Source organism: Mesorhizobium sp. CNPSo 4688, from assembly GCF_057784295.1.
The window spans coordinates 56,880-111,486 of the sequence record NZ_JBWLUY010000019.1; the positions used below are offsets into that span (position 1 = coordinate 56,880).

Annotated in this window: 48 protein-coding genes, 1 tRNA gene and 3 pseudogenes (1 of these 52 running past the window's edge); 31 read left to right on the forward strand and 21 right to left on the reverse strand. The window is 63.1% G+C overall.

From position 1 onward, the window contains the following. Together AC04SH_RS28495 and AC04SH_RS28500 are read left to right on the forward strand one after the other, a co-directional pair. On the forward strand, positions 1-85 hold the end of the coding sequence (locus AC04SH_RS28495; protein ID WP_488577482.1) for an NAD(P)-dependent oxidoreductase. The gene continues 893 nt to the left of window position 1, outside the view; the window shows 85 of its 978 coding nt (coding positions 894-978); its start codon lies beyond the left edge, outside the window; its stop codon occupies positions 83-85. Between the two features lie 53 nt (positions 86-138). Next, the gene (locus tag AC04SH_RS28500; RefSeq protein WP_488577483.1) at positions 139-528 is read left to right on the forward strand and encodes a hypothetical protein; all 390 of its coding nucleotides are present in this window, start codon (positions 139-141) and stop codon (positions 526-528) included. A gap of 575 nt (positions 529-1,103) precedes the next feature. Here AC04SH_RS28500 and AC04SH_RS28505 read toward each other — a convergent pair. Next, the gene (locus tag AC04SH_RS28505; RefSeq protein ID WP_488577484.1) at positions 1,104-2,402 is read right to left on the reverse strand and encodes an amidase; all 1,299 of its coding nucleotides are present in this window, start codon (positions 2,400-2,402) and stop codon (positions 1,104-1,106) included. Between the two features lie 131 nt (positions 2,403-2,533). Here AC04SH_RS28505 and AC04SH_RS28510 point away from each other — a divergent pair, with 131 nt between their 5' ends. After that, on the forward strand, positions 2,534-2,881 hold the full coding sequence (locus AC04SH_RS28510) for a GFA family protein (RefSeq protein ID WP_488577485.1): 348 nt from the start codon (positions 2,534-2,536) through the stop codon (positions 2,879-2,881). 66 nt (positions 2,882-2,947) lie between these two features. Then, a pseudogene (locus tag AC04SH_RS28515) lies at positions 2,948-3,255 on the forward strand (DUF4437 domain-containing protein); the annotation flags it as partial. Positions 3,256-3,312: 57 nt separating this feature from the next. Here AC04SH_RS28515 and AC04SH_RS28520 read toward each other — a convergent pair. The 8 genes and pseudogenes from AC04SH_RS28520 to AC04SH_RS28555 form a co-directional block, all read right to left on the reverse strand. Further along, positions 3,313-4,095 (reverse strand): annotated as a pseudogene (locus AC04SH_RS28520) (ABC transporter ATP-binding protein); the annotation flags it as partial. Positions 4,096-4,202: 107 nt separating this feature from the next. Then, positions 4,203-4,643 carry a hypothetical protein gene (locus tag AC04SH_RS28525; protein ID WP_488577486.1) on the reverse strand — a complete coding sequence of 147 codons (441 nt, stop codon included), beginning with the start codon at positions 4,641-4,643 and terminating at the stop codon, positions 4,203-4,205. Beyond that, positions 4,640-5,728, reverse strand: coding sequence for an ABC transporter ATP-binding protein (locus tag AC04SH_RS28530; RefSeq protein WP_488577487.1), 1,089 nt, complete (start codon positions 5,726-5,728; stop codon positions 4,640-4,642). Before AC04SH_RS28530 ends, AC04SH_RS28525 begins: the two co-directional genes overlap by 4 nt. A 1-nt stretch (position 5,729) precedes the next feature. Then, the gene (locus AC04SH_RS28535) at positions 5,730-6,668 is read right to left on the reverse strand and encodes a carbohydrate ABC transporter permease (protein WP_023728572.1); all 939 of its coding nucleotides are present in this window, start codon (positions 6,666-6,668) and stop codon (positions 5,730-5,732) included. 3 nt (positions 6,669-6,671) lie between these two features. Beyond that, positions 6,672-7,733, reverse strand: coding sequence for a carbohydrate ABC transporter permease (locus AC04SH_RS28540; RefSeq protein WP_488577488.1), 1,062 nt, complete (start codon positions 7,731-7,733; stop codon positions 6,672-6,674). A 79-nt stretch (positions 7,734-7,812) separates the two neighbouring features. After that, positions 7,813-9,246, reverse strand: a complete 1,434-nt coding sequence (locus AC04SH_RS28545; protein WP_488577489.1) for an ABC transporter substrate-binding protein — start codon at positions 9,244-9,246, stop codon at positions 7,813-7,815. 46 nt (positions 9,247-9,292) lie between these two features. Then, entirely contained in the window at positions 9,293-10,405 is a 1,113-nt protein-coding gene (locus tag AC04SH_RS28550) for an ABC transporter ATP-binding protein (RefSeq protein WP_488577490.1), read from the reverse strand. 302 nt (positions 10,406-10,707) lie between these two features. Then, the gene (locus AC04SH_RS28555) at positions 10,708-11,391 is read right to left on the reverse strand and encodes a TetR/AcrR family transcriptional regulator (protein WP_488577491.1); all 684 of its coding nucleotides are present in this window, start codon (positions 11,389-11,391) and stop codon (positions 10,708-10,710) included. 114 nt (positions 11,392-11,505) lie between these two features. Between AC04SH_RS28555 and AC04SH_RS28560 the strand changes: the two genes are divergently transcribed. From AC04SH_RS28560 to AC04SH_RS28570, 3 genes are read left to right on the forward strand one after another with little or no spacing between them, the layout of a single operon-like run. Continuing rightward, complete coding sequence (locus AC04SH_RS28560) at positions 11,506-12,702, forward strand: Tm-1-like ATP-binding domain-containing protein (protein ID WP_488577492.1); 1,197 nt, start codon at positions 11,506-11,508, stop codon at positions 12,700-12,702. Positions 12,703-12,712: 10 nt separating this feature from the next. Further along, on the forward strand, positions 12,713-13,567 hold the full coding sequence (locus tag AC04SH_RS28565; protein ID WP_477233365.1) for a phosphoenolpyruvate hydrolase family protein: 855 nt from the start codon (positions 12,713-12,715) through the stop codon (positions 13,565-13,567). Positions 13,568-13,570: 3 nt separating this feature from the next. After that, on the forward strand, positions 13,571-13,987 hold the full coding sequence (locus AC04SH_RS28570; protein ID WP_477233366.1) for a cupin domain-containing protein: 417 nt from the start codon (positions 13,571-13,573) through the stop codon (positions 13,985-13,987). Between the two features lie 166 nt (positions 13,988-14,153). Here the strand turns inward: AC04SH_RS28570 and AC04SH_RS28575 are convergent, their stop codons facing one another. Then, entirely contained in the window at positions 14,154-15,356 is a 1,203-nt protein-coding gene (locus AC04SH_RS28575) for a M24 family metallopeptidase (protein ID WP_488577493.1), read from the reverse strand. A 373-nt stretch (positions 15,357-15,729) separates the two neighbouring features. Here AC04SH_RS28575 and AC04SH_RS28580 point away from each other — a divergent pair, with 373 nt between their 5' ends. The 6 genes from AC04SH_RS28580 to AC04SH_RS28605 all read left to right on the forward strand — a co-directional run bounded on the left by AC04SH_RS28580 (position 15,730) and on the right by AC04SH_RS28605 (position 21,514). Continuing rightward, complete coding sequence (locus AC04SH_RS28580; protein WP_488577494.1) at positions 15,730-17,334, forward strand: ABC transporter substrate-binding protein; 1,605 nt, start codon at positions 15,730-15,732, stop codon at positions 17,332-17,334. A 251-nt stretch (positions 17,335-17,585) separates the two neighbouring features. Next, positions 17,586-18,572, forward strand: coding sequence for an ABC transporter permease (locus tag AC04SH_RS28585; protein ID WP_488577495.1), 987 nt, complete (start codon positions 17,586-17,588; stop codon positions 18,570-18,572). Further along, positions 18,569-19,399 carry an ABC transporter permease gene (locus AC04SH_RS28590; protein ID WP_488577496.1) on the forward strand — a complete coding sequence of 277 codons (831 nt, stop codon included), beginning with the start codon at positions 18,569-18,571 and terminating at the stop codon, positions 19,397-19,399. The genes AC04SH_RS28585 and AC04SH_RS28590 overlap by 4 nt, the downstream gene beginning before the upstream one ends. After that, entirely contained in the window at positions 19,396-20,223 is an 828-nt protein-coding gene (locus tag AC04SH_RS28595; RefSeq protein WP_488577497.1) for an ABC transporter ATP-binding protein, read from the forward strand. The genes AC04SH_RS28590 and AC04SH_RS28595 overlap by 4 nt, the downstream gene beginning before the upstream one ends. Beyond that, positions 20,220-21,008 (forward strand): ATP-binding cassette domain-containing protein, encoded by a 789-nt coding sequence (locus tag AC04SH_RS28600; protein ID WP_488577498.1) that lies wholly within the window; start codon positions 20,220-20,222, stop codon positions 21,006-21,008. The genes AC04SH_RS28595 and AC04SH_RS28600 overlap by 4 nt, the downstream gene beginning before the upstream one ends. After that, positions 21,005-21,514 (forward strand): L-2-amino-thiazoline-4-carboxylic acid hydrolase, encoded by a 510-nt coding sequence (locus tag AC04SH_RS28605; RefSeq protein ID WP_488577499.1) that lies wholly within the window; start codon positions 21,005-21,007, stop codon positions 21,512-21,514. The genes AC04SH_RS28600 and AC04SH_RS28605 overlap by 4 nt, the downstream gene beginning before the upstream one ends. Before the next feature lie 17 nt (positions 21,515-21,531). Here the strand turns inward: AC04SH_RS28605 and AC04SH_RS28610 are convergent, their stop codons facing one another. Genes AC04SH_RS28610 through AC04SH_RS28630 form a run of 5 tightly spaced genes read right to left on the reverse strand, consistent with a single transcriptional unit; the run spans position 21,532 to position 26,570 of the window. Then, the gene (locus AC04SH_RS28610; protein WP_488577500.1) at positions 21,532-22,314 is read right to left on the reverse strand and encodes a DeoR/GlpR family DNA-binding transcription regulator; all 783 of its coding nucleotides are present in this window, start codon (positions 22,312-22,314) and stop codon (positions 21,532-21,534) included. A 2-nt stretch (positions 22,315-22,316) separates the two neighbouring features. Then, on the reverse strand, positions 22,317-23,120 hold the full coding sequence (locus AC04SH_RS28615; protein ID WP_488577522.1) for an HAD-IIB family hydrolase: 804 nt from the start codon (positions 23,118-23,120) through the stop codon (positions 22,317-22,319). A gap of 7 nt (positions 23,121-23,127) precedes the next feature. After that, a complete protein-coding gene (locus AC04SH_RS28620) occupies positions 23,128-24,420 on the reverse strand; it encodes an iron-containing alcohol dehydrogenase (protein ID WP_488577501.1) in 1,293 nt (430 codons plus the stop codon). Between the two features lie 15 nt (positions 24,421-24,435). Next, positions 24,436-25,893, reverse strand: coding sequence for a xylulokinase (locus AC04SH_RS28625; protein ID WP_488577502.1), 1,458 nt, complete (start codon positions 25,891-25,893; stop codon positions 24,436-24,438). After that, entirely contained in the window at positions 25,893-26,570 is a 678-nt protein-coding gene (locus tag AC04SH_RS28630) for a beta/alpha barrel domain-containing protein (protein ID WP_112562876.1), read from the reverse strand. Before AC04SH_RS28630 ends, AC04SH_RS28625 begins: the two co-directional genes overlap by 1 nt. A gap of 162 nt (positions 26,571-26,732) precedes the next feature. Here AC04SH_RS28630 and AC04SH_RS28635 point away from each other — a divergent pair, with 162 nt between their 5' ends. The 5 genes from AC04SH_RS28635 to AC04SH_RS28655 all read left to right on the forward strand — a co-directional run bounded on the left by AC04SH_RS28635 (position 26,733) and on the right by AC04SH_RS28655 (position 31,183). Beyond that, positions 26,733-28,115, forward strand: coding sequence for an ABC transporter substrate-binding protein (locus AC04SH_RS28635; RefSeq protein ID WP_352585566.1), 1,383 nt, complete (start codon positions 26,733-26,735; stop codon positions 28,113-28,115). Positions 28,116-28,181: 66 nt separating this feature from the next. After that, positions 28,182-29,111 carry a carbohydrate ABC transporter permease gene (locus AC04SH_RS28640; RefSeq protein WP_488577503.1) on the forward strand — a complete coding sequence of 310 codons (930 nt, stop codon included), beginning with the start codon at positions 28,182-28,184 and terminating at the stop codon, positions 29,109-29,111. Between the two features lie 10 nt (positions 29,112-29,121). Beyond that, the gene (locus tag AC04SH_RS28645; RefSeq protein ID WP_488577504.1) at positions 29,122-29,955 is read left to right on the forward strand and encodes a carbohydrate ABC transporter permease; all 834 of its coding nucleotides are present in this window, start codon (positions 29,122-29,124) and stop codon (positions 29,953-29,955) included. A gap of 11 nt (positions 29,956-29,966) precedes the next feature. Further along, entirely contained in the window at positions 29,967-31,022 is a 1,056-nt protein-coding gene (locus tag AC04SH_RS28650) for an ABC transporter ATP-binding protein (protein ID WP_488577505.1), read from the forward strand. Further along, entirely contained in the window at positions 31,019-31,183 is a 165-nt protein-coding gene (locus tag AC04SH_RS28655; protein ID WP_192255530.1) for a hypothetical protein, read from the forward strand. Before AC04SH_RS28650 ends, AC04SH_RS28655 begins: the two co-directional genes overlap by 4 nt. Positions 31,184-31,334: 151 nt before the next feature. Here the strand turns inward: AC04SH_RS28655 and AC04SH_RS28660 are convergent. From AC04SH_RS28660 to AC04SH_RS28675, 4 genes and pseudogenes are all read right to left on the reverse strand, one after another. Beyond that, a pseudogene (locus AC04SH_RS28660) lies at positions 31,335-32,637 on the reverse strand (NAD(P)/FAD-dependent oxidoreductase). 2 nt (positions 32,638-32,639) lie between these two features. Further along, positions 32,640-34,022 carry a glutamine synthetase family protein gene (locus AC04SH_RS28665; RefSeq protein WP_488577506.1) on the reverse strand — a complete coding sequence of 461 codons (1,383 nt, stop codon included), beginning with the start codon at positions 34,020-34,022 and terminating at the stop codon, positions 32,640-32,642. 6 nt (positions 34,023-34,028) lie between these two features. Beyond that, positions 34,029-35,312, reverse strand: a complete 1,284-nt coding sequence (locus AC04SH_RS28670; protein WP_488577507.1) for a nucleotide disphospho-sugar-binding domain-containing protein — start codon at positions 35,310-35,312, stop codon at positions 34,029-34,031. A gap of 10 nt (positions 35,313-35,322) precedes the next feature. Next, positions 35,323-36,261 (reverse strand): GntR family transcriptional regulator, encoded by a 939-nt coding sequence (locus AC04SH_RS28675; protein WP_488577508.1) that lies wholly within the window; start codon positions 36,259-36,261, stop codon positions 35,323-35,325. A 233-nt stretch (positions 36,262-36,494) separates the two neighbouring features. On the opposite strand from AC04SH_RS28675, the gene AC04SH_RS28680 reads away from it, so the two are divergent. From AC04SH_RS28680 to AC04SH_RS28720, 9 genes are all read left to right on the forward strand, one after another. Beyond that, entirely contained in the window at positions 36,495-37,559 is a 1,065-nt protein-coding gene (locus tag AC04SH_RS28680; protein WP_203280456.1) for a polyamine ABC transporter substrate-binding protein, read from the forward strand. A 93-nt stretch (positions 37,560-37,652) separates the two neighbouring features. Continuing rightward, on the forward strand, positions 37,653-38,489 hold the full coding sequence (locus tag AC04SH_RS28685; RefSeq protein WP_488577523.1) for an ABC transporter permease: 837 nt from the start codon (positions 37,653-37,655) through the stop codon (positions 38,487-38,489). Between the two features lie 186 nt (positions 38,490-38,675). Further along, positions 38,676-39,467: an ABC transporter permease gene (locus tag AC04SH_RS28690; protein ID WP_488577509.1), complete on the forward strand. Its 792-nt coding sequence runs from the start codon at positions 38,676-38,678 to the stop codon at positions 39,465-39,467. Further along, positions 39,464-40,537 (forward strand): ABC transporter ATP-binding protein, encoded by a 1,074-nt coding sequence (locus AC04SH_RS28695; protein ID WP_488577510.1) that lies wholly within the window; start codon positions 39,464-39,466, stop codon positions 40,535-40,537. The genes AC04SH_RS28690 and AC04SH_RS28695 overlap by 4 nt, the downstream gene beginning before the upstream one ends. Before the next feature lie 13 nt (positions 40,538-40,550). Further along, on the forward strand, positions 40,551-41,825 hold the full coding sequence (locus AC04SH_RS28700; RefSeq protein ID WP_488577511.1) for a glycosyltransferase: 1,275 nt from the start codon (positions 40,551-40,553) through the stop codon (positions 41,823-41,825). Continuing rightward, on the forward strand, positions 41,822-42,172 hold the full coding sequence (locus tag AC04SH_RS28705; protein ID WP_488577512.1) for a cupin domain-containing protein: 351 nt from the start codon (positions 41,822-41,824) through the stop codon (positions 42,170-42,172). The genes AC04SH_RS28700 and AC04SH_RS28705 overlap by 4 nt, the downstream gene beginning before the upstream one ends. 80 nt (positions 42,173-42,252) lie before the next feature. Beyond that, a complete protein-coding gene (locus AC04SH_RS28710) occupies positions 42,253-42,594 on the forward strand; it encodes a cupin domain-containing protein (protein WP_488577513.1) in 342 nt (113 codons plus the stop codon). Positions 42,595-42,616: 22 nt separating this feature from the next. Then, positions 42,617-42,961 (forward strand): cupin domain-containing protein, encoded by a 345-nt coding sequence (locus AC04SH_RS28715; protein ID WP_192255551.1) that lies wholly within the window; start codon positions 42,617-42,619, stop codon positions 42,959-42,961. A 20-nt stretch (positions 42,962-42,981) separates the two neighbouring features. Beyond that, entirely contained in the window at positions 42,982-44,490 is a 1,509-nt protein-coding gene (locus tag AC04SH_RS28720) for an aldehyde dehydrogenase family protein (RefSeq protein ID WP_488577514.1), read from the forward strand. A gap of 359 nt (positions 44,491-44,849) precedes the next feature. Here the strand turns inward: AC04SH_RS28720 and AC04SH_RS28725 are convergent, their stop codons facing one another. Continuing rightward, the gene (locus AC04SH_RS28725; RefSeq protein WP_488577515.1) at positions 44,850-45,245 is read right to left on the reverse strand and encodes a RidA family protein; all 396 of its coding nucleotides are present in this window, start codon (positions 45,243-45,245) and stop codon (positions 44,850-44,852) included. 862 nt (positions 45,246-46,107) lie between these two features. Between AC04SH_RS28725 and AC04SH_RS28730 the strand changes: the two genes are divergently transcribed. The 4 genes from AC04SH_RS28730 to AC04SH_RS28745 all read left to right on the forward strand — a co-directional run bounded on the left by AC04SH_RS28730 (position 46,108) and on the right by AC04SH_RS28745 (position 54,095). After that, complete coding sequence (locus tag AC04SH_RS28730) at positions 46,108-46,437, forward strand: hypothetical protein (RefSeq protein WP_488577516.1); 330 nt, start codon at positions 46,108-46,110, stop codon at positions 46,435-46,437. Beyond that, entirely contained in the window at positions 46,434-49,175 is a 2,742-nt protein-coding gene (locus AC04SH_RS28735) for a caspase family protein (RefSeq protein WP_488577517.1), read from the forward strand. Before AC04SH_RS28730 ends, AC04SH_RS28735 begins: the two co-directional genes overlap by 4 nt. A gap of 238 nt (positions 49,176-49,413) precedes the next feature. Next, the gene (locus tag AC04SH_RS28740; protein WP_488577518.1) at positions 49,414-49,722 is read left to right on the forward strand and encodes a CU044_2847 family protein; all 309 of its coding nucleotides are present in this window, start codon (positions 49,414-49,416) and stop codon (positions 49,720-49,722) included. Between the two features lie 14 nt (positions 49,723-49,736). Continuing rightward, entirely contained in the window at positions 49,737-54,095 is a 4,359-nt protein-coding gene (locus AC04SH_RS28745) for an NB-ARC domain-containing protein (RefSeq protein WP_488577519.1), read from the forward strand. 364 nt (positions 54,096-54,459) lie between these two features. On the opposite strand, the gene AC04SH_RS28750 is transcribed toward AC04SH_RS28745, so the two are convergent. Next, positions 54,460-54,536, reverse strand: a tRNA-Met gene (locus tag AC04SH_RS28750). Between the last annotated feature and the right edge of the window lie 71 nt (positions 54,537-54,607).

Below are 54,607 nucleotides of genomic sequence, written 5' to 3' on the forward strand. Positions count from 1 at the left end.
GCTGGTGCTGGCCAACCGGCTGCCGGTCAATCTACGCAATCCCGACGTGGTCGAGCACTACCGCAGGCGGTTTCCGGCCGACTGACGATTCTGCGACCCGCCTCAATTTTCCCGGATTTGGCGACGAGCTTCGCCGACATGGCCAAGAGCCCTGCCAGAATTCTTGTTCTGATTGCCGGCATCTGCATGGCAGCTACCGAGGCTCAGGCCGATGGGCAAGGCAGCTACGTGCCCTGCGACAACGGCCTGCGATGCGTGATGGCGCCCTGCCCTTCCACCAGCGCGCTCGACCTCACCGCTGGCAAGATCGTCAAGGGCGTGTGGGTGGATATTGACGGCCTGCCGCAGCAGGACAAGGCGCTCGACCTTCCCGACAAGCTCTATGCCGGCAAGCTTGTTGTCACCGGTACGATCGAGAACCGGCCGCACAGCTTCAACGGCAAGCAGCACAGCCTGCCGACATTGGTCGCGACCGGCATCCTGCGCGCCGCAAAGCAGAGCGAACGCAAACACTGCTCAGCGCATTAGTTTCCTTCCGGTCGCCCGAATATCTTCGCCGACGTTATGAGCGTTGCGGTAAAAAGCAAAAAATTCGCAATACCCATAAGTGCAACGATCTGAGATACTGTATATGCGTACAAAGAAGATACCACCTCTAGCCTGGGTCGATAACCAATAAGAATTACGTCTCCAAATATGTATTCATATATTTCAAGGCCGGCGATCAGAGCGACGAAGAGAATAAACGCAAATGTCTGCCACCTTAAGCGCAGATCGGTCCAATCATGCCGTGACACCGCCGCGACAACCCAACAGGGTACTGCGATGCAATAAACAAAAGAGTAGGGGACTGAGAGTGCAAAAAGATTGACCCACAGTATATTCGATGACGCATAAAAAATAGAATCGACAGGCCCTTTAAAGTTATTCAGCTTCGGAAAAGAGCCGAGATAGCCAAAATGAAAATCGAAATGGCTGAAAAACAATATCGAAGTTAATCCAAAAAATATAACGAATACGAACGTCCACACGACGAGACGTCCAATAAATATCCTAACCCGAAGAAATGGTACATATTCCATAGGGGCACCGCGCGAAAATTGTTAATGTTGAATAACATATCCAACTGCATTAGAGACGGCGAGTAAGCGCCGATCGTCCCCGTGCCTGCCCACCAGCATCAGCCCGGCCGGCAACGTCATATCAGGCATCGGCAGCGAGATGGCGCAGAGGTCGAACTGGTTGGCGACCTGGGTGTTGCGCAACAGCAGGCCTTCGGCCTTGTTGCGCAACGCTTCGTCGCCGGCCATGGTGGCGATCAAGGGCGCGACAATCGGCACGGTCGGCAGGGCAAGGACATCGATCGACGCCAGCCGCTCGGCCATGGCAGCAGCGAGTTCGCCACGGCGGCGGATGGTCCTGATATAGACTGAGGCAGGAATGGCGAGTGCCCGCGAAAGCGGCCCGCTGACATGCGGGTCCACCGGCACTGATGCTCCGACGGACAGCCAGTCGGCATGAACCTCGGCACCTTCCATCGACGCGATCGAGGCGCGTTTGGTCGCCGTGCGCATCTCGGCAATCAAGTCGTCGATCAACAGGTCGACGACGCGCACGCCGCTTTGCTCCAGCGCGCGCAAGCATCGCTCGAAGCCTGCGACGACCTCCGGCTCCGTCTCGTCGAACAGCACACCGCGCGGGACGCCAACGCGGAGGCCGGCAAGTGACAGCGGCAGATGCAGCGGCGGGAGTTCGTCCCCTGACATGACGGCGTCGGCGACCGCGCAGGCGGCGACGCTCAGCGCGAGCGGCCCGATCGAATCCAGCGTTGCTGACAATGGATAGGCGCCGGTCAGCGGCACGCGCCGCGCCGTCGGCTTGAAGCCGACGACGCCGTTCAGCGACGCCGGGATGCGCACCGAGCCGCCAGTATCCGAGCCGATGGCGATGTCGCACGTGCCCTCGGCCACGGAGACGCCGGCGCCGGAGGACGAACCGCCGGGAATGCGGCTGGCGTCGGCCGCATTGCCGGGTGTGCCGTAGTGCAGGTTGTCGCCGATCGCGGTGAAGGCGAATTCGGTCATATTGGTCTTGCCGATGATGATAGCGCCGGCCTGCCGCAGCCGGCTGACGATTGCCGCGTCCCACAGGGGAGGTGCTGCATTCTTCAGCATCAGCGAACCGGCCGTGGTCGGCTCGCCCGCGACATCGAACAGATCTTTGATCGAGACAATGGTGCCATCGAGCGGCCCGAGGCTCACACCGACCCGTTTGCGCGCATCGCTGGCATCGGCCGCGGCCCGCGCCGCCTCGGCATAGACCTTGGTGTAGACCCTCTCGTCTGCCGCACGATTGGCAAGACGTGACAGGATGATTTCGAGATGATCGCGGATTGATTGCATGTCGATGTCGGACTCCGCCAGGATGCAACGTCTTTAAAGCAAGCACAGAGAGTTCAAGCGGCCGGTTGGGCCTGCGGAAGGGATAACCCGGCCAGCGTGCCTTTGCACCTGCCAGCGATAGGAAGAGACTGATGCTGTACAAAGGCAGCTGCCACTGCGGCAAGGTGGCGTTCGAATTCAAGGCGGAGCTGACCGGCGCGGTGCGGTGCAATTGCTCGATCTGCTCGCGCAAGGGTGCGCTGTTGGCCGCCATCCCGCATGACAGCCTGACGGTGCTGGCGTGGGGCGACGATCTCGGCACCTACACATTCGGCAATCATGCGATGGCGCATCGCTTCTGCCGCACCTGCGGCATCCATCCTTTTGCCGAGGATGTCCGCGAAGGCAGTGAACGTAGCGCCTATGTCAACATCAACTGCGTTGCCGACATCGACCTGTCCTCCCTGCCGGTCTTCGACTTCGACGGCCGCGCGATCTGAACAGTCGGTAACCTCTCATCACAACAACGGCCCGACAACCGTGATGACTGTCGGGCCGCTGCCAGCCAGCCGCATCGCCTTGGCCCATTATGGGGCGAGCGGGCCAAGGCCCCGCCGGCACCTTGCTGAAAGTTCCCGGCAACTGGCGCGCGCCGGTCCATGCGCACACCGCCGACTACCGCGCGGTGGTCATCAAGGGGCTGTGGGCGCATTGGCAGATGGAGGGCGGCGAGGCGACCAAAGTCGAACTGCGGCCAGGGTCCTACTGGACCCAAAAGGCCAATGAGATGCACGACGACGCCTGCCTGTCGGAGACGGAGTGCGTGATCCTGCTGATCAACGACACACCCTACGAGACCTATTTCCAGAAATAGAAGGCGCCTGCAGATTTCCGCCAGCGGATTGGCGCCGGCTTAAGTCTGCAGGAGAGCCTAGCTGGCGTGCCGCAGGCTTACGCCGCTGCCCTTGTCGAACAGCTCGACCTTGTCCGCGTTCTAGGCGAAGCGCACCGATTGCTCGATCGCCACATCGGTCCGCGCCGGCACGGTGGCGCGCAGCGTCGTGTCGCCGACCCTGAGCGTCAGGATCTTTTCCACGCCATGGTTCTCGACGTCGTGGACGCGCGCCTCGACCGGCGTGCCGCTTTCGAGATAGACGTCCTCCGGACGGATGCCGAAGACGAGCGGGCGCCCTTCGGTCGCCGCGCCCGTCTTGGCTCCCCCTGAAGTCGTGCCGCCAATTGAAAGCGGCAGCTCGAAATTCATCGGCGCCATCACCGCGCGATTGTTGACCAGCCTGCCGTCGATGAGGTTCATCGGCGGCGAGCCGACGAAGCTCGCCACATAGGTGTCGCGCGGATTGTTGTAGATCTCATGCGGCGTGCCGGTCTGGACGATGCGCCCATGGTTCAACACGCCGACCTTGTCGCCCATCGACATAGCCTCGATCTGGTCGTGGGTGACGAAGAGGAAGGTGGCGCCGAGCTGGATCTGCAGGTTCTTCAATTCCGTGCGCAGCGCCTCGCGCAATTTGGCGTCGAGCGCCGACAGCGGCTCGTCCATCAGGAACACGCGCGGCTTGCGCACAATGGCGCGGCCGATCGAAACGCGCTGCATCTCGCCGCCGGAGAGGCGATCGGTCTTGCGGTCAAGCAGATGCTCGATCCGCAGTGTCTTGGCGGCGCGCGCAACGCGGTCCTTGATCTCGGCATCGGGTCCTCCGGTCAAGCCGGAGGATGACGGCGTGAGAGTTGAGAGGGCGACGCACACCGACCGTCGCGGACGGGCGCGAGCGCGGCCTGCCGGATAGCGTCAGCTGCTGATCATCGCGCTGTCTTGTTGAGGGCGGTGACGACCAGCGCGAGAATCACCGCCGCGGCAGCGATTCCCCACACGAAAGCCTGCTTGTAGAAAGGCGGCGTGGCGAGCTGCGCCTTGCCGGCGAGAGTGTTGGGGTCCGGTGGATTGAGGAAGAAGACGCCGTAGAGATGCGCCGCCGTGATCGAAACCAGCAGCGCAATGCAGAAGACCAGCGCCACGACCAGCGCTACGGTCACCACACTGCGCACCTTGACGCCCGGCTGGGCCAACGGCAGCAGGTTGTTGATGAGGCCGGCAAGCACCACGAGACCGCTGCCGACTGCGTACAGGCCGATGGAAAAGGGTTGGAAGATCAGCACCAGCGCCATGACGCCGAGGCCAATGATGAAGAGCTCAAGGCGGAACGCGCCGGCGCGGCTCATGCCGGAAGAACTGTCGCTCATGACCGCACCGCCTTTCCGGCGCCATCGAAGACATGGGTTTGCCTGGGATCGGGGCGTAGATTCAGCGCCTCGCCGACCTTGACCCGCTGGCTTCTCGTCACCACGACGCGGATGTCGGCGCCTGCCGCCGTGCGGGCATGAATAAGGGTTTCGGCGCCCATGGGCTCGATGAGCTCGGCTCGGGCGGAGATGGTGCCACGGTCCCCCGTATCGGTCACGGTGAAGGCGCGGGGGCGGACACCGATCGTCACCTTGCCGGGCTGCAGGCGCGCGACCGCCGCGTCCGTGCGGATCGCCAGACTAATGCCGGCCACGGTCATGTCCGCCGCGCCATCGGCGAAGGTCTTGAGGTCGGCCTCGAGAAGATTCATCTGCGGCGTGCCGATGAAGCTCGCCACGAAAGCATTGGCGGGCTTGGCAAATACCTCGTGCGGTGAGCCGACTTGCTCGATCAGGCCGTCCTTCATGATGGCGATGCGGTTGGCCATGGTGAGCGCTTCGAGCTGGTCATGGGTTACGATCACGGTCGCTTTGGAGAGGCCCTGCAGCACTTCCTTGATCTGGCCACGCATGGTCTGGCGCAGTTCGACATCGAGACGCGACAAGGGCTCGTCGAAGAGGAAGCAATTGGGGTCGCGGACGATGGCGCGGGCCATGGCGGCGCGCTGCTTTTCGCCCTCGGATATCTGGTTCGGCAGCCGGTCGAGAACGTGCTCCAAGTGGAGGATCGCGGCGACGCGGTTGACGCGGACAGTCCGCTCAGCCCCGGAAATGCCGTCATGATAGAGCGGGAAGGCGATGTTCTCGGCGATCGATGCCGACGGGTAGAGCGCGTAGAACTGGAACACCATGGCGATGTCGCGCTTTTCGGGCGGCAGGTTGTTCATCACCTTGCCGGCGACGACGACCTCGCCGTCAGTGACGCTTTCCAGCCCGGCGATGACGCGCAAGGTCGTCGTCTTGCCACAGCCGGACGGGCCGAGAAGGCAGACGACCTCACCGGCGGCCACCGACAGGTCAACGTCCTTGACCGCGGTGAAGGAGCCGAAGCGCTTGGTGACTTTGCGGAGTTCGATGGTTGACATCTCAGCGCTTCACCGTGCCGAAGGTAACACCGCGCAACAGATGGTTTTGCAAGAAGAAGGTGACCAGGAAGACTGGGACGAGGAACAGGGTTTCGATGGCGGCAAGCAAAGTCCAGTCGGTGCCGCGTCCACCCGACGACACGGCCTGGTTCATGGCGACCGGGACCGTCCTCGTGTCGGGTCCCGAGAGCAAGAGGGCGAAGAGGAACTCGTTCCAGGTGAGGATCAGGCCGAACACGAACGTGGCGGCGAGCCCGGCAATGACCTGGGGCAGGCAAATCTTGAAGAACACCCGCATTCCGGACGATCCGTCGAGGCGGGCGGCATCCTCGACGTCTGGCGACAATTCATCGAAGAAGCTCTTCATCATCCAGATGGTGAAGGCCAGGTTGAAGGCAGTGTAGAGCATGATGATGCCGAGATACGAGCCCGACAGGCCCACTACGCGGAACATCAGGATCACCGGAATGATCACCACAATCGCCGGCAGCATGCGCGTGGTCAGGATGATGAACAGGTAGGTGTCATTGCCTTTCAGCGGATAGCGCGAGAAGCCGAAGGCCGCCAGGGTGCCGATGACCAGCGCCAGCAGCACCGACGCCGAGGCGATGAAGATCGAGTTGAAGAAATAACGGTCGAATCCTGTCGCTTCCGGGGCACCGCCCGACGTCATCGAGCGGGAAAAGACGGACCCAAAATTTTCGAGCGTGGGCTTGAACACAAAATGATCCGGAATCAAGCCGAACAGCGACGTGGGCGACAGCGTTGGAGGCACCAGGAGCGCGTCGCCCTGCGGTTTGAAGGCGGTGAATATGATGAACAGCACCGGCAGAAAATAGATAAAGGCGACGACGGCCACGGCGAGCGTCCGCCCCCAGCCGGCCTCGTCTACTCCGCTGGCCCTGCGGAAGCCGAGCTTTCCCAATATCGATTCGGTCACGGGTTAGGCTCCCTGCGTACGGCGGTTTGCGAGGTACAGGTAGAGGTTGGTGAGAACGATCACCATGAACAGCATCAGATAGGAGATCGCCGCGCCCTCACTCGTCTTGTTCTGCTCGTTGGCGATGCGGATCAAGTGATAGGAGATCGTCAGTGTGTCGTTGCCGCCCTTGGTGAGGAGGATGACGAGATCCGCCAGCTTGAATGCCTCGATGGTGCGGAAGAGAAGGGCCAACATCAGAAGGCCGCGGATGTAGGGGAAGGTGATCATCCAGAATTGCCGCCAGCTGGAAATACGGTCGATGGCAGCGGCCTCGTAAAGGTATTTCGGCACCGAGACGAGGCCCGCCAGCACAAGGAGCATGACGAAGGGCGACCACATCCATGCGTCGGCGAAAACGATCCCCGCCACGGCACCGACTTTGTTGCTCATCAGGATGAACTGGTTGCCGGAGATGGAATTGATGACGTAGCTGAGAATCCCGAATGTCGGGTCATAGTAGTAGGTGAAAAACACGCCAGAGGCGACAACCGAAAGCATCATCGGTGTCAGCACCAGGATCAACAAATACTTGCGCAGCGGAAATTGCTTGGCGAACAGGATGGCCAGCAGAAAGCCGACGATCATCTGCGCGGAGACGGTGAACACGACGAACATGGCGGTATTGATCAGCGCGCCCCAAGTCGCGTGAGCAGCGAGATCGTTGGTAAGGATACGAACGTAGTTCCCGAGTCCGACGAAGCGGATCGTCTGCTGGTTTGCCTGGTAGGCGAAGAACGAAAGGCCCAGCGACCACAGCAAGGGGAAGATATTCATCACAAACAGAACGGCGATTGCCGGAGCGACCAGCAAGGCGCCGAAGTAGTGGCGGCGATATGCGTTGACGGTAAATGCGGCCGCGACCAACGCCGCCGCAGCGCCCACCACCCAGAAGGAGACAGCCGCAGGCAAGCCCGCCATTGATATGGCCGACGCGACGACAGCGACAGCGATGGCGAGTTTCCAGTTGTGGGCAACAACCGCGGTAAGGCGTGGTGTCAGCAGCGTGCTTGAAACAGCGGTCATGGGAGTCCGAAATATGGAGCGCCTGAAGTGGCAATGACGGGGAGCGGCTTTGGCCGCTCCCCGCAGCTATGTCGGAAGGTTACTGGATAAGGCCATCGTTCTTCAGGAGGTCCTCCTGGAACTTGGCGATGTTATCCATGGTGGTCTTGGCGTCCTGCTTGCCAGTGATGGCCAGGTCGTACTGGTCCTGCTGCTGGGTGAGCAGTTCGAAGAACTGCGGCACGTGCCACATGTCCTTCTGCCAGTCGAGCGAGTTCGCCCAGGCGCGGTCCCACGGACGATAGGTCACATACTTCGGATCACTGTAGACCGACTTGATCGCGGACTGGCCGCCGCCGGCGGCGAACTGGTGCTGGATATCAGGCGAGAGCCACCACTTCACGAAGCCCACCGCTTCCTTGATTTGCTCAGGCGTCGTCCAGGTGGTGAGAACGAAAGGCTGTCCGCCGATCTGTGACGTACGATTCACCTTGCCGTCGGGGCCGCGCAGGCCTGGCGCCATTCCGAACACCAGCTTTTCGGCAACCTTCGACGTCTTGGGATCTAGCGAGGCTTCGCCGAGACCGATCCAGTCGATGTTCATGGCCACCTTGCCTTCACGGAACAACTGGTCCGAGACGAAGATGTCCATGGTGCCGGTCTTGACCACCGGCGGCATGAACTTCAGCAATTTGAGGAAATGCTCCATGCCCTCGATGGACTTCGGGGAGTTTACGACGCCTTCGGCATGTCCGGTCGGGGCCTTGGTTTCATCCCAGATGCCGCCGCCATGCTGCCAGACGAACGAGTGGACCGAGCTCGTCGAGAAGTCGTAGCCTTTGCCTGCCTGATAGGCGATGCCGTAGAAATCGTCATCCAGCACCTGGCCGGCGAGCTTGTCGCCCTTCTTGCGCTGGAAGAATTCGCCAACATGCTCGAACGTGTTCCAGTCCATGGCGTCGATTTCTTCGCCGGTGCAGGGCAGCTTCTCATTGTACTTCGCCTTGAAGGCGGCCTGCTCGTCGTCGTTGCAGAGCACGTCCTTGCGGCCGTAGGTGACCAGCACGTCCGGGAACTGCGGGAAGCCGTAGTAGTTCGGCGTGCTGTTGGGATAGGTCGAGTAGGCGTTGAGCACGGCGGGATGCATCGACTCCATCGTCGCCTTGAGTTCCGGGTCGGCATCGATGAGATCGTTGATCTTGCGGAAGTAGCCGCCTTCGACGAAGGCGCCCAGCCATTGCGAGTCCGACACGATGAAGTTGTACTTCTTTTCGCCCGAGGTCAACGAGGCGTTGACGCGGGTGTAGAAATCCGGCCACGGAATGAAGTCGACATCGAGCTTCACAGTATTGCCAGACTTGGGCTTGTACTGCTCGTCGAAGAACTTCTTCATAATGCGGGTCGGGGGCCAATCCGGCACCGCCATCGTCAACGTCACTTCTTCGGCAGAGGCATAGGTCACGCCTCCCACCAGTAGCGTGGCAGCGAAGCTTGCGGCTGTCGCTAGCCTTTTCACTTTGGTCATCGCCGTCATTCGCGTTTCCTCCCTTTGTTAACCGGATTGCTTCTCGCCGTTCGCGTCAGGTCATCGCCTGGCCACTCGCGGCGCGGAAGACGTGGATTTTCCTGTTATCGATGGCGATCGATGCCGAATCGCCGGTCCTGATGCTGGCGGCGATCGCTTCCGGCAGCACCATGCGCAACATCTCGCCGCCGGCCACGACGGAGACGATCGTGATGTCGCCGAGCGGTTCGACCAGATGCACCTTCGAGGCAACCCCGGCTTCGCCCTTGGCGGCGAGCCGAATGTCGCTCGGGCGAATGCCGATCAGCGCGGCCTCGCCGGCATCGGCAGCCTTTGGCGCCGTCGCCGGAACCAGAGTCCCGAGCGGCGTGTCGAAAGACCTGGTGTCGGCGCGCACCGAGGCCGTGAACAGATTCATGTGCGGCGAGCCGATCTTGCTGGCGACATAGGTATTGATCGGCTGCTCGTAAAGCTCGTCCGGCGTGCCGATCTGGACGATGCCGCCATCGCGCATGACGGCGATCGCCTCGCCCATCGAGAGAGCCTCGAGCTCGTCGGGCGTGGCATAGATCACGGTCATGCCGAACTGGCGGTGCAGCCGCTTCAACTCGGCGCGCGTCTCGTGCCGAAGCTTGGCGTCGAGATTGGTGAGCGGCTCATCGAGGAGAAGAATCTTTGGCCGGCGGATCAGGGAGCGGCCGAGCGCGACGCGCTGCTGCTCTCCGCCGGACAGGGTTGCCGGCTTGGCCTTCAGGCGGTGTGTCAGCTTCAGGATCTCGGCGGTCTCTTTCACCCGCTTGTCGATCTCGGCGCGCGCGGCTTTCTCCTCGCGCAGCGGATAGGCGAGATTGTCATAGACCGTGAGGTGGGGGTAAAGCGCGAAAGACTGGAAGACCATCGAGATGCCGCGGCCGGCGATCGGCGCATGGGTCATGTCGCGGCCGCCGATCTCAAGCATGCCGGAGTCGGCCTGGACGAGGCCGGCGATAGTGCGCAGCGTCGTCGTCTTGCCAACCGAGCTCGGCCCGAAGAGTACGAAGAAGCGGCCTTCGTCGACGGCGAAGCTCAGGTCGTTGATGGCGCGCACGGATCCATAGGCCTTGCTGAGCCCATCGAGGCGCAGCGCAATCCCCTTGCCGGCACTGGCGCGAGGCGACGTCTGCGTCACGATGCGCCACCTCGTGCGGACGGAACACGCGCCATCCGTATGATCCTCCTCGCCCTGCCGAAATGGACTGCGGCTGTCATTCCCGATCCGCCTTTTCTTTCCTAATCTGGTATTACCAATTTAAGATGCCCGTCAAGCGCTTTCTTGAAATTTGCCGTCACCAAAATAAGCTGAAAACGTCCGCTATATGTTCGTATTTCCTTCATTTTTGGCAGTTCTCCACCTTCATCCCGTTCGCAAAACGCCAATCCCCAAAATTACTGAAATCGCCGACCTTCGAATCTGGTCGAACCAGATTGGCGCTATTTCGCCGCTGCCGCCAGCCGAGCCGCATCCGCGTCTGTCATCGATTCCGCTATCGCCGCGCGCACCAGGGCGCCCGCCGCCCATTGCGCGACCGACCGCATGCCGCGGCTGTCGAGCCCCCATATGTCCTTCAGCACGATCAGCACTTCGACGCCGAACATCATCGACAGCGCCTGCGCCAGGCGCTTGAATTCGCGCGGCGGCAGCTGCCCCTTGAGCGGCGCAATGGCATCCTTCAGCAGTTGGACGCGATGGCCGCGTGTGAACTGCGGTTCACCCCCCAGCGTGCCCGCCTGGCGCAGCGCCCACTGGTCGAGCGACAGTTTCAGCGCTGCCTTGAAGGTTGCCTCGAAAGCCTCGATGCGCGGCATGGCCGTGTCGAACAATTCGGCGACGCGGCGTTGCGGATCTTTCGAAGCCGATTGCCAGGTCAGGATCGGCCCGAGCCCCTCGTCGACCACGGCATGCACCAAGGCTGCCTGGCTCGGGAAATAGCGATACGCGGTGGCGCGCGAGACTTCGGCCGCCTCCGCGACTTCGCTGACCGAGGGCGTGACGCCCGCCTGCATCAGCCGCGTCGCCGTCTCCAGCATCAGCCGTCTCGTGCGGGCGCGCGGGCCGCGTTCGGCAGCCCCTTTGGCGTCGTCGCCTGCTGCAGCTTGTTGACGTGAGACATCCATGTCAATACGATACGCGCGTCTCAAAAAATTGCAATGGCCTTTCGTTCAACGAAGGGCCGGGCAAGTGAGCGGCGGGCGGCTCAACGCGGGGTCAGCCGGCGACGGGAGGACGCGATGAAACGCATCTATGTGGTGGGCACGGCCGACACCAAGGGCGAGGAGCTTGCCTTCCTGGCCGACACGATTGCCGCCGCCGGCAGTTCGGTTGCCCGCGTTGACATCGGCACGCGCGGCGCCACCGTGCCGGTCGATGTTCCAGCCAGCGAGGTCGCCGCGCATCACCCGGGCGGAGCCGGCGCCGTGCTCGGCATCGACGATCGCGGTACGGCAGTGGCCGGCATGGGCGTCGCCTTTAGCAACTTCATCCAGTCGCGCGACGACATATCCGGCGTGATCGGCATCGGTGGCGGCGGCGGTACCTCGATCGTCACCTCAGGCATGCGCGCACTGCCGCTGGGCGTCCCGAAGATCATGGTCTCGACGCTGGCCTCCGGTGACACCGCACCCTATGTCGACGTCTCCGACATCGTCATGATGCCCTCGGTGACCGATATGGCGGGACTGAACCGGCTCTCCCGCACGGTGCTGCACAATGCGGCGCAGGCCATCGCCGGCATGGCGGCGAAACCGGCGCCGACTGCCACCGGCAAACCGGCGCTCGGGCTCACCATGTTCGGCGTCACCACGTCTTGCGTGACAGCCATCGCCGACCAGCTGCGCGCGAATTACGACTGCATGGTTTTCCACGCCACCGGCACCGGCGGCCGCTCGATGGAGAAGCTCGCCGACAGTGGCCTGCTCGCCGGTGTCATCGACATCACCACGACGGAGGTCTGCGACCTGCTGTTCGGCGGCGTGCTGCCGGCAACCGAGGATCGCTTCGGCGCCATTGCTCGCACCAAGCTCCCCTATGTCGGTTCTGTCGGCGCGCTCGACATGGTCAATTTCTGGGCACCGCCGACCATTCCCGAGAAATATCGGGGCCGGCTGTTTTACGAGCACAATCCCAACGTCACGCTGATGCGCACCACAGCCGACGAATGCCGCAGCATCGGCGAATGGATCGGCGAGAGGCTCAGCCGTTGCGACGGTCCCGTGCATTTCCTGATCCCGGAGAAAGGCGTCTCGGCGCTCGACATCGAGGGCGGCGCGTTTTTCGATCCTGAAGCCGACGCCGTCCTGTTCGACGCCATCGAGCGCACCATCAAGCCGAACGCCACGCGCCGCGTGACACGGCTGCCGCTGCACATCAACGACCCGGAATTTGCCAAGGCCGCGACGGTGGCCTTCCTCGACATCGCCAGACAGTGAGAGCCCAGACATGGCCGCCATACCGCGCAAGGACATACTGAAGAAGTTTAAGGCGATGATCGCCGACGGCGTGCCCATCGTCGGCGGCGGCGCCGGCACCGGCCTGTCGGCCAAGGCCGAGGAAGCCGGCGGCATCGACCTCATCATCATCTACAATTCCGGACGTTACCGCATGGCGGGACGCGGCTCGGCCGCCGGCCTGCTCGCCTACGGCAATGCCAACGAGATCGTCAAGGAAATGGCCTATGAGGTGCTGCCGGTGGTGAAGAAGACGCCGGTGCTGGCCGGCGTCAACGGCACCGATCCCTTCGTCATCATGCCGCTGCTTCTCACCGAGCTGAAGACGATGGGTTTTTCCGGCGTGCAGAATTTTCCAACGATCGGCCTGTTCGATGGCAGCATGCGGCAAAGTTTTGAAGAAACCGGCATGGGCTTCGGCCTTGAGGTCGACATGATCGCCGAGGCGCACAAGCTCGACCTGTTGACCACGCCCTACGTCTTCAACCCGGACGAGGCCCGCGCCATGACACGAGCCGGCGCCGACATCATCGTCGCCCATATGGGCGTGACGACCGGCGGCTCGATCGGCGCGACGTCTGCGAAGTCGCTGGACGACTGCGTGGTCCAGATCGACGCCATCGCCAATGCCGCCCGCTCGGCACGCAAGGATGTCATCCTGCTTTGCCACGGCGGCCCGATCTCGATGCCGGACGACGCCCGCTACATACTCGACCGCTGCAAAGGCCTGCACGGCTTCTATGGCGCAAGCTCGATGGAACGGCTGCCGGCCGAAGCCGCGATTGCCAGGCAGACGGCGGATTTCAAGGCCGTGACGCTGCACGACCAGAAGAAAAAGAAGGGATGAGAGATGACCGACAAGAGCAAGGTGTTTGTCTACCCGAAGGACGTCAGCGCCTTCGGCTTCGACTGGGGCAAGCTGGCGCTGACGGTCGCACCTGAAGTGAATGGTGCCGAGCGTTTTTCCGGCGGCGTCGTCGACCTGCCCTCAGGCAAGGGCCACACCCGCCACAACCATCCCGGCGCGGAGGAGATCATCTTTGTCATTTCGGGGAATGGCGAGCAGATGGTCGAGGACGAGAGCGGCAACCCGGTCGTCGCCAAGGTCGGCCCCGGCTGCACCATCTATGTGCCGGAGAGCCGTTTCCATTCGACGCTGAACACCGGTGACGGCCCGATGCAACTGTTCGTCGTCTATTCGCCGGCCGGGCCGGAGCTGGTGCTGCGGGAGCTGCCGGATTTCAGGCTGATTCCGGCGGGGCAGTGATGAACTTCTTATAGGGTTGCGCAGCCCCTCATTGTCCTGCCGGACATTTCTCCCCGTAGAACGGGGAGAAAGATGCCTTCATCAACGATTTCGCAAATCGCCAAAGCTGCTCTCTTCTCCCCGTTCTACGGGGAGAAGGTGCCGGCAGGCGGATGAGGAGCGGCGCCTACTTTCGGCCCTGTGAAATCCCACCCCTATTCCATCCCCGCGCCCTATCCCCGACCATCACGTAACCGGTGTCCGTCACCGCCAGCGTATCCTCCAGCTTGATGAACCCCCGCGTCGGGTGGAGCATGGTCGTCTCCACCGAGAGCACCATGTTCGTCTCCAGCGGCTTGGCCGCATAGGTGCCTTCATAGGTGACCGGATGGTTGGTCATCAGGAACGGCGCCTCATGCGTGATCAATCCCATGCCGTGTGCGAAGAAATCCGTGTAGGGCGCGACCTTTGATTTCTTCAGCACGGCCTCCGCATGCGAAATCATGTCGCCGCCGATGGTGCCTGCCTTGACCTTGGAGAAGGCCGCCTGCTGCACCGTCTCGACCTCGGCCAACAGATCTTCCAGTTCGGCATCGGGTTCACCGAGAATGCCCATGCGGCAGAGATCGCCAATATAGCCATGGTAATTGCCGCCGGAATCGATCGACAGCACCTCGCCCTTCTTCCACGCCTGCGGTGACGCCGCCCGATTGTGGCTGGAGCCGAGCGTCAGCAGGCAATATTCGAAATGCGCGCCGCGATTGGTTTCCTCGCGCCGCAGATGTTCGATAATATCGGCCTTGGTGGTGCCTTCGCGCGCCCATTGGATGGTTGCCAGCATGGAATCGGTGATCAGCTCGGAGGCGATGCGCAGCTTCTCCAGCTCGGCCTCTGTCTTGACGGCACGCATGCGCTCCAGCATGTCGGTCGCGTCGATCAGCTTGGCGTCCGGCAACGCCTTGCGGATCAGCGCATAGGCGTCCGATGGCAGGAAGGCCGGCTCGATGCCGATGCGCGCGCCCGCCTTGCCGATCTTGCCGATATGCTCCACCGCAAGATTGGCGGCATCGAGCGTGCCCCAGCAGGCGACATGCAGCGTCGGCGTCCAGAACGGGTTGTTCTGGTGTTCCGCACCCTCCATGCGGTTGCCTATATAGGCGGCATGCTCCGGCCCGCCCTTTTCGTAGACGACAACGGGCAGATAGCGGCTGTGGCCGATCGCATCCATGGCGGCGAAGAAGATGAACTTGTAGCCGCCGAGCAGATATTGCGTGTTGTGCTTGGACGTCGCCAGCAGCACATCGATGCCGGCTTCCTCCATCAGCCGGTCGACCCGTGCTTGGTCGAACGGGATATTGCTGACGGCAGTTTTGCCCGGGGCAATGTTCATCTCTCTCTCCCTGATTGCTTGGGATCGTCGGTCGCGTTGCGCCCGATCCCTTGGCTGTCGATCAAATCTGCACCATTTTGCTCACTCTGGTCCAGCCAGAAACAGGGAAATGGCGTACCGGGCCAGTCACCAAGCCGTCATTCGTCGACTACCCAGCCTATCTGGTCCTACCAGGATGATCGGTTGGGGCCACCGCTTCTAACTGGTCCAGCGGACGAAAATTTCAAAGCCAAGCAACGATGCGCCAAATCCGTCTCTGGCGAAACCCCGCACAAGGCCCATAATCGGCGCTACAAGGAGGCCGGCGGACCCGCTGGTATCCGAGGGAGATTGGCGCGCCCGGCAGGGTCGCGGAGAGGACGGAGGGTTGATCATGTCAGATATTTCCAGACGCACGCTGCTTTCGGGGTCGGCCTTGCTGCTGGCCTCCACGGCCATGCCGGCGATTGGCTGGGCGCAGACGCCGAAGAAGGGCGGCCGCCTCGTGCTCGCTGCTGATTCCGAACCGCGCAATCTCAATCCGGCGATCGTCGCCTCCAATGGCGTCTTCTTCATCTCCAGCAAGATCGTCGAGACGCTGGCCGAAGCCTCGTTTGACGGCAAGGATGGGCTCGAGCCGCGTCTGGCGCTCTCCTGGGAAGGCGCCGCCGATGGGCTCTCCGTGACGTTCAAACTGCGCGACGGCGTCAAATGGCATGACGGCAAGCCGTTCACCTCGGCCGACGTCGCCTTCTCGGCGCTGCAGATCTGGAAGCCGCTGCAGAATCTCGGCCGCACCGTGTTCAAGGACCTAGCCGCCGTCGACACCCCGGACGATCTCACCGCCGTGTTCAAATTCGCCAAGCCGACGCCGTTCCAGCTGATCCGCAACGCCTTGCCGGCGCTGTCGAGCGTGGTACCGAAGCACATCTATGAGGTCGGCAAGATCGAGGAAAACCCGGCCAACAATGCGCCCATCGGCACCGGCCCGTTCAAGTTCGGCGAGTACAAGGCCGGCCAGTATTACAAGCTGACGAAGAACGCGGACTACTGGGCCAAGGACGAGCCCTATCTCGACGAGATCATTTACCAGGTGCTGCCCGACCGCACGTCGGCCGCGGCCGCGCTCGAGGCCGAAGAGATCCAACTCGCCGCCTTCTCCGCGGTGCCACTGGCCGACCTCGACCGCATCTCCAAAGTGCCGGGCCTGAAGGTCATCTCCAAGGGCTATGAGGGGCTCACCTATCAGCTGGTCGTCGAGATCAACCATCGCCGCAAGGAACTCGCAGACGTGAAAGTGCGCCAGGCGATCGCGCATGCCATCGACAAGGACTTCGTCGTCAAGACGGTGTTCCTCGGCTATGCCGCGACCGCCACCGGCCCGGTGCCGAAGAACGATCCGCAATTCTACACCGCCGACGTGCCGACCTATCCGTTCGACGTCGCCAAGGCCAACGCACTGCTCGACGAGGCCGGCTACGCCAAAGCCGATGATGGCAAGCGCTTTGCGCTCAAACTCCTGCCGGCGCCCTATTTCAACGAGACCAAACAGTTCGGCGACTATCTGCGCCAGGCGCTGGCGGCGATCGGCATCGACGCCGAGATCGTCAACAACGATGGGCCCGCGCACATCAAGGCGGTCTATACCGACCACGCCTTCGACCTCGCCGTCGGCCCGCCAGTGTTCCGTGGCGACCCGGCGATCTCGACCACCATCCTGGTGCAGAGCGGCATTCCGGACGGCGTGCCGTTCTCCAACCAGGGCGGCTACAAGAACGATGCGCTCGATGCGCTGATCGCCAAGGCATCGGAAACGCTCGACACCACGGCGCGCACCGACCTCTACAAGGAATTCCAGAAGGAGGTGGCCGCCGACCTGCCGCTGATCAACGTGGCGGAGTGGAGTTTTATCAGCGTCGCGCGCGACACGGTGGGGAATATCGCCAACAATCCGCGCTGGGCGGTTTCGAACTGGGCGGACACGTATCTGGCGGGCTAGCACGAGCCACACGCGATGCTTGCGCATCGTTTGAGCGAATGCTCATCATCAGGGATGAGAGTTCCTTCGCGCCCCCGCTTTGTCCCGCCGGATAGCGCCGACCTCCACCCTCCCCCTTTTGGGGAGGGTCGCCGAGCGGGTGCCGCAAAGCGGCAGCCGGTCGGCGGGGTGGGGGTAGCGCCCTACGAGAATCCCCACCCCGCTCCGCTTCGCGGATCGACCCTCCCCACAAGGGGGAGGGTAAGGCATCCATGACCCGCGCCCTCGCCCTCATCCGCCGCCGTCTCGTCGGCAGCGTCTTCGTGCTGCTGATCGTCATCATCGGCACCTTCCTTTTGCTCGAAGCCGCGCCCGGTGACGCCGTCGACGCCTATATCGTCTCGACCGGCGGCGATGCCGGCATGATCGAATTGCTGCGTCATCGCTGGGGCCTCGACCAGTCCGAACTGACCCGGCTCGCCAACTATCTCTGGGCGCTGCTGCACCTCGATCTCGGCCAGTCCGTTACCTTCTCCAGGCCGATCCGCGACGTCATTCTCGAGCGTCTGCCCACCACGCTCCTCCTGATGGTCAGCGCCACCGCGCTCTCCTTCGGTCTCGGCTCGGCGCTCGGCATCTATGCCGGCGCGAAACCCGGCAGTCTGCGCGACCGCTTCCTGTCCATCGGCTCACTCGCGCTCTATGCGGTGCCCGGCTTCTGGCTCGGCCTGGTGCTCATCGTCGTCTTTGCCGTCGACCTGCGCTGGCTGCCGATCGGTGGCATCGAGAGCCTGGCCTCCGACAAGACCGGCTTCGCCCGCGCCGCCGACATCGCCGTCCATCTCGTACTGCCGGTTTCAGCGCTCGGCTTCATCTATCTCGCGCTGTATCTGCGCATGATGCGCGCCGGCATGGCCGAGGCCTGGCGGCAGGATTTTGTGCTGGCAGCCCGCGCCAGGGGGCTGTCGCGCCGCCGCATCGTGCTGGCCCACGTCGCCCGCAATGCGCTCTTGCCGCTGGTCACCATGCTCGGCCTGCAATCGGCGCAGATGCTGGGCGGCAGCGTCGTCATCGAGAGTGTTTTTGCCGTGCCCGGGCTCGGCCGGCTGGCGCAGGAGGCGGTGGCCTCGCGCGACACACCGCTGCTGCTCGGCATCATCCTCACCAGCGCCGTGCTGGTCATCGCCATCAATCTTGCCGTCGACATCGCGTACGCCTTTCTCGACCCGCGCGTCGGCGCCAGCGAGGCCGGCGCGTGAGCCCGCTCAACCGGTTCCTGCACCGGCCAGAAGCACTCGCCGGCGCGATCATCCTGGGCGTGCTTTTCGCCATGGCGCTGTTTGCGTCGCTGCTTTTCCCCGGCGACCCTCAAGCCATCGCCGGTCCGGCGCTGCTGCCGCCGTTCCAGGACTGGTCGCTGCCGCTCGGCACCGACCGGCTCGGCCGCGATGTGCTGGCCGAATTGTTTCACGGCGCCCGCACCTCGCTGGCGGTCGGGCTGGCGGCAGCAGCGGCGGCGCTCTTCATCGGCGCGGTTGTCGGCACGCTGGCCGGCTTTGCCGGTGGGCTTGTCGACGAGGTGCTGATGCGCATCACCGATGCCTTCCAGACCGTGCCGAGTTTCCTGCTGGCGCTGGCCTTCGTCAGCGTCGTCGGCCCGTCGCTCGGCATCGTCGTCGCGGCGATCGCACTTGGCGCCTGGACCGGGCCGGCGCGTGTGGCGCGGGCCGAAGTACTGTCGATCCGCGAGCGCGATTACGTCGCCGGCGCTCGCGTCATCGGCATGCATCCGATGGCGATCGCTTTCCGTGAAGTGCTGCCCAACGCTCTGCCGCCGGTGCTGGCGCTGTCCTCGGTGATCGTCGCCGCGGCGATCCTCACTGAGGCGGCGCTGTCCTTCCTCGGTCTCGGCGACCCCAACCGCGTCACCTGGGGCGGCATGATCGCCGAGGGCCGCACCGTTCTGCGTGCCGCGCCCTTCCTGTCCATCGTTCCGGGTATCGCGCTCGTGCTGACCGTGCTTGGCGTCTACCTCGCCGGCGAAGGTTTGGTCGAGACCGCGGCCGTGCGGAGGAGCCTGTCGTGACCGCGCTGACTGAGATCCGCGACCTCTCGGTGCACTATCGGCGGGATGGGACCGAGGTGGCGGCACTGGACGGCATCAGCCTTGATGTCGTTGCCGGCGAGCGCCTTGCGATCATCGGCGAAAGCGGTTCGGGCAAGAGCACACTGGCGCTGGCGATTGCGGGGTTGCTGCCTGCGAGTGCCAAGGTTGAAGGCCGCATCGATTGGCACAAATCGGAATCGTCTCATTCCTTCGCACCCCCCTCTCGAGGCGGAGTGCCCCTCCGCGGCCGCGACATCGGCTTCGTGTTCCAGGATCCTTCCGCCAGTCTCGATCCAGTCATGCCCATCGGCAAACAAATCGCCGAAGTCGCCCGCACCCATCTCAGCCTCGACTGGCCGCAAGCCTACGCCAAGGCAAAAACGCTACTCGAACGCGTCCGCCTGCCGGACCCGGCCTCCTCCGCCATGCGCGCCTTCCCGCACCAGCTCTCCGGTGGCCAGAAGCAGCGCGTGGCGATCGCCGCGGCCATCGCGGCAGGCCCAAAACTGCTCATCGCCGACGAGGCGACCAGCGCGCTGGACACGATCGTGCAAGCCGAGATCGTCGCCCTCATCCGGCAATTGGTGGGGGAGGACGGCATGACGCTGCTGGTCATCAGCCATGACATTGCGCTGGCCGCCGAACTCGCCGAGCGCATCGCCGTGTTCCGGCACGGCGAACTGGTCGAGATCGGCTCGACGGCGCAAATCGTCAACGCCCCGCGCCACGCCTATACGCGCGCGCTGCTCGACGCCCATCTCGGCCTCGACGCCGAGCCGCTGCTGCGACGGGCTTCGACATGAGCCTGCTCACGGTCTCCAACCTGGCCAAACACTACCGCCGTGGCGGCACGACCATCGCCGCCGTCGACGGCGTTTCCTTCACCATCGAACCCGGCGAGACGCTGGCGCTGGCCGGCCCCTCCGGCAGCGGCAAGTCGACGATCGCACGGCTGGTGCTTAGGCTGATCGAACCAGATGCCGGAAACATACAATTCGAAGGCGATGACTTCCTGGCCTTGAGGGGTGCGGCCCTGCGTGTGCGGCGCGCCCACCTGCAAATGGTGTTTCAGGATCCGCTCGCCGCCTTCAACCCGCGCGCCACCGTGGCGCGCGTGCTCGACGACCCCTTGCGTATCCATGCCATCGCCCCTCGCGCCGAGCGTCCGGCCCGCATCGCTGCCTTGCTCGAGCGCGTCGGCTTGCCGGCCGATCTCGCCCCACGCGCCATCCATGAAATCTCCGGCGGCCAGCGCCAGCGCGTGGCAATTGCCCGCGCCATCGCCACAAGCCCGTCGCTGATCGTGCTTGACGAGGCGGTGTCGGCGCTCGACGTTTCGGTGCGCGGACAGATCCTCGAGCTGCTGCTTGACCTGCAAGCCAGGGAACGGATCGCCTATCTCTTCATTTCGCATGATCTCGGCGTGGTGCGGGCCATCGCCCACCGCATCGTCCTTCTCGACGCCGGGCGGATCGCCGAGAGCGGCGACGCCCGCGCCGTTATCGACGCGCCGCAATCGGCGATTGGCAAGGCACTGGTGGCGGCGGCACCAAGATTCAATCGAACACATCTGCAGGACGCATCATGACAGACGCCGAAGCCCGAGCCGAAAAACTCTCGCGAGAACTCGATTCCGCCTTCCGCAACCGCGCCGATCTCTACCGTCTGCTCCTCGAGGAACTGACCGGCGAGCTGGGCGCGGAGAAAGCCGAGGCGATCATGATCCGGACCATCGAGCAGCGCGGCAAGGAAGTGGCGGCGACAGCCTTCGCCCGCTTCGGACCCAACGACGCGCCGGCCATCGGCGAAGCGTTCCTGGCCGTCAGCCCGGATGGTGGCCTGATGTATCCGACCGACGTCGAGCGCGGGCCGGACCACATCGCCTTCAAGGTGAAACGCTGTCCACTGAAGGACGCCTGGGTCGAGGCAGGTGTCGGCGATGAAAAGCTCGCCACGCTCTGCCGCATCGCCGGGGCTTTCAACCGCGGCCTGTTCGAGGCGACGGGCGTGCGCTTCGACAATGTCACCTGGACGCCGGGCCACGGCTCCGGCTGCTGCCACATCGCACTGACCAACCGGGATGCTGCGGGGTAGGCCGCGGCAACTGCTGATCAGTCGCCGGCAAACACATGCAGCTCCGTGCCCGCCTGTTCGGCGGCAGTGCGCAGGTCGGTCTTCGGTTCGCTGTCGGTGACGATATCGGCAATGTCGTCAAGCCCGCAGATGCGTTCCAGGCTGGAGCGGCCGAACTTGTCGTGGGTCACCACCAGCACCGTCGACAGTGAACGCGATATCATCGCGCGCTTGACTGCCGCGGCGCCGGAGATCATGTCGCTCGGACCGTCGGCACTTAGTCCCGACGCCCCGATGATGGCGACGTCGGCATTGTAGCGGCGCACGAACTCGACCGTGTCTTCGCCGAGTACGCTGCCTTCCCTACTGTCATAGGTCCCGGGGCAGAGCAGCACCCGGAAGGTCGGATTGGCGCCGGCCACCGAGGCCACGCCGGTGGAATTGGTGATGATGGTCAGGTCGCGCTTCAGCTGCGAAAGATTGCGCGCCACCTCATAAGTGGTCGAACCGCCATCGATCATCACGATCTGGCCCTTCTCGACGAGGCCGGCCGCGCCGCGGCCGATGCGGGCGCGCTCGTCGACCAGGGTCAGGCCGCGCTCGGAAATCACCGGTTCGGTCGTCACCAGCGAGATCGTCGCGCCGCCATAGGTGCGGTTGATGAGCCCGGCATCGCCGAGTTCGATGAGATCGCGGCGGATGGTCTCGCCGGCGACGCCAATGCGGCGCGCAAGCTTGGAGATGCGAATGGACGCCGACCGGCGCACTTCCGAAAGGATAAGCGCGTGCCGCTCCTTCTTCGTCAGTCGGCCTTGGTTCATGATTATTCCATTCCCTTTGCGGCAATCAACGCGTCGGCAAGCTCGGCAAATCCTTGCGCGCCGCGCCCGCATGTGACGAAGGCAGGAGATGCCGGAAGTTCGCCGGCGAAGTCCAGCACATTAGCGACGCCGACGCTGTTGGGGAAGAAGCCGAACATTGGTGCATCGTTTGGACTATCGCCGACGAAGGCAATGCTGTCCTTGTCGTGGTCAATATCTATACCAAAACAGTCGCGCAAGAATAGCCGGCTTGTTGACAGTTTGTCGTATTTGCCGAACCAGCCATTGACATGGATGGACGAGATTTTCGCCGTCGCTCCATAGCGCTGAAAGATACCGACGATCTTCAGCACTTCGGTTTTGGGCAGCGGCGCGACATCCTCGCGAAAATCGATCGCCAGATCGGCCTCGCGATAGGTCTGGTCGGCGGCGACCGCCGCACCCGGAATTTCCGCGAGCACGGTGCGTTCGATCTTGCGCAGGCGCGCCGCGTCGGCCTGCCTTTCTCCGGCACTCCTGGCATAGTGGCGAACGATCCGCTTGGCAGTGTCGTCATAGCGGAAATAGAACGCGCCATTCTCGCCGATCACGCCATCCACCGGCCATTGCCGCGCGATCAGGTCGCACCAGCCGGCCGGCCGGCCGGTGACCGGCGCGACGATGAACCCAGCCTGCTTCAGCCGCTCCAGCGCCGCATAGGCTTTTGCCGGCAATCGTCCCCTATCGGTCAAGGTGTCGTCTATGTCGGTCAGCACGACGGCGATCTTGCGCCGGTTCAGGGCGGTGAAGTCGGCGAGCGGGCGCAGCACCCGTTCAGGCTCCCGCCGCGACCGTTTCGAGCGAGACGGCCGCGACGTCGAGCATAGTGAACCTGTCGCGGATCAGCCGGGCATTGGCGACTGCTTCGTCGTAGAAGGCAGCCGGTATGGCGACCTCCTGCGGCGTGGTCGGCGCACCGGCGGCACGCAGTGCTGCCGCGATCTCGCGCGCCGGACGGGCCACGCGGGAAAGTCTTTCGCGATACGAACGCCATTGCTCAGCCAGCATGGTGTTGATGGCGGTCGCCCGCTCATGATCGAGCAGCTTGGGCTTGAACGCTGCCCAGCAGGAGCGTCCAAGCGTTTCGCCAAAAATCTCGATGAAGCGGTCCGGTGTATCGGCGGACGGCGCGAGCTGCAGCTCCGGCAATGCCAGCACACGTTCCTGCAGCCGCGCCATTGTCAACGTCGTCACCGCTATGTGTTCGCCGTGATGCGCCTCGGGCAGTCCCTGGCCGCGCATGTCGATATAGTGGGCGATCAGATGTTCGCCTTGGCTGGCAGGATAGGAGCCGCCGCACAAAGTCATGCCGAGACCCGACATGACCAGCGTGCGCACCAGCACTTCCATCGCCGCGAGGTCGCCGGTCCTGAGTTCGCCGGCCTTGGCGATAAGCGTCTTCTCGTCCTCGGCCAGAAGCATGAACGGCGCCTGCCTGTAGGGCGTACCGAGCAACAGATGCGCCATCAGCCAGTCCGTCTGGGCGGTCGGCCGCGCCATCGAATCGCCGAAGCCGGCTGCGATCAGCCGGTGCGGCGCTCGCGCCATGACGTCGAGATCGAGGAACACACCGACCGGCAGGCTCGCCGTCAGCGATTTCTTCAGCCCGTCCTCGGTGATCGCCGCCGACACCGAGGTATAGCCGTTCATCGAAGGCGCGGTGCCGAACACAACATAGGGTTTTTGGGTGAGATGTGCGGCGTATTTGGTGATGTCGTTGATCGAGCCCGATCCGACCGCGACCAGGCCGCTGGCGTCTTTCGTGCGGGCGATCACCGATCGCACCGCGTCCATGTCCGGATGCGGATGGCGCGGCAAGATGATCTTGTCGACATCGCTGGAGCCGCGCAGCGCGATCGACACCCTCTCGCCCAGCGCCAGGCGCGTGTCGGGATCCATAACCACGGCGAGCTTGCGGCCGAGCGGCAGCGGCTTGACCAGCGCATCAGCCTCGTCGCCGAGACCGCGCCCGATCACGATGGTCTTCAGCGGCACTGCCAGCATTCCCTCGGCATCCGGGTCAGGCAGCGTGCCGGCAATGAGACTATCGAGCATTTCCTTGGACATCGGGATGCCGTTCAATCAGTCAGCATGAAGCGGGGTCAGGGCATCGAACAGGGTTCGATACCGGCAGTAACTTCTGTCGTAGGCGGCCTTGGCCGAAGGATTGGGGTCTATCGTCTCGATGCCACCGCTCAGACTTTCGGCCGCCCGCTCCACTGAGGACGAAAGGCCGGTGGCCGTAGCGGCAAGGATTGCCGCACCGATCGGAGCGGCATCGGCGGCGTCGGCGATTTCGACCGGCCTGCCACTGACATCGGCGCGGATCTGCGCCCACACCCGGCTGCGGGCGCCGCCGCCCGAGAGCCTGATGCGCCCGGTGGCGATGCCAAGTTCGTCCAGCCGGTCGACAACGTCGCGCATGGCGAAAGCGCAGCCCTCCAACACGGCGCGCGCGCAGGCCGCTTTGCCGTGGAAGGAAGTAAGGCCGTAGAAAGCGCCCCGCGCCTCGGCGATCCAGCGCGGCGCCATGGCGCCGGAAAGTGCCGGGACGAACAGCAAATCGTCGCTGCCGGCAACGACCGTCGCCGCCAACTCCGACATTGCCGCCGGAGAATCGACGCCGAAAGTGGACAGGAACCATGTCACTGCACCGCCCGAGAGCCATCCGGGGTTGGAGACGAAATAGCGGTCGCTGAGAAAACCATGCGTCTCGACCAGGCCGCCGAGGTCGAGCCGAGGCGTGTCAGACACCGCGCCGACCACTTCCGCCGTGCCGAGATTGCAAGCAACCATGCCGGGCACGACAACGCCGGCGCCGATAGCGGCAGAAAAATCGTCGCCGGTGCCGACCGCCAGCGGGGTGCCCACAGGCAGGCCGGTCAGCTCGGCGCCGGCCGCAGTCAAGGCGCCGGCGACCGCCGATGCATCGTCGATACCGGGCAATTTATCTGCATCGATGTCGAAGGCGGCGAGCAGATCGCCGGCATAGCCGCGCTCCTTCAGCCCATAAAGCATGGTCGTCGAGGCCAGCGCGTGATCGATGACGGCACGGCCGCACAAAGCCGCGACCACGAACGATACCGGCTGGTGCCAGAGTGCTACTCGGTGCACTTCGGGCAGGTTGCGCGTTGCCCAGCGGATTTTCGCCGCCATATGCGTTGCGTCCAGAACGAGACCGGTGCGCTCGCGGATGAAGTCCGGGTCGATTCCAGCAATTTCTCCCGATGCGCGCCGGTCCATCCAGATGATGCACGGCGACAGCGCCTGACCGCTGCTATCGGCAGCGACACAGCCGTCGAGCTGTCCGGCAATGGCGATTCCTTTGATGTCGGATGGCGCCAGCCCGGCCTTGTCGAGTGCGTCGGCAACCGCCGGTCTGAGCGCGGCAAGCCACAGCGCCGGATTCTGTTCGGCCCAGCCCGGCGCCGGGAAGGCCGGCTGGTAAAGCACACGGGCCTCGCCACGCAGCCGCAATTGATCATCGACGACGATCGCCTTCAGGCTTTGTGTGCCGAGATCGATGCCGATGACGGCCATTAGACACGCTCGCAATCCGCGAGGACATCCCGCAGTTGCGAGAGGATAGAACCTTTCGTCGGCGAATAGGAACCGTCGAAAACCGCTGTGCCAATGGTAAAAGCGTCTGCGCCAGCCTGCTTGATTGCCTTGATCCGATCGGCCGAAGCCACCGCGCCGGCTACGATCAGATGCCGTAACGGACCAAGGCCGCGTCGGGCGGCGCGAACCAGTTCGGCCGGGTCGGCCTCGGTGGCCCGATAGGCGAGGATGTCGCATCCCGCACAACCCTTTTCCGCAAAGGATCGGCAGTCGGCCTCGACATCTCCCGGGGAGCCCCCGAGCTTGGTCGGATGGCCGACCGGCCGTCCCGGAAAAGGGTAGTATTCGGTGTCGCTCCCCTCCAGCAGAGCCATGATCTCGTCGACCTGGGTGCCGCCAAGCAGGCGTTGGATGCCGAGATCGCGGGCGATGCGCGCGGAGTTGAGGCATGCCTCCGCTGTCGTCGAGACGACTTCCATATAGGTGGTGGCGCCGGTCCGGCGAATGGCGCCGGCGAGCTTGCGCAGCACATCGGGCGCAACGCCAATATCCTTGAAGCCGACATGCTTCAGACCGACCGGCTCGATCAGATCGACCAGGTCGAGGCAGTCCTCGACCGTGCGATCGTTTCGCGTCAGCATGAAGATGAAGTCCATCCGAAAGGTCCCTCGCCTGGTCGGGAAAGCCGGGTTACTGCCGGTCTGTTAACATCTCCCAACCATTTGTTGCAAGGTGCCACATTTTAATTTGCAGTGCCACACATTTTATGACAGAACGGGCGCCGGCCCACCAGGCACGACTTCTAGGGAGAGGGAAGAATGCTCAAGCCGCTGATACGTGGGAGTACCGCATCCGGACTCCTCGTTCTCGCCGCCCTTATGTGGCAAATCACACAAGCGGCCGCGTGGGATCTGAAAGAGGCGTCGAAGCCTTATAGCGGCCAAACCATCCGCATGGTCGGCGAGGCGCTGCCGCCGCTCGAAGCGTTGAAGAAGATGGCGCCGGAGTTTGAAAAGCAGACCGGCATCCATGTCGAAGTCGAGATGTACGAGCATTCCGAAGCCGTTAACAAGGTGCAGCTCGATCTCAATTCGCACCGCGGCCGCTACGACGTCATCATCCAGCCGCATCGCGAACTCGGCAAATTCGCCACCAACAACCATCTGGTCGAAATCGCCAAGATGATGGCCGATCCGGCTTTGCGCGATCCGACCTTCGAGCCGGAAAAGCAGCTCTACCAGACCGCCTGGCACGAAATCTCCTGGTATGACGGCAAGGAGTACGGCTTCCCCTTCACCGTGCTCAATATGTTCATGTGGTATCGCTCGGACCTGCTCGCCGACCCCAAGGAGCAGGCAGGCTTCAAGGCCAAGTATGGCTACGACCTCGCTCCCGCCAAGGACTGGAAGCAGTATCGCGACATCGCTGAATGGTTCTACCGTCCCGACCAGGGCTTTTACGGCACCGCCCTGCAGGGCAAGCGCCACGAGGCGCTGTGGTATGAGTGGCTCAACTTCCTCTATTCTTTCGGCGGCGACGTGCTCGACGTGAAGAGCGGCTCGGCCTGCGGCCCGGTCATCGTCAACAGCCCCAAGGCCGTCGCCTCACTCGAATATTACAAGAGCCTGCTGCAATTCTCGCCGCCGGACAGCCTCAACTATTTCTGGGACGATGTCATGGCGCTGATGCAGCAGGCCAAGGTCGCCGAGCTGATCATGTGGAACGACGCCACCTATGCCGTGTCGGTCGACACGACGGCCTCCACCGTCGTCGGCAAGGTCGGCTTCGACCTCGTGCCGCAAGGCGAAGGCGGCAAGATCGGCCAGGTCGAGGGCTGGACCTACCTGATCCCCGTCTATTCGAAGAACCAGCAGGCGGCCTTCCTCTTCGTCCAGTGGATGATGGGCTATGATCGCCAGCTCGAACAGCATCTCAATGGCGGCGCCTCGGGCCGGCCCGATGTCTATGCCTCGGCGGAGGTGCAGAAACTGCCCTACGCCAAGGCTTCGATGGAGGCCAACGAGCATGCGGTGCCGAAGGCGACGCTGCCGCAATCGGCCGAGATGACCGACATATTGGTGCGTGAGCTGTCGTCCTACCTCGCCGGCGAGAAGGAAGCGCAGGCTGCCCTCGACACCGCCGCCACCGACATCTCGACATTGCTCGGTTCTTGCGCACCCATGACCTATCCGGCACGATAGGTCTCAAATGTCGCGCAGAGGCTACCCGCACAAGCGGGTAGCCATTCTTGTCCGCAGGAAACGCCCGTGACGAACCGCACTCCATCGCTGCGCGGAATGCCGCTTCTCGACCGTGGGGTGGGACCGCTGCTGATGCTGCCGGCGACGCTGCTCGTCGTCGTCTTCCTGGTCGGCCCGTTCTACTACATGGTCTATACCGCGCTGACCGACCTCAGCTTTGCCGATGCCAGCCATGCGGGCGCCTTTGTCGGCTTCGACAATTTCCGCAAGCTGATGCGCAACGACCCATTCTTCTGGGCGTCGTTCCTGCTGACGCTGAAATTCGTCGTCATCGCCGTGGGCCTCGAATTCCTGCTCGGCTTCGCGCTCGCCTTCCTGATCTTCCGCTTCGTCGCCAGCCAACGGCTTTTGACCACGCTGCTGCTCATCCCGATGATGATCGCGCCGGTCGCGGTCGGTCTGATCTGGCGCCTGCTTTTGCAGGGCGATTTCGGCATGCTCACCTTCTACATGCGCAAGGTCGGCCTGCTGGCGCAGAATGCTGCCGTGCTTTCGGCACCCGACCTGGTCTTTCCGACCATCATCGCCATCGATGTCTGGCAGTGGACGCCTTTCGTTACCCTGATCATGCTGGCCGGGATGATGAGCCTGCCGCGCGCGCCGTTCGAGGCGGCGATGATGGATGGCGCCAAACCGTTCCAGATTTTTCGCGATGTCATGCTGCCGCTGCTCAGACCCGTCATCGCGCTGGTGCTGCTCTTGCGCGGCATCGACGCCTTCAAGGAATTCGACAAGGTGTTTTTGATGACCGGCGGCGGCCCGGGAACGCTGACCGAGCTGGTCTCGATCTATGCCTACCGCGTCAATTTCCGCAACTGGGACCTCGGCTACGGCGCCGCGATCGCCTTCATGATCTATCTCGTCGTGCTGATCCTGTGCTCGGTCTTCTACAAGGCCGTCTACTGGTCGAGCCGTAAACCGGCGGCTGCGTTTTGAGGGCGCGGCGATGATTGACCAATCCACAAACCGCGCCTGGAAAAGCTTTGCCTGGGCGGTACTGCTGGTCGCCATCGTGGTCGCCTTGACGCCTTATGTTTGGATGGTGCTGGCCTCGTTCAAGAACCGCGTCGACCTGTTGTCGTCGGTACCGAAATGGGTCTTCACGCCGACACTCTCCAACTATCCAGCCGTCTTCATCGACAAGGAATATTGGCCGCTGGCGATCAATTCGGTGCTGATCTCGGTGTCGTCGACTGTGCTGTGCATCCTCATCGGCGCGCCGGCCGCCTATGGCTTTGCCCGCTCGGATTTTCCGGGCAAGGAAGACCTGTTCTTCTTCTTCCTGACCACCCGCATGGCGCCGCCGATCTCGATCGCCGTGCCGTTGTTCCTGTTCTTCACGTCGCTCGGCCTGATCGACACCATCTATGCTGTGGTCATCGCCCACACCTCCTTCAACCTGTCGCTCGTCGTCTGGATGATGCGCGGGTTCTTTGCCGAAATACCCAGGGAGATTGATGAGGCGGCGATGATGGACGGGCGCTCGCGGCTCGGCGCCTTCTTCTTCGTCGTCGCGCCGCTGGCCGCGCCCGGCATCGGCGCCACCGCCGTGCTCTGCTTCATCCTGTCGTGGAACGAGTTCCTCTACGCCTTCATCCTCGTCGCCTTCGACGGGCGTCCGCTCACCGTCGGCATACCCGGCCTGGTGACGCCGCATGGCACGCTGTGGGGACAGGTCGCCGCGGTCGCCATCGTGGCGACGCTGCCGATCGTGCTTTTCACGTTCCTTGTCCAGAAACAGCTGGTCCGCGGCCTCACCTTCGGCGCGGTCAAGGGCTGAAGGGATCTCGCATGGCAATTGTTTTCGACGGCGTCACCAAGGCCTTCCCGGACGGGACGGTGGCGCTGCAGGCGCTCGACCTTGCTTTCGAGCCCGGCGAATTCCTCGTCCTGCTCGGCCCCTCGGGCTCCGGCAAGACGACAGCCTGCCGGCTGCTTGCCGGCCTCGAACGTCCGACGGCCGGCCGCATCCTAGTCGAGAGTCGCGATGTCACCGACCTGCCGCCGCGGCTGCGCGGCATGGGCATGGTGTTCCAGAACTACGCGCTCTACAGTCACAAGAGCGTCTACGAGAACATCGCCTATCCCTTGCGCATCCGGAAAATGCCGGCGGCTGAGCTCGACCGTTGCGTGCGCGCCATGGCCGAGCTGCTCGAAATCACCCGCTACCTCGACCGGCGGCCCTCGCAATTGTCGGGCGGCCAGGCGCAGCGCGTAGCGGTCGCCCGCGCCCTGGTCTGGCAGCCGAGCCTGTGCCTGATGGACGAGCCGCTGTCCAATCTCGACGCCTTGCTGCGCCTGCATATGCGCACCGAGCTGAAGCGCCTGCATCGCGAGCTCAAGAAGACCTTCGTCTTCGTCACCCACGATCAGGAAGAGGCGATGACGCTGGCGACACGGGTCGCGGTGCTGCGCGAAGGCGCGCTGATCCAGTATGACGATCCGCGCGAGATCTACCGCCGGCCGGCCAACCGCTTCATCGCCGAATTCATCGGCCGTCCGGCAATGAACACCTTCGACGGCGATGTCCGCGGCGGCGTCTTCCACGCCAACGGCTTTACCTGCCCGCTGCCGGGAAAACCTGACGGTCCCATCGTGCTCGGCATCCGCCCCGAGCAGATCCAGCTTGTCGACGCGTCCGCCGGCGATGCGATCCGGTTTGCCATCGATGTCGTCGAACCGGTCGAACCCGATGTGCTGATCTTCGCCAAGAGCGAGGCAAACGCGCTGATCGTCAGGACAGTGAATGACGATCGCGCCTACGACCCCGGCCAACCGCTGCACCTGCGCTTCCCACCAGCAGCGCTGCACACGTTCGATGCGGTGTCGGGAGCACGGCTGCCGTGAGCACGCTGCTCGCTCTGGTGCCGCTGGCCGCCGCAGCGCTGGTCTGGCGGCTGTTCTATGTTTTCAACAAGTCGAGGCGCTGGTTCTCGACCGGCGAGCTCATCTTCTGGGACGCCATCGCACTGGTCATCCTGCAACTCGTCTGGCTGATCTGGTTCTGAATCCGCGTCGAGAGTAGCCGAGCGCGCAGCCGTCCTTGCGCGGATACGAAGTTGCCCGCATCGCTTCCGTGGCGCGAACCGGCGAACGACCGGGGAACTGGAAATCACGCATGCAATCGCCTCCGATGATCCCCGCCTGCCAGCCGCAATCTCAGTGCTTGATGCGGTCGCGCATGGCGTACCACAACATGCCCAGCACATAGAGCGGACCACGCAGCGCCGTGCCGCCAGGGAACGGCATCGGCGTCAGCGTCGAGAACAGGTCGAGCCGTGCGGCGGCGCCCGTGATGGCTTCGGCCAGCAGCTTGCCCGACAGCGTCGACAGGATCACGCCCTTGCCGGAATAGCCATGTGCGAAATAGACCTCGCCATAGCGCCCGACATGCGGCAGCCGGGATGTCGTCACCGACACCAGCCCGCCCCAGGCATGGTCGATGCGGCAACCCTTCAGTTGCGGGAAAGTGGCTTCCATATGCGGCCGCACGAAGCCGGCAATGTCGGCCGGCGGCGACGGCGTGTAGCGCTCGCCGCCACCGAACAGCAACCGTCCGTCTGCCGACATGCGGTAGTAGTTGACGACGAAACGCGTGTCGGACACCGCGACATTGGCCGGGATGACGTTGCGCTTGCCCTCCAGCGGCTCGGTGGCGACGATGTAGTTGCCGACCGGCATGATGCGGCTGTTGACGCGCGGCTCCAGCCCGTGCAGCAACGCATCGCCGGCCAAGACGACATGTTTGGCCCGCACCGAGCCCTTCGATGTCGAGACCCGGATCGAAGGCTCGCGCTCCAGCTTCACCGCCACCGAATTCTCATGGATGACGACACCTGCCGCCACAGCGGCACGGGCAAGGCCGAGCGTGTAGTTCAGCGGATGCATGTGGCCGCCAAGCGGCTCATACATGGCCCCGTGGTAAGGCGTGTCGACCTTGGCCCGCGCTTCCGCCGCCGACAGGATCTCGACGTCACGAAACTTCATCACGCTTTCGAGGCATTTGGCCTCGTCTTCGAGATCTCTGAGATCGGAGCCGTTGACCGCGCCGACCAGATGACCGGTGAGTCTCAGGTCGCAATCGATGGTATGGCGCTCGATGATGTCGAGCACCAGGCCGCGCGCTTCGAAGGCAAGGTCGAACAGCGCCTTCGCCCGCTCGGGGCCATAGAGCTTGACCAGCCCCTTGGCGCCCTTGCGCAGACCGGGGATCATCTGGCCGCCATTGCGGCCCGACGCACCCCAGCCGATCTTGCCGCCCTCAAGCAAAACCACCTTCAGGCCGCGTTCGGCGGCATGAAAGGGCGGCCGACAGGCCCGTGCAGCCGCCGCCGACCACCACCAAATCGGCGTCGACGTCTCCCACCAGCGCCGGATGGTCCGGCGCCGGATTGGCGGTGGCGACATAATAGGATTTGCCGATATCGAGACCGGAATTGAAACCTGTTGAGCTGGAGGCCATGATCACACCTTCAGCAACAAATGGTCGCGTTCCCAGCTCGTCACCACGCTCTGGAAAAGGTCGAGCTCGACGCTCTTGACGCGCAGATAGGTCTGGAAGAAATCCTCGCCCAGCAACGCTCGCACCGGCTCGCAAGCGGTGAAGCGGTCGAGCGCCTCCTCCATGGTTTTAGGCAGCGTGCTTTTGATCTTGTAGGCATTACCCGACGCCTCAGCCGAGCGCGCCAGCTTCTGCTCGACGCCGAGATAGCCGGCGAGCAGCGAGCCGGCGATCGCCAGATAGGGATTGCAATCCGCACCCGGTAGCCGATTCTCCACCCGTCTTGCGGCACGCCCGCCGGCCGGCACGCGCAGGCCACAGGAACGGTTGTCGTGCGACCATTCGATGTTGGCCGGCGCGCTGTGGTTCGGCCGGATGCGGCGGAACGAATTCACGTTCGGCGCAAACAGCGGCATGATCTCAGGCACGTACTTCTGCAGGCCGCCGATGAAATGGTTGAACATTTCGGTGTCGGCATCATCAGCGCTGGCAAACAGCGCCGCGCCGGTCTTCTCGTCGACGACAGACATGTGCAGGTGCATCGAGCTGCCCGCCTGTGCAGCGATCGGCTTGGCCATGAAGGTGGCATGCATGCCGCTCTGTTGCGCGGCCTGGCGTGTCAGCCTCTTGAACAGCAGCACCTGGTCGGCGAGCGGCACCGCATCACCATGCAGCAGGTTGATCTCCAGCTGCGCCGTGCCGGACTCATGGATCAGCGTGTCGAGGGGCAGGCCGGCGGCCGCGGCATAGTCGTAGACGCGCCGGACCACCGGCTCGAATTCTTCCAGCGCCACCATGTCATAGGGATGCTGTGAGCCTTCGGCGCGGCCGTTGGCGCCGACCGGTGCGGTCAGCGGCTGGTCGGGATTGGGATTGGGCGCGGTCAGATAGAATTCGACCTCCGGCGCCACCACCGCGCGCCAGCCGCGCTGGCGATAGAGATCGAGCACGGCTCGCAGCACGTGCCGCGGTGAGGCCATCCATGGCCTGCCGTCCATGTGGAAGGCGTCTGCGAAGACATAGGCTTTGCCGGCGCCGCCGCCCGGCGCCAGGCACAGCGTCGAGACGTCAGGCACCATGCGCATATCCGGATCCTGATAGGCAAAGCCTTCATCGATCGAGCCGGAATAGCGGCCATCGATGCTGACCAGGAAAGCGCTGCTCGGCAGATAGAGAGCGCGGTCTTCCAGCGCCTTGAGAAACTTCGCAGTCGGCAGCGCCTTGCCGCGCAGCACGCCGTTCATATCGGGCACCAGGCATTCGACTTCGGTGATGCCGTGCTGGGCGAGCCAGCTCTTGGGATCGTTGCTGGTGAAGAGAGTGGTGTTGGTATTTTTGTCCTGCATTTTGGTTCACGTACCTATGAGAGAGAGTATGGCTTGCGCGGCCACATCCGTTCCAGGGGTCAGCGCCATCCGGGCTGCATTCTCCCTGAGGCGGGCGCGCATCACATCGTCGGCCAGCAGGCCGAGAATGGCTCTCTCCAGTCCCCCTTCGGTCCAGGCGTCACGACCGATATGGTCGCCGACGCCCGTCTCTCCCGCACGTTGCGCATTGTCATGTCCGTCCCAGCAATAGGGCATGATCAGCGACGGCACGCCGAAGCGCAGCGCCTCGCAAAAGCTGTTGTTGCCTCCGTGATGAATAAACAGGTCCGATTTCGCCACCACCGAAGGCTGCGGAAACCAGGCATCGAGATAGACATTGTCCGGCACCGCGCGATAGGCGTCGCGCAGGCCACCGACGTTGACGATGAAGCGCGCCGGCAGCCTGTCGAAGACGGCGAGCATGCGCTCGATCAGCCCGACATCCATGGCGCCGAGGCTGCCGAAGCTGACATAGACCAGCGGCCCGCCATTGCGCGGAAACACCGGCACCTCGAACGGCCCTTCCGAGCGCACGCAGCCTTCGAGATAAATGAAGCGGGCGGGGTCGAGCGGCTCGGCGCGCTCGCGCCGCACGATCGCCGGCGTCAGCAGCAGATTGAGATCGGGTGACGTCTCGAGGAACAGGCCCTTGGGCAAAGGCGCCAGGCCGGCATCCACGCGAAAGCGGTTGAAGCGGTCATGCGCCGGCGCCGAGGCCGCGAGGTAGCGCGCCTCGAACGCCTCGCATTGCGGGTCATCGGCAGCCATCCCGGAGAGGTAAGGCGGCACTTCGGCATCAGGCAGTTCCGTCTCGGCGCAGGAGACGACACGCACCCACGGACAGCCGGCGGCAGCAATCGCAGGGAACATGATGACATTGTCGAGCACCACCGCATCGGGCTTCAGCCGCGACAGCAATTGGCGCAGCGGCGCCTCGGCATTGACCGCGGTGTCGACGATCGCCTGCCAGGTCGGCGCGACATAGGTTTCGAGCTGGTCGATCGGGCTCAGCCGGAAATGCGGCAGGTGCCGGCGCACGAACGCCTGCCAGTAGCTCTGGCGTTCGCTGTCGCTCAGCGGCTCGTCGGTCGGCAGCTGGTATTCCTGGAACCCGTAGTCGGCAAAGACGCCGGAGAAGCCGGCATGGCAGATGAAGACGGGGCGAGCGCCCTTGGCACGCAATGCCTGTGCGATACCGACGCAATTCAACGCGGCGCCGAAACTGGCTTCGGGAAACAGCGCGATGGTCGGGCTGGCTTTACGCGTCAATTATTCCTCTTCAGTCGGGCCGGCTGATCATGCCGAACAGTGCGGGAGCCCCGCGGCTGGCCGCTTGCGGTCGCTGGTTGCGGGAGAGCCGCAGGTGGATGCGAAGCAGATCGGCAGCCACCTCATACTGCCGGCTTTCAAGATAGTCGAGTATGCCTAAGTGTTCGCGCAGCGATTGCCGCAGCCGGAAGACGTTGACGCCGGCATAGATGCCAGGCAACCGGCGCAGGCGCAGATGATCGGCCAGCGCATCCGACACAAAGCGGTTGGCGCAGCCCTCGGCGATCATGCTGTGGAAATCCATGTCCAGCCGCTGGAACTCGCGCGTGTCCAAGGTCGCGTCCGGCAATGCCGAGAGCGCTTCCATGCCCTGGCGCAACGCCGCGGCCCGCGCACCATCCAGCCGGAAGCCAGGCGCCAGGATCGCCGCGGGCTCCAACAGCAAGCGGAATTCATAGCTTTCGCCTTGCGCCTCCGGATCGTCCGGCGTGCGTCGAAACAGCCAGGACTGGCCGGGCGCACGGTCGAGAAGATTCTCATCCGTCAGTTTATTCAGCGCTTTTAGTACCGTCTTGCGATCGGCATCGTAGCGTCGCATCAGCCCGGCGACGGTCACAGTCTGGTCCAGCCTTCGCGCCGAGCGATCGCGCAGGATCGCTTCCGCAAGCTCGTCTTCCTCAGCACTGGGAAGCGCGGCGGCAATGGCCGGCTGCGCAGCGAGGTCGACCGCAAGATGATAACCGGAATCGGCCTCCCAGCGCACCACGCCCCGTTCCGCGAGCAGGCTGAGTGCTGCCCGCACCGGTGTGCGCGAGACATTGCACAGCGAGGCGATCTGCTGCTCGGGCAGGCGGGCGCCGGGCTCGAAGCCGCGCTGGCGCGCGACATCGAGGATGCGCTGCGCCAGATCGAGATGGTTGGTGCGAGGTCGTCGGGCTGCGGCTTGCATGACTGGTCTCGGCGGACGGGTGACGCATTGGTTTGGCCGATCGCCGGAACGGACGCAATGGCCAGATTCCTCGGTCGGTTGGCAAATTATGGATTGACGTACTTTTTTCTGCAATAGTACTGTCAGCACAATCGGCGAGAAAAGACCGAGGGAACAGGATCGAGGCATCGGCGCGGGTCGCCGGCTTTGGTCCGGCAAATGATTTCGACGATCAAACCGAATGGGAGTCTGCCATGACCGCTACCAGCCTGCGGCGCCGTGCGCTCAAAATATCTTCAATCGCTCTCGGCCTTGCTCTGGCGCTGTCGGCGCCGGCCGCCGCCGCCGACCTCGTCATTTCCAACTGGGATGGCTACATGGCGCCCGACGCCATGGCCGCCTTCAAGACCGCGACCGGCGTCTCCGGCGAAGTGGTGGTGCACGCCACCAATGAAGAGATTATGGGGAAGCTGATTGCCGCCGGCGGCAAGGGCTATGACGTGGTTTTCGTCTCCTCGCCCTTCGCCGAAGTGTTGAACAAGCTCGGCCTGACCGAACCGGTCGATCACGCCAAGATCCCCAACCTCGCCAACCTCTATCCGGAGGCGACCAAGCTGCCGCACGATGTCGGCAACGCTTTCTCCGTCCCCTACACCTGGGGCACGACGGGCCTCTGCTACCGCTCGGACCTGGTCAAGACGGCGCCCACAAGCTGGAGCGACCTGCTCGCGCCCTCCGACGAGTTGAAGGGCAAGACCACCATGCTGGCGACCGACCGCTGGTTGCTGGCAGCCGGGCAGCTCGACAAGGGCTATTCGGTCAACGAGACCGACCCGGCCAAGATGGCCGAGGTCAAGGACCTCTTGATCTCGGCAAAGAAAACCCTGCTCGCCTATGACGACACCACTTTCTACTCCAAGCTGGTTTCCGGCGAGGCGCTGATGGTGCAGGCCTGGGACGGCTGGTGCAACTACGGCATCGCCGACAAGCCCGAGATCAAATACGTCATCCCCAAGGAAGGTTCGGACCTGTGGGTCGACACGATGGTGGTGATGAAGGCGTCCGAGCACAAGGACGACGCCTTCAAGTTCATCAACTTCATGCTCGACGCCAAGAACCACGCCTGGGCGGCACAGAATATTGACTACAAGGTTCCGAACAAGCCGGCGATGGAAAGCCTGCCGGCCGACTTCCTGGCCAAATTCCCCAACATGGCGATGCCGGTGGCCGACCTCGTCAAGTTCGAGCAGTTGCGTGACGTCGGCGAAGCCCAGCGCGACTATTCCAAGATCGTCAGCGAGATCAAGGCCGCGCAGTAGGCGGCGTAGACATCGCGGCCGGCGGCGCTTCTGTCGCCGGCCCTGAGCGGTATCCAAGATTTGTCCCAGACCCGACTTCGCTCCTCCTTGCTGATGGCCCCGGCGCTGGTCTGGTTGACCGCTCTGATGGTGGTGCCATGCGCGCTGGTGCTGGCGCTCGCCTTCTTCCGGCGCGGCATCTATGGCGGCATCGCCTACACTTTCACGCTGGAGAATTTCGGGCTGGTCTTCGACCCGCTCTATGCCGGCATCTTCCTCAACTCGGCGCGCATCGCCGGCACCGCGACGCTGATCGCCGTGGTGATCGGCTATGCCGCTGCCTATGCGATTGCGGCCGCACCGCGCCGGTGGCAGCCAATTTTCCTGTTCTTCGCCGTGCTGCCGTTCTGGTCCAACTATCTGATCCGCACCTATGCCTGGATCGTGCTGCTCAATCGCGAAGGCCTGATCACCCAGCTCTTGCGCTGGTTCGGCTACACCGGCGAGCCACCGTCGATGCTCTACACCGAAGGTGCAGTCATCGCCGGGCTGGTCTACAACTATCTGCCCTTCGTCATCCTCGCCTGCTACGCGCCGCTGTCGCGCCTCAATCCGGAACTCGCCGAAGCCTCGCGCGATCTCGGCGCGTCCGCTGCCACCACCTTCCGACGTGTCATCCTGCCGCTGACGGTGCCTGGCATAGCCGCCGGCGCCGTCTTCGTCTTCGTGCTGTCGATCGGCAATTTCGTCACTCCGGCGCTGCTCGGCGGCGGCCGCTTCCAGATGATCGGCAACCTCGTCTACGACCAGTTCCTGACCGCCAATGACTGGCCCTTCGGCGCAGCGCTGGCCATGGCGCTGATCGCCATTATGCTCCTGGTGCTGATGGTGCAGGCGCTGGCCGCCGACCGCGCCGCGGGGCGTGCGGCTGAGGTAAAAGCCGATGGCTGAGCGCGGCGCGATCCTTGCCTTCTCCCCGTTCACGGGGAGAAGGTGCCCCGAAGGGGCGGATGAGGGGCGACGCCAGCGCCTGCAAGGTTGGGCGCTGCCCCTCATCCGCCTGGCGGCATCTTCTCCCCGTGAACGGGGAGAAGGACGCAGTTCGTTCACGCGGCTCCAAACTATCGGAGGCTCGCGATGAACCAATCCTTCACCCGCACTCTCGGCATGCGGACGATCCTCGTTCTCGTCTTCGCCTTCCTCTACATCCCCATCGCCGTACTGGTGGCGCTGTCCTTCAACGACGGCGGCTTGCCGACGGCGTGGTCGGGCTTTTCGCTGAAATGGTATGCCTCGCTGGCCGGCAATGCCGCGATCCTGTCCGCCGCGCTCAACACGCTGATCGTGGCGCTGGTGTCCACCGCCATCGCCACATTGCTCGGCACGCTGCTGGCGATCGGCGTCGAGATGCGCCGGCAATATGGCAAGGGCCTGGAAGCCCTGATCTTCGCGCCCATGATCATACCCGACATCGTGCTGGCGATCGCGCTGCTGTCGTTCTTTTCCATGCTGAACCTGACCATGGGCCTGCACACCATCATCCTCGCCCATGTCGTCTTCAACCTCGCCTTCGTCTGTTCGGTGGTGCGCGCCAGGCTGAAGAACTTCGACTGGTCGATCGTCGAGGCCTCCGCCGATCTCGGCGCCTCTGCTATCACCACCTTCAGGCGGGTAACCTTGCCGGTCATCCTGCCGGCGGTGATCGCCGGCGCCCTGCTCGCCTTCACGCTGTCGGTCGACGAGTTCATCATCGCATTCTTCACCGCCGGCGCCGGCCGCGCTTCGACCACGCTGCCGATGCAGATCTACGCCATGATCCGCTTCGGCATCACGCCGGAGATCAACGCGCTGGCCACCATCGTCATGGCGGTTTCGATCACAGCGCTGACCCTGTCGCAGCGGCTCAACCGCGGGATCATCGGCCAATGAGCGAACCGCGCACGCTGCTGGCCATCGACCAGGTGTCGAAGAGATTCGGCCGGGTCACCGCCGTCGACGGCATTTCGCTCGATATCCGCGAAAATGAATTCTTCGCGCTGCTTGGCCCCTCCGGCTGCGGCAAGACCACGCTGCTGCGCATGCTGGCCGGCTTCGAGACGCCGAGCGACGGCCGCATCCTGCTCGATGGCCGTGACATCGCCAGGACGCCGCCCAACAAGCGGCCGGTCAATCTGATGTTCCAGTCCTACGCGCTGTTCCCGCATATGAGCGTCCGCGCCAATGTCTCCTACGGCCTCGAGATGGAGCGTCTGCCGGCGTCCGAAATCCGCTCCCGCGTCGATGCCATCCTGGCGACGACCGAGCTCGTCCCCTTCGCCGATCGCAAGCCGGAGCAATTGTCGGGCGGCCAGAAACAGCGCGTCGCGCTCGCCCGCGCGCTGGTCAAGCGGCCGCGGTTGCTGCTGCTCGACGAGCCGCTTGGCGCCCTCGACAAGAAACTGCGCGGTGCCATGCAACTGGAGCTGAAGCGCCTGCAGCACGAGGTTGGCATCACCTTCGTCATCGTCACCCATGACCAGGAGGAATCGCTGGTCATGGCCGACCGCATGGCGGTGCTGAAGGACGGCAGGCTGCTGCAATGCGATACGCCGCGTGCGATCTATGAACACCCTGCCGACCGTTTCGTTGCCGACTTCATCGGCGTCATGAATTTCGTGCCGAGCAAGGTATCAGCCGATGGCGTGATCGCGGCGAACGGCGCGCGCATAGCCGGCAAGGTTCCCACCACGCTTGCGCCTGGCGCTTCCGCCGTCGCTTCGGTGCGGCCCGAACGCATCCGGCTGTTCCCGTCACTCGAGACCGCGAACCGCACCAACGGCACGGTGGAGGCGCTGGCCTATCACGGGCTCGATTTGCAGCTCCATGTCAGCACGCCCTTGTCGCCGAAACCCTTCCTGGTGCGGGTCACCGCCGATGCCGCCGACCGCCGGCCGGTCTCGTCTGGCGACCAGGTCGAACTCGGCTGGGATGCCGCCGATGTCAGAATTTTTGAGGAATGAGAGGAGAAGCCTGATGGCGCAGAAGACGATCGCGTTTTTCCCGGAAGCAGCCTATGGCCCGGCGCTCAATTCCGTCGGCATCGCCCAGGCGGTCGAGGCACGCGGCCACAAGGCTGTGTTCCTGTCCGACCCCGGCTTTGTCGATGTCTACAAAGGCTACGGCTTCGAGGCGCATCCGGTAAACCTGTCCGAGCCGATGCCGCCCGAGCAGATGGCGAAGTTCTGGGAAGACTTCATCAACGGCCACATCCCGAACTTCCGCAAATCGCCCTACGACCAGGTCGACAATTATGTGAAGGATTGCTGGACCGCGATCGTCGACAGCGCAAAGTGGGCGCAGAAGGATCTGCCGCGCGTGCTGGCCGCCATCAAGCCGGACGTGATCTGCGTCGACAACGTCATCCTGTTCCCGGCGATCAAGCAGTTCGGCAAGCCCTGGGTGCGCGTCATCTCCTGCTCGGAAAACGAGATCGAGGATGAGGACATCCCGCCGCATCTCTCGGGCTGCGGCGAGAACGACCATGTCGGCCACCAGCGCTATCGCGATCACTTCAACGCGGTGATCAAGCCGATCCATGACGACTTCAACGCCTTCCTCACCGCCAACAATGAGGCGCCCTATCCGATCGGCCAGTTCTTCGAGGCCTCGCCCTATCTCAATCTTCTGCTCTATCCCGAAGCGGCGAAATTCAAGCGCCGCCATCCGCTCGATCCGGCGAAATTCCAGTATCTCGAAGGCTGCGTGCGGCAGGAGAAGCCGTACACCGTGCCGACCTTTGCGCAGAACAATGACGGGCCGCTGCTCTACGTTTCCTTCGGCAGCCTGGGCGCCGGCGATGTCGATCTGTTGAAGCGCATCATCGCGACGCTGGGCAAGACGCGCTACCGCGCGCTGGTCAATGTCGGCGGCTACAAGGACCAGTATACGGATGTGCCCGGCAACGTCATCGTCGAGAGCTGGTTCCCGCAGCCTTCGGTCATCCCGCAGGTCGATGCGGTGATCCACCATGGCGGCAACAACTCCTTCACCGAGTGCCTCTATTTCGGCAAGCCGGCTATCATCATGCCCTATGTCTGGGACGGGCACGACAACGCCACAAGGGTCCAGGAAACCGGCCACGGCTTCGGCATGCCGCGCTACGACTGGAGCGATGCCCAGCTGATCAGCAAGATCGAAACCTGCCTGACCGACCCGAAGATGAAGGCCAAGCTGGCGAAGACCTCGGCGCAGATGCAGGCGCAGAACGGCCCGGAAAAGGCCGCTGGATTGCTGGAGGCGCTGCTGTGACTTCCTCCGCCCCGCACCTCTACCAGGCTTCCTCCCGCACCGACCTCGTCGACTGGGGCGTCCAGCCGGATGCGCTGGACGGGGCTTCGCACTCGACCGGCAGGCTCGTACACAAGGGACCGAACAACCAGCCGGAATCCGGCATATGGGTTTGCACGCCCGGGCGCTGGCGCCTCTCGATTCCGCGCGATGAATTGTGCCATTTCGTCGCCGGCCGCGCGACCTACCGCTCGGATGTCGGCGAGGTGATAGAAATCGCGGCCGGGACCGTGGTCATGTTCTCCGCCGGCTGGACGGGCGAATGCACGGTGCATGAGACCATGCGCAACGTCTATATGCTGGCCTGAAAGCATGATCCCGAAAAGTGGAAACCGGTTTTCGGACAAGATCACGCTCAAGCAAGACCACAGCAACGGAGCTTCACGACATGCCGACACCGCACTGGCCAAAAGTCTCGACCGTTGAACTGGAGGACTGGGGCGCGGGCAGCAACACGATATCAGGCTCGCCGCGTGCCTCCGGTAAAATCCTGTCGCAGAACCTGGACGGTTCGAGCGAATGCGGCCTGTGGTCGTGCACGCCGGGCAGCCGCAAGGTGACCTTCGCCGCCGATGAGTTCTGCCATTTCCTGTCGGGCCGCGGGACCTATGTCCACGACAATGGCGAAGAAATCCCGGTCGAGGCTGGCACGCTTGTTTTCTTCCCTGCCGGCTGGACCGGCACCTCCATCATCACTGATACGCTGACCAAGGCCTTCATGTGCCGCTGAGCACTTTTTCAAGGAAATCGCTGTGACCACTCCCATCATGCAATCCCCGCTTGCCATTACCGACCTCGTCGACTGGGGCGTCATCCCGACGATGATCGAAGGCGAGTCCAACACCTCGGGCAAGCTGCTCTACAAAGGGCCGGAAGGCCGCTCCGAATGCGGCCTGTGGGTCTGCACCCCGGGCAAGTGGCACTGCCACGTCACCCGCGACGAGTTCTGCCACTTCCTTGAGGGACGCTGCACCTATCTCCATGAATCCGGCGAGGTCATCGAGATCGAGCCGGACACGGCGGCGTTCTTTCCGCAGGACTGGAAGGGCATCTGCACCGTCCATGAGACGATCAAGAAGGTCTACATGATCCGCTGAGCGGATCTGAGAGGATGTCCATGGATTTCTCCGCTGACCGGCCGGCGTTCTTCGTCAATCCGGACTACCGACCGATGACCGGCGCGAAAAGACCGGTGATCGATCCGGCGACGCTCGAAAACGTCGGCACCATCTCCGCCGCGACGGATGGCGAGATCGACGCCGCGTTGGCCGCAGCGACCACAGCGCAGGCCGCCTGGAAAAAACTCGACGCCAAGAGCCGGGCAAAACACCTGCATGCGGTCGCCAATGCCATCGAGGCGGCCGACTTCACCCGCTGCGCCGAACTGATGGTGCGCGAGATGGGCAAGCCTTATCCGGAAGCGATGGGCGAGATCGCCAATTGTGCGCCGATCTTCCGCTACTATGCCGAGATGGCGCGTGATGATGCCGGCAAGGTGGCCGGCACGACGCAGGCCGGCTCGTTCCAGTATGCACGCTATGAGCCCTACGGCGTCTCCGTCCACATCATGCCCTACAACTTCCCGATCCTGTTGATGTGCTGGACGGTGGCGGCGTCACTTGCCGCCGGCAATGCCTGCATCATCAAGCCGGCCGAGGCGACGACGCTGTCGACGCTGGACTACATGACGGTGTTTCGTTCGCTGCCGGAGGGGCTTGTCTCCTGCCTGCCCGGCGCAGCCGCCACCGCCCAGGCGCTGATCGCGTCCGACCGCACCCACGCGGTCGCCTTCACCGGCTCGGTCGCTGCCGGCAAGGCAGTGGCGGTCGCCTGCGCCGAACGCATGAAGCCTTGCGTCATCGAGGCCGGCGGCAGCGATCCGCTGATCATCAGCGAACACGCGCCGCTCGACGTGGCGGCGGCCGGCAGCGTCACCGCCGCCTTTCACCTGACCGGCCAGGTCTGCACCTCGGCCGAGCGCTTCTTTGTCGTGGACTCGGTGCACGATCGCTTCGTCGAACTGTTCGCCGAGAAGACGCGGGCGCTGCGCATCGGCAACGGCATGGACAAGACCGAGATCGGCCCGCTGGTCAGCGAGGCCGCGAGGGCAAAGGTGATGCGGCTGGTCGACGATGCCATTCGCAACGGCGCCAAGGCAGTCACCGGCGCCCGTATCCCGCCGGCGCACAACACCGGCTGGTTCTACGAACCAACGATCCTGACCGGCGTCACCCCCGATATGGCGATCGTGCGCGAAGAGTGTTTCGGGCCGGTCGCCGCGATCTGCCGCGTGAGGGATTTCGACGAGGCGATCCGGCTTGCCAATGACAGCCCGTTCGGCCTCGGCGCCTCGGTCTTCACCACCGATCTTGCCGAGGCACATGAGGCGGTCGAGCGGCTCGAAGCCGGCATGGTCTGGGTCAACAATCCGCTGATCGACAATGACGCTTTGCCCTTCGGCGGCTGGAAGGCCTCAGGCCTTGGCCGCGAGCTCGGCCGCCAGGGGCTCGACGCTTTCCGCCGCTCCAAGATGGTCATCATCGACCACAAGCCGGCGATCCAGGACTGGTGGTACCCCTACCCCGACAGCTGGTTCCGCGAGACCGGCGGCCGCAAGCACGTATGAGATGATCCGGCAGAGCTTTGCGTCAGCCGATGCCATGCCGCTCGCTCGCCTTGAATTGCCTGCCTTGCCAGCCAATCACGGGCCACGTTCGCACGGCGGTTCACGCGACTGGTTGGAGAGCCGCTGGCCTATGTCGCGCGATGGCGGATGAATCTCGCGGCCAAGGCGCTCAGGGAAACCAATCGCACTATTGACGAGATCGGACGAGCGGCGACCTGAGTAGCTGACCCCTCCGATATCAGCTGGCTTGGCCGGCAGATCTCGCTGATCGCACCATTTCTTCGAGAGAGTAGACCGACCCGATCTCGGTCGAGAAATCAGGGGTCCGGGATTGGTTTGGCGGCTTGGCTCGTCCTCGCTTAGCCGATGACCGCGATCGCATCGATCTCTAGCAGGTAGCCTGGAGACATCACAGCTATCCCGACCACGACGTTTGCTGGCTTGTGGTGCCCGAACAGCTCGATCTGGGCCTGTTCGATGATTGGCACGTGTTCGTCGCGTTTGTAATCGACGATGTAAATTGTGATCTTGCAAACTTCCTCAGGCCGAGCGCCGGCGGCAGCAAGCGCACGGCCAAGATTCCCGAACGCCAGGCGCGCCTGGGCTGCGAAATCACCGTGGCCAACGAGCTTGCCGTGTATGTCTTCCGGCTGCTGGCCCGAGACGAACACCAGCTTGGTTCCTGTCGCGACGACGACCTGGCTGTACATTTCCGGAATCGGCAGATCACTGGGATTTATGCATTCTAGCGGCATTGAATAGGTCTCCTCCTATGACTGACGGGTTGCTTCGCGCAGATCAAAATACGAGGGGTCTATTTGCGGATCTGCGACATTGTCGCCGAAGCGGGCGCTCCGTCACAATCTCACTTATGCAACCGCAAGCGTCCGCATGTGAGCATCTACGCGCACTGAACCGCTTCGGGCTCGTCGGCGGCTCCGAGGGTTAGGTTAGGCTCCCATGCGCGCCTCGTCGAGCATGGCGTAATATCGTCAGCCTCGGCGGGCGGAATGTTGCCGAAAGGCTCGAGCAGGCAGAGATGTTTAAGCGCCAGTCGAGCCGACTGCCGCATACAAAAAAGCCCGCTTGTGGCGGGCTTTTTTTGATGTTGGTTGCGGGGACAGGATTTGAATCTGCTGACCTCGCTTGCGAAGTCCCTTCAGCAGACGAACTCGGTTGCAGCGCTGTATTGGCGGTAGCTCTCTTCTGACTCGTACCCACCCGTGTCGGGAGCGAACACGCCATAGCAAGCGAGGCCGCCTGGCTTACCGTCCCCGGTCCCCTCATCAGATACCATGCCGTTGCCAACATTGCCGCTACCCTTATTTAGCGGCCAGAACGCGAAATACCGCCAAACGCCATCTTGAGAGGCTGTGTGGGCGGTGCGCCTCAAGCGACACGCTGGGCCATTCAGTTTGCGAACCGCTGCCATTGTCGGGTGGCTTGAATCGCCGACCGGTTCCATATCCTGCCGGCGTCCTCGTTTCATCGCGTCGATCGCTCCCTGTAGAGGTCAGCCGCCGCGCGGAACTGCGCTGGATTGCGGTCTTGGCGTCTGCGAGATCGCGCCCCCGACAAAATTCGACTAATATTGCCAAATGAGGTGGAGGCGATGAGATGGTGCTTGAATCTGAGCTTGCAGTGTTCGGTGTCGGGGTGGGTGGAGGTGCCGCGAACGAATTGCTGCATTGGTGGGGCCTGCGGGAGAATCCCAACCTTCCCGACTATGCCAAGAGCTTGTTTTATTGGCTGATCACGCTCGCAATGATCATTTTGGGTGGCGGGCTTTCATGGCTTCAACTTGGCGGCCATGCCGACGCCCTTATCGCCTTTCAGATCGGACTGGCGGCACCGATGCTGCTGCAAAAGCTCATAAAGGCCGCCCCCGACAAGGCAGGCGGTATGGGCGCCAGTCAGTCCAGCGTTCGTGATTTCCTGAGAGGATGAGGCCGGCGACTGCGCTCAGCGTCTGCGTCGGCATATCGGCCTACCCCGCCGCCGTGCTTGAGCCGACCGAGCGACCCCTGCGATACCTCGCGAGCGGCGCTCAGGAGCTGTCGGAACTTTTTTCCAGAATGTGGCCGGACAAGGGGTCGAAGCACATCTGTGCCGTCGACGCCGGCGCAAGTTTGGTGAACGTTCGGGAACTCATCTCTTCACAGACCGGCAAGTTCGACGTCCTGATCGTCTACCTGGCTGGTCATGGCAGGGCGCGAGGCGAGGCTTTCGAATTCCTGTTCCACGGCGAGCGGCCGCAAGAGGCCAAGGCTGGCGCCGCAGACCTGGACAACTTGATTTCCGGATTTCCCGCTGACAGCATTCTCTTTCTGCTCGATGCCTGCCACGCAGGGCTGTTCGGGGCCGAGACAGCCTTGTTCAGAAGGCCCGACTCGGGAAGCGGGCAATTCTGCCTCACCTCGTCGAAAGCGGATCAAAAGAGTTGGGAGGACTCTTTTTTCCGGCGGTCGCTCTTTGCCGACGCTCTCATCAAGGCGTTGACCGACCATCCAAATGCTGCGGGCCGCACCAAGGTGGTTTCCGGCGACTTTTTCAGCGAAGTTGCCAGTGACGTTGCCCGCCACGCCTTTGGGCTGAAGGGCAGCGCCGCCCAGGAACCCTTGATCTTCGGAGCAGCAGGCGAGCTTCTCGAACTGGCGACTATCACGACTGAGGCCGGGCGGCAGAAATCCTTGACGACCTACCAGACGCTCTTGCTCAGGTCTCGTCAGATCGGTCTGGCGACAGCATGCGTGGCAGCACTGGCGATCGCCACGACCTCGGCAGTCGCCTGGCGCCCCGCCATAAACCCGTCTGGCTCCGTCGAATTGCGAGCCGGGCCGAAATGGCTATCGCCGCTGAACATCGGACCTTGGGCACGGCGGGTGGAAACTGATGCGGCGCAATCGCAGCTGAAGGATGCGGACCTGCAGGCGGCGTTGCTTGACGAACAGGGAATACATGCCTGGCCAGGCCTTGGCGCCGGCGGTACCCGGCGATGGGCCGACGTGTTTGTTGACGATTATCTGGATGACGAGACGGCGACCCTCTGGAGGGTGCGTCTCGGTTTTGCGGACGCCATCGATCATCTGACGACGACGAGCCATGTGATCATCCCGACGCCGGCGCCGGCATACGCCTCGTCGACGGAAATGGCAGCCGAGATCGCAATCCTCCAACCCGAGCGCTCCTTGCCTGATGTCTGGAAACTGCAATGGAAGGACTATCTCGCCCCGGGCTCTTGCAGTGCAGAAGAACCCGCCGGCACCGCTTCCGACCTCTTCTTGACTTACCTGATCTCGGATCCCGCGGACTACAAAGTCTGGATGCGCGGCCTGGCGGCGGCGGCGCGGACCGACGCTGCAATCGGGTTCGATCAAGTTGCGGATCTGGTACGAATGTTCACGACCGCCAATGCGATGTGGAACAAGCGATATCGCGAGACCCTTGGCGCGCCGGGGGAACCTCTGACGGCCGAGCGTGTTGCGGCTCGCTTCACCGAGCGGCCGACCTCTTCGGAGGTGGCTGTTATGGTGGAGCTTGCTTCGGCGGTGGCCGCTCGCCGGGCAGCGCTATCCCTGGAAGCGGTCACGCCACAGGAACGCAGTCAACTGGTCTCGTTGATGGACGGCTGCTCGGACGTCGCGGTGCATGTTCTGGCAAGCCTGGGGGCCGCAGGGTCCCCTGCGAAGGTCGTCGCATGGGCGCACGCCCGCGCGAAGTCAGATCAAGGGCGGGTTGCGCTGCGCGAGCTTGCCGCGCATGGCGCATTGCCGGACGCTGAAATCGCATGGGTTCTCGACAGCCTGGGATTTTCCGGTGACCAGGCGTCCCGGCGACGCGCCTTCGTCAACGCGCGTGGTTGGCTCGAGGCGATCGCAGCCTATCGGTCGCTGCCCTCTCCGGTTCTGGTCAGACTGCTCGACTATGCTACGGAACGCGGGGCCGCCAACGACCCTGGCGGGCAGCAAGAAGCCCTGCGGCTCGTTCTAGGCGACCCTGCCGCGGGAAGGCCTCCGCTTGCAACACTTATCGCTGGCAGGGCGGCTCCCGATAGCAATACCGGTCCGTTGCCGCCAAATGATCTACAGGTCGAGCAGGTTGGACTGATCGCCCGATCGGGCGCGCCGATGACGGCGGGCGAGAAAGAGGTCCTGCGCTCCCTCCTGGCGGACGCAGCATCCCCCGAGACGGCGAGGATTTCCTACACAAATGAGGATAAAGGTGAAGCCGCGGGCGAGATCGAGCTCGCCGCGGGGCTGACGTCAACCCATCTCGTCGCGATCTCGCGCGCCGTGATCGGCGGCAAAGCCGATCGCGATCTTCAAACCCATCAGGCCATCCTCAATTTCCTCGAGACAGCGTTGGCCGACGCAAAACGGTTCGGCGTCCAGCCGTCACGCCTCCAGGAGACTGTGGCCGCGGCCGCCATGCTGCTGGCGCAAGACAGCCCCGGCGGGCTTGACGCTGAAGCCCTCTATCGGACGCTCGCTTGCTGCGCGCAGGACATGGCCGCGCGCAAGACCCGGGCCGACGTCGCCGTCACCGCTCTGCTTCGGATGCCTGTCAAACAACAAGACGATGTCATTGCGATGCTGAGGACCGCGTGGCGAAGCGAGAGGGAAGTCGAGCTGAAACTGGCGATTGCCGATGTCATCGTGCGCGCCATCACCCAACAAACGCCCTGACCGCAAGGCTTCAGCGATACTCGCTCGTCAGCAACGACCTCCTGAAGGCGGTATCGACGGCAAGAGCCCACGGGCAACATTGATGGGCGAAACGCGAAAACGCCTCAACATTTGGAAAACAACCACCTAGAGGGGCTCGCGAGAACTTGGCCGCTAGACTAGACTTGAAAGAAAAGGTTCAATCACGACAGCATCCAGGACAAGCACGTTGGCCGGAACAATTCAAAGGAGGGTTTGGATGGACGAGAGCTCGACAGGGTGGCAGCAGCTGGGCGATTCCGGTGTCTTTATTGAGGTCGAGCTTCGGGGTGGGCGTGAAGACGTAGGCCTTCTGGATTCAATACCCTTCGAACGTGTGACGACCCTGGTGGGAGAAATCGCGCACCACATAGGGAGCGCGATCAAAAAAGCCCAGCCCAGCAAGGCGGCGGTCGAAGTCGGCATCGAGTTCGGTCTCGATGAGGGCAAGCTCGTCGCCCTGATTGCCCGCGGCAGCACAAAGGCGAACCTCAAGATCAGCATGGAGTGGGCTCACGCCGAGACCTAGACCAGATCAATACGATGTCTGATCCTATAGTCGCCCATTTGCGCTCATGTTGCCGCCAGATCATGGGGAAGCGCCCAGGTGCGGGCTTCTTCATCACCCCAGACATCTTAGTGACCTGCCATCACGTGGTCGGCGACATTGAGGGCAACACCCTCCCTGTGCGGCATTGGCGAAGCGACGCTTCTCTCCACGCAGAAGATGGCGAGGTGATCGCGCGGCTCCCTGGTGATGACATCGCGCTCGTCAAGGTCGGGTCAACCGACAACGATTTTGTCGAACTCGATCCCAATATGCTCGTGTCCGACCAGGTCATCGGCATCGGCTTTCCGGCGCGATCCGGACGCGAGGAGTTTGACCAATTCAGCGCGACATTTGAGGGCGAAACGCTCTATCGCCGCGCCGGCAGCGCCACGGAATCCGAGGGGAAGATCAAAGGCGGACAGATCGAACCGGGATTCAGCGGCGGACCCCTGCTCAACATGAACACACGGGCCGTGTCCGGAATGGTGGCTGCCACGCGCGACCGCCGCACAGACCTTGGCGGATGGATCGTCCCAGCCGAGCGGCTAGGTCGAGCGCTGGACAGTCTCGGCGTGAAACGCATTGGCGCCAACCCTGCGTGGCAGCGTGCGGTTGATGCCCAAAAACGACTTGAAAACGACAATGCTCGCGGCGCACGTGGACCGGAGGCGGGGCGCTTTTCCCAGCAGATACCGCCCTTGCCGTCCCACTATGTCGAGCGAAGCGGCGACCTGGACGATTTGGTCGCAAGACTTGTCTCCGATGAGAGTCCAAACCACGCGCTCGCGATTGCCGCGGTGCACGGGCTGGGTGGCGTCGGAAAGACCAGCATTGCAATCGCTGCCGCACGCTCGGACAAGGTACGCAAACGTTTCCCCGACGGGGTGCTGTGGACCAGCCTTGGCCAGACGCCGCATCTACTCCAGACGATGACCTATTGGTTGCGCTCGCTCGGTGAGAAATTGGACGTGCCGCTGTCGCTGGAAAGCGGCAGCACATATCTGCGCACCCTGCTTCAAAACAAGTCGATGCTGATCGTCATCGACGATGCATGGGACGAGGCCGACGCTCAGCCGCTTCTCGTCGGAGGTTCGGCCTGCCGCACCCTGTTGACGACACGCCTCGCGCACGTGGCCGACCGCGTCGGTGCCAAGATCTGGACGCTGAACGCGATGCGCGACGACGAGTCCCTGATGCTACTGAAGAAGCGCTCGGCTGGCGCATCGCTCGATGCAACTGGGGAAGAGGACGCGAGGTTGCTGGTCAGCGAACTCGGACACCTGCCGCTTGCCCTCGAGCTTGCTGGAGCTCTGGCCGGCCGTGGCTATTCACTGTCGGACATTCGCGACCAACTTCTCGCTGTCGAGGTCGATGAAGAAGACCACGGCGTATCATTGCCAGGGCGCCTGGCGATCGACAAGTGCCTAGCGCTCAGTATCAACCTGCTGGCTGCTCGCGACCCGCCTCTGTGGGAGGCATTCATACGCCTGGGCATGATGCCGGATGGCGTAAAGTTCGATGCGGCGATCGCTGCCCATTTTCTTGGTAAACCCTTAAAAGCCGCGGCGATGATGTTGAACGCTCTGCAGGATGACGCCCTCTTGCAGAAGGCCGACGATGCCTACGCCATGCACGCCCTCCTCAGGGATGCCGCACAAAAGCGGCTCGGTCTGCCGCCGCCTAGCGGGCTTGGTATTCCCAGGCCGGAAGCACATGCCGGCGTTGTTCGCAATTACCGCAAAACCCATCCCGGGCCGCTCACCGCCATTCCCGATGACGGCTATATCCACGATCATCTCGCATGGCATCTTGCTCAGGCAAACGATTTTAGCACCCTGCGTGACCTCCTCTGTGCCGAAGACGCCCGTGGCCGTAACATCTGGTTTCAGATCAAAGACCAGCAAGGAGAACTTGCCAGCTATCGGGCCGATCTGGAAAAGATGCTTGCCCTTGCGATCAAGCGGGGCCCGGAATTCGCGGCCGAGCAAATGCTATGGGCATTTTGCCTGTCATCGATATCCGGTGCTCGCCGCCTGTCTCCTGCGGTGCTTGGCTCACTCGTCAGAAGTCGGATATGGACAGCTGCGAAAGGCTATTATTGGGTTGTAAGCGAGGATAGCAACGACAAGCGACTGGAACTCCTGGTAAGCCTTGCCAAGGCAGTCACCAGCCTGCTTGACAACGGACCGCAAGACCAAGCGGATTTGCCCGATATCGTAGGCGCCGCGATCTCGCGCGCAAAAGAGACCTTGCTCGGAGAGGCGCCCACCGCAAGGCGCACCGTTCTTGCCGCGGCGCTTGTGGAGCTCGTTCCAACGGCGCAACAAGAGGCGCTGCTGCGTGAGTTTCTGCAGTGGTGTTCTGGCCCTTCAAATCAGGTCACGTTCCTAATCGCCCTACCGGAGTCGCTGAGGGCCCCGGTCATGGCGCTCAGCCTAGCAAAGATCGGCGATTGGCCTGTCGGGTTGGCCAAGGCGGAGATCTTGGCGAGATGCATCCCTTATTGCCCGTTGCCGATGCTGCAAAGGCTGTTTGTGGAGACGTTTTCGGCGATCGACGAATGCTTCGCGTTGGCTCGCCCACTGCCGCAAGGACAAGGCCTTCCCCAAGCGCGCGATGGCATCGGCCAGAGTTTCCCGAGCGACCAGTTCGACGCGACCCGTGCCCACCGGCAGCAGCAAAACGGTTCCATCCAAATCGCCACTCACGAGGACAAGTCAGCTTCCGAAAGCTTTGACCTCAGCGGTTTGATCGTCGGCGACCGATCGCAAAGTGAAAGCCTTGCGGTCACCGTTGCCACAGCCCTGGCGACGAACACGCCGCATGAGTTTCGGGCGGAGGCGCAAAAGCGCCTCAACACATTACACAGGATTGGCCTGATTCCGGAGTTCGAGGTTCGTGACCTGGATATCGCCAGCGACGCGTCGTCGACGACAACCTCACCAAATGACTTCGTCTATGAGATTGGTCTTTTCGAAGCTCTCGGGAAATTGGCAACCCTGGACGCTGACAGCGACATTGAAACCCTGGCTGGAACCATCAGCGCCGTCGACTTCAGGACGGACTTCTTCGCCGCCCTCGAGACGGGTCGGCTCGAGGGGTCGAAGCAGGAAAAATTGCTTTCTTGCCTTTCGAGGCATTTCTATTGGTCCTCGGAGTTAGCCCTCTATTCACTCCGGCCCGATCCAAAGGCACTTTGGACGGAAGCTATGTCCAAGATGCGGCTGGCGGACTCGGATTTTGAGTATGACTCAATCATGCGAATAGGCTTGTATGTATTGAGAGATAAAGAAATGCTGAAGTCCCTTCTTGAAGAATATTTTCTAAATAATGACTTGAACCAGCAGACTGCGGCCGTCTATAAGCTCATGCCCTTCCTTCCGCCACGATATCCCGAAAATCTGCTGGCAACTTACGCAGATCGGGAAGCGGTCGGACGACAGCTCTCCAGCTTGACCGAGATCATGATCGACTTGATCGGGGCAATCAGCGCCGGTCGGTTGTCAGCGTTCGTCGAGGCTGCCTCCAACCGCCATAGCGAGTGGTGGGTCGTCGAGGCACTGACGCTGACGATGACCAAGCTGAAATCGCCCGACGAGCTGGAAGCAATGCTTTCTGCCGCAGCCCGCATCCGAAACTCGGACCTGCACGCGCGCATCGTCGGCCGCGCCGCACGCCGCGCTGCAGATCTGGGCTATGTCGAGCTTGCCGTAAACGCCGTTTCCGGCATAGACGCTCCGGCGGCGCGGAACGATGAATTGTACGAGTTGGGTTTACGACTTGCCTCCGCGGGCAACATTGAGGCGTCGGGGCAGGTTGCGGGGAAGATCGGTCCAATCGAGACGAGGGCGCGCGCCTATCTCGGCATCGCCTTGGAGATGGGAGCGCTTGGCCGGCGCGAAGACGCTTACCGGGCCCTGGATGAAATACCGCTTGCAAGCGTGCGCGAGTTGGGCGCCAAACTGCTTGGCCCAGAGACGGTCCATCGTGCGGTTCCGCTTGACGACCGGCTTGCGCTGCGCGCCGAAGTGGCTGAAAGCGCATCGTTTTGCGAGAGCGTGTCAGGCGCAATCGAGGCACTTTCACGCGAAATCCCCGAGCAGGCGTGGATGAAGCCAATGGGCGAGGCTGCTGCGAAGGGAGACGCACCGGAGGTTGCGCGGCTGAGCGAGATGCTCTGGACGGCCACCGCGAGCAAAAACAGCCTTGCCCGAGCTATCGCGCAGCGGCCTAGGATCGGGGCCCTGAAGCTCGCCGGCGAGGCGGCGCCCATCATTGGCGCATCGGCGGGCGGCGCGAATGTCACAGGCGCGATAGAGGCCATGAAAACCGTCTCGCGATGGTGGCCCTAGGTTTTGCTCGCAGTCGGCCATGTTCGCGGGGATAGTTTGATCCGGCCGGCGTATTCGACCAAGGGTCGAAGGCTCGCCTTCGACATGCGATCATGGCGGCGACCCGGCGCCGCATCGGCTACGATCCCCCGCGCAAGGCATATCCAAGCGGCACGGACATCCGTTGAAAGAACCGCACTGACGTGCCCCCCGTTTTTCGGACCGTTCCGGGGCGATCCAAAGACGGGAGAACCTCAACCGTGAACAGAGCTAACTTAAAGACGCGGACAGAACGGGAGCATGTCACAGGTCAGGGCGGTTGCGTGCACATCCAATAAAAAACCGCCCCGGTTAGACCGGGACGGTAATTGATTTATGATGAAATTGGTTGCGGGGACAGGATTTGAACCTGTGACCTTCAGGTTATGAGCCTGACGAGCTACCGGGCTGCTCCACCCCGCGTCACCATTGGATGTAAGCGCAAGCCTACAAATAGGTAGAAGGCTCACCAAATGAAAGGGCCGCTTGCGCGG

Coding starts and splice junctions, on each gene's coding strand:
- AC04SH_RS28500 (WP_488577483.1), top strand. CDS start 139: ATGGCCAAGAGCCCTGCCAGAATTCTTGTTCTGATTGCCGGCATCTGC.
- AC04SH_RS28505 (WP_488577484.1), bottom strand. CDS start 2,402: ATGCAATCAATCCGCGATCATCTCGAAATCATCCTGTCACGTCTTGCC.
- AC04SH_RS28510 (WP_488577485.1), top strand. CDS start 2,534: ATGCTGTACAAAGGCAGCTGCCACTGCGGCAAGGTGGCGTTCGAATTC.
- AC04SH_RS28525 (WP_488577486.1), bottom strand. CDS start 4,643: ATGAGCGACAGTTCTTCCGGCATGAGCCGCGCCGGCGCGTTCCGCCTT.
- AC04SH_RS28530 (WP_488577487.1), bottom strand. CDS start 5,728: ATGTCAACCATCGAACTCCGCAAAGTCACCAAGCGCTTCGGCTCCTTC.
- AC04SH_RS28540 (WP_488577488.1), bottom strand. CDS start 7,733: ATGACCGCTGTTTCAAGCACGCTGCTGACACCACGCCTTACCGCGGTT.
- AC04SH_RS28545 (WP_488577489.1), bottom strand. CDS start 9,246: ATGACGGCGATGACCAAAGTGAAAAGGCTAGCGACAGCCGCAAGCTTC.
- AC04SH_RS28555 (WP_488577491.1), bottom strand. CDS start 11,391: ATGGATGTCTCACGTCAACAAGCTGCAGCAGGCGACGACGCCAAAGGG.
- AC04SH_RS28560 (WP_488577492.1), top strand. CDS start 11,506: ATGAAACGCATCTATGTGGTGGGCACGGCCGACACCAAGGGCGAGGAG.
- AC04SH_RS28565 (WP_477233365.1), top strand. CDS start 12,713: ATGGCCGCCATACCGCGCAAGGACATACTGAAGAAGTTTAAGGCGATG.
- AC04SH_RS28570 (WP_477233366.1), top strand. CDS start 13,571: ATGACCGACAAGAGCAAGGTGTTTGTCTACCCGAAGGACGTCAGCGCC.
- AC04SH_RS28575 (WP_488577493.1), bottom strand. CDS start 15,356: ATGAACATTGCCCCGGGCAAAACTGCCGTCAGCAATATCCCGTTCGAC.
- AC04SH_RS28580 (WP_488577494.1), top strand. CDS start 15,730: ATGTCAGATATTTCCAGACGCACGCTGCTTTCGGGGTCGGCCTTGCTG.
- AC04SH_RS28585 (WP_488577495.1), top strand. CDS start 17,586: ATGACCCGCGCCCTCGCCCTCATCCGCCGCCGTCTCGTCGGCAGCGTC.
- AC04SH_RS28600 (WP_488577498.1), top strand. CDS start 20,220: ATGAGCCTGCTCACGGTCTCCAACCTGGCCAAACACTACCGCCGTGGC.
- AC04SH_RS28605 (WP_488577499.1), top strand. CDS start 21,005: ATGACAGACGCCGAAGCCCGAGCCGAAAAACTCTCGCGAGAACTCGAT.
- AC04SH_RS28610 (WP_488577500.1), bottom strand. CDS start 22,314: ATGAACCAAGGCCGACTGACGAAGAAGGAGCGGCACGCGCTTATCCTT.
- AC04SH_RS28620 (WP_488577501.1), bottom strand. CDS start 24,420: ATGTCCAAGGAAATGCTCGATAGTCTCATTGCCGGCACGCTGCCTGAC.
- AC04SH_RS28625 (WP_488577502.1), bottom strand. CDS start 25,893: ATGGCCGTCATCGGCATCGATCTCGGCACACAAAGCCTGAAGGCGATC.
- AC04SH_RS28630 (WP_112562876.1), bottom strand. CDS start 26,570: ATGGACTTCATCTTCATGCTGACGCGAAACGATCGCACGGTCGAGGAC.
- AC04SH_RS28635 (WP_352585566.1), top strand. CDS start 26,733: ATGCTCAAGCCGCTGATACGTGGGAGTACCGCATCCGGACTCCTCGTT.
- AC04SH_RS28645 (WP_488577504.1), top strand. CDS start 29,122: ATGATTGACCAATCCACAAACCGCGCCTGGAAAAGCTTTGCCTGGGCG.
- AC04SH_RS28650 (WP_488577505.1), top strand. CDS start 29,967: ATGGCAATTGTTTTCGACGGCGTCACCAAGGCCTTCCCGGACGGGACG.
- AC04SH_RS28665 (WP_488577506.1), bottom strand. CDS start 34,022: ATGCAGGACAAAAATACCAACACCACTCTCTTCACCAGCAACGATCCC.
- AC04SH_RS28675 (WP_488577508.1), bottom strand. CDS start 36,261: ATGCAAGCCGCAGCCCGACGACCTCGCACCAACCATCTCGATCTGGCG.
- AC04SH_RS28680 (WP_203280456.1), top strand. CDS start 36,495: ATGACCGCTACCAGCCTGCGGCGCCGTGCGCTCAAAATATCTTCAATC.
- AC04SH_RS28685 (WP_488577523.1), top strand. CDS start 37,653: ATGGCCCCGGCGCTGGTCTGGTTGACCGCTCTGATGGTGGTGCCATGC.
- AC04SH_RS28690 (WP_488577509.1), top strand. CDS start 38,676: ATGAACCAATCCTTCACCCGCACTCTCGGCATGCGGACGATCCTCGTT.
- AC04SH_RS28695 (WP_488577510.1), top strand. CDS start 39,464: ATGAGCGAACCGCGCACGCTGCTGGCCATCGACCAGGTGTCGAAGAGA.
- AC04SH_RS28700 (WP_488577511.1), top strand. CDS start 40,551: ATGGCGCAGAAGACGATCGCGTTTTTCCCGGAAGCAGCCTATGGCCCG.
- AC04SH_RS28710 (WP_488577513.1), top strand. CDS start 42,253: ATGCCGACACCGCACTGGCCAAAAGTCTCGACCGTTGAACTGGAGGAC.
- AC04SH_RS28720 (WP_488577514.1), top strand. CDS start 42,982: ATGGATTTCTCCGCTGACCGGCCGGCGTTCTTCGTCAATCCGGACTAC.
- AC04SH_RS28725 (WP_488577515.1), bottom strand. CDS start 45,245: ATGCCGCTAGAATGCATAAATCCCAGTGATCTGCCGATTCCGGAAATG.
- AC04SH_RS28730 (WP_488577516.1), top strand. CDS start 46,108: ATGGTGCTTGAATCTGAGCTTGCAGTGTTCGGTGTCGGGGTGGGTGGA.
- AC04SH_RS28735 (WP_488577517.1), top strand. CDS start 46,434: ATGAGGCCGGCGACTGCGCTCAGCGTCTGCGTCGGCATATCGGCCTAC.
- AC04SH_RS28740 (WP_488577518.1), top strand. CDS start 49,414: ATGGACGAGAGCTCGACAGGGTGGCAGCAGCTGGGCGATTCCGGTGTC.
- AC04SH_RS28745 (WP_488577519.1), top strand. CDS start 49,737: ATGTCTGATCCTATAGTCGCCCATTTGCGCTCATGTTGCCGCCAGATC.